The organism is Chryseobacterium sp. UNC8MFCol, assembly GCF_000482305.1.
Lineage (GTDB): Bacteria > Bacteroidota > Bacteroidia > Flavobacteriales > Weeksellaceae > Chryseobacterium > Chryseobacterium indologenes.
Genome location: NZ_KI535291.1, coordinates 395,805 through 453,475, shown reverse-complemented (window position 1 = coordinate 453,475; position 57,671 = coordinate 395,805). Strand labels below are relative to the sequence as shown.

51 protein-coding genes and 1 tRNA gene (1 of these 52 only partly in view) are annotated in these 57,671 nt (G+C 37.1%); 17 read left to right on the top strand and 35 right to left on the bottom strand.

Annotation, left to right across the window (positions count from 1 at the left end):
- The 4 genes from M030_RS0119940 to queG form a co-directional block, all read right to left on the bottom strand.
- Positions 1–277, bottom strand: partial view of an SRPBCC family protein gene (locus M030_RS0119940; RefSeq protein WP_027375021.1) — the 5' portion only. 176 nt of this gene lie to the left of the window's left edge; only the first 277 of its 453 coding nucleotides appear in the window; its start codon is at positions 275–277; its stop codon lies off the left edge, out of view.
- A gap of 11 nt (positions 278–288) precedes the next feature.
- Entirely contained in the window at positions 289–939 is a 651-nt protein-coding gene (locus M030_RS0119935; protein ID WP_027375020.1) for a murein L,D-transpeptidase catalytic domain-containing protein, read from the bottom strand.
- Positions 940–941: 2 nt separating this feature from the next.
- Positions 942–1,625, bottom strand: coding sequence for a TIGR02117 family protein (locus tag M030_RS0119930; protein ID WP_027375019.1), 684 nt, complete (start codon positions 1,623–1,625; stop codon positions 942–944).
- Between the two features lie 360 nt (positions 1,626–1,985).
- The gene (gene queG / locus M030_RS0119920) at positions 1,986–2,924 is read right to left on the bottom strand and encodes a tRNA epoxyqueuosine(34) reductase QueG (protein ID WP_027375018.1); all 939 of its coding nucleotides are present in this window, start codon (positions 2,922–2,924) and stop codon (positions 1,986–1,988) included.
- Positions 2,925–3,021: 97 nt separating this feature from the next.
- Here queG and M030_RS0119915 point away from each other — a divergent pair, with 97 nt between their 5' ends.
- The 3 genes from M030_RS0119915 (at position 3,022) to M030_RS0119905 (ending at position 5,257) form a co-directional block, all read left to right on the top strand.
- Positions 3,022–4,233: an autotransporter outer membrane beta-barrel domain-containing protein gene (locus tag M030_RS0119915; RefSeq protein WP_051585184.1), complete on the top strand. Its 1,212-nt coding sequence runs from the start codon at positions 3,022–3,024 to the stop codon at positions 4,231–4,233.
- A gap of 77 nt (positions 4,234–4,310) precedes the next feature.
- Positions 4,311–4,610: a rhodanese-like domain-containing protein gene (locus tag M030_RS0119910; RefSeq protein WP_027375016.1), complete on the top strand. Its 300-nt coding sequence runs from the start codon at positions 4,311–4,313 to the stop codon at positions 4,608–4,610.
- 29 nt (positions 4,611–4,639) lie between these two features.
- Positions 4,640–5,257, top strand: a complete 618-nt coding sequence (locus M030_RS0119905) for a hypothetical protein (RefSeq protein ID WP_027375015.1) — start codon at positions 4,640–4,642, stop codon at positions 5,255–5,257.
- Between the two features lie 90 nt (positions 5,258–5,347).
- On the opposite strand, the gene M030_RS0119900 is transcribed toward M030_RS0119905, so the two are convergent.
- The 13 genes from M030_RS0119900 to M030_RS0119835 form a co-directional block, all read right to left on the bottom strand.
- A complete protein-coding gene (locus M030_RS0119900; RefSeq protein ID WP_027375014.1) occupies positions 5,348–5,575 on the bottom strand; it encodes a hypothetical protein in 228 nt (75 codons plus the stop codon).
- 118 nt (positions 5,576–5,693) lie between these two features.
- Positions 5,694–6,461, bottom strand: coding sequence for an alpha/beta fold hydrolase (locus M030_RS0119895; RefSeq protein WP_027375013.1), 768 nt, complete (start codon positions 6,459–6,461; stop codon positions 5,694–5,696).
- Positions 6,462–6,463: 2 nt separating this feature from the next.
- Positions 6,464–7,453: an NAD(P)H-dependent flavin oxidoreductase gene (locus tag M030_RS0119890; protein ID WP_228375297.1), complete on the bottom strand. Its 990-nt coding sequence runs from the start codon at positions 7,451–7,453 to the stop codon at positions 6,464–6,466.
- 157 nt (positions 7,454–7,610) lie between these two features.
- The gene (locus M030_RS0119880; RefSeq protein ID WP_027375011.1) at positions 7,611–8,978 is read right to left on the bottom strand and encodes a peptidylprolyl isomerase; all 1,368 of its coding nucleotides are present in this window, start codon (positions 8,976–8,978) and stop codon (positions 7,611–7,613) included.
- A gap of 87 nt (positions 8,979–9,065) precedes the next feature.
- Entirely contained in the window at positions 9,066–9,989 is a 924-nt protein-coding gene (locus tag M030_RS0119875; protein ID WP_027375010.1) for a PfkB family carbohydrate kinase, read from the bottom strand.
- Positions 9,990–10,016: 27 nt separating this feature from the next.
- On the bottom strand, positions 10,017–10,574 hold the full coding sequence (gldD, locus tag M030_RS0119870; RefSeq protein ID WP_034722874.1) for a gliding motility lipoprotein GldD: 558 nt from the start codon (positions 10,572–10,574) through the stop codon (positions 10,017–10,019).
- A gap of 44 nt (positions 10,575–10,618) precedes the next feature.
- Positions 10,619–11,653: an A/G-specific adenine glycosylase gene (locus M030_RS0119865; protein WP_027375008.1), complete on the bottom strand. Its 1,035-nt coding sequence runs from the start codon at positions 11,651–11,653 to the stop codon at positions 10,619–10,621.
- Positions 11,654–11,756: 103 nt separating this feature from the next.
- Positions 11,757–13,118 carry a hypothetical protein gene (locus M030_RS0119860; RefSeq protein WP_027375007.1) on the bottom strand — a complete coding sequence of 454 codons (1,362 nt, stop codon included), beginning with the start codon at positions 13,116–13,118 and terminating at the stop codon, positions 11,757–11,759.
- 51 nt (positions 13,119–13,169) lie between these two features.
- Entirely contained in the window at positions 13,170–13,997 is an 828-nt protein-coding gene (locus M030_RS0119855; RefSeq protein WP_034722873.1) for a hypothetical protein, read from the bottom strand.
- Positions 13,998–14,008: 11 nt separating this feature from the next.
- Positions 14,009–14,569: a hypothetical protein gene (locus tag M030_RS0119850; RefSeq protein WP_123841014.1), complete on the bottom strand. Its 561-nt coding sequence runs from the start codon at positions 14,567–14,569 to the stop codon at positions 14,009–14,011.
- Positions 14,570–14,897: 328 nt separating this feature from the next.
- Complete coding sequence (locus tag M030_RS0119845; RefSeq protein WP_228375295.1) at positions 14,898–15,362, bottom strand: hypothetical protein; 465 nt, start codon at positions 15,360–15,362, stop codon at positions 14,898–14,900.
- 75 nt (positions 15,363–15,437) lie between these two features.
- Positions 15,438–16,799 (bottom strand): DUF5458 family protein, encoded by a 1,362-nt coding sequence (locus M030_RS0119840; protein WP_027375003.1) that lies wholly within the window; start codon positions 16,797–16,799, stop codon positions 15,438–15,440.
- Positions 16,800–16,819: 20 nt separating this feature from the next.
- The gene (locus tag M030_RS0119835) at positions 16,820–17,266 is read right to left on the bottom strand and encodes a type VI secretion system contractile sheath small subunit (RefSeq protein WP_027375002.1); all 447 of its coding nucleotides are present in this window, start codon (positions 17,264–17,266) and stop codon (positions 16,820–16,822) included.
- Between the two features lie 339 nt (positions 17,267–17,605).
- Between M030_RS0119835 and M030_RS0119830 the strand changes: the two genes are divergently transcribed.
- The gene (locus M030_RS0119830) at positions 17,606–18,652 is read left to right on the top strand and encodes a hypothetical protein (protein WP_027375001.1); all 1,047 of its coding nucleotides are present in this window, start codon (positions 17,606–17,608) and stop codon (positions 18,650–18,652) included.
- A gap of 66 nt (positions 18,653–18,718) precedes the next feature.
- Here the strand turns inward: M030_RS0119830 and M030_RS0119825 are convergent, their stop codons facing one another.
- The 4 genes from M030_RS0119825 to M030_RS0119810 form a co-directional block, all read right to left on the bottom strand.
- The gene (locus M030_RS0119825; RefSeq protein WP_027375000.1) at positions 18,719–20,812 is read right to left on the bottom strand and encodes a M13 family metallopeptidase; all 2,094 of its coding nucleotides are present in this window, start codon (positions 20,810–20,812) and stop codon (positions 18,719–18,721) included.
- 189 nt (positions 20,813–21,001) lie between these two features.
- Positions 21,002–23,059, bottom strand: a complete 2,058-nt coding sequence (locus M030_RS0119820; RefSeq protein ID WP_027374999.1) for a M13 family metallopeptidase — start codon at positions 23,057–23,059, stop codon at positions 21,002–21,004.
- Positions 23,060–23,283: 224 nt separating this feature from the next.
- Positions 23,284–26,682: a polysaccharide deacetylase family protein gene (locus M030_RS0119815; RefSeq protein WP_027374998.1), complete on the bottom strand. Its 3,399-nt coding sequence runs from the start codon at positions 26,680–26,682 to the stop codon at positions 23,284–23,286.
- 88 nt (positions 26,683–26,770) lie between these two features.
- Positions 26,771–28,021 (bottom strand): CinA family nicotinamide mononucleotide deamidase-related protein, encoded by a 1,251-nt coding sequence (locus M030_RS0119810; RefSeq protein WP_027374997.1) that lies wholly within the window; start codon positions 28,019–28,021, stop codon positions 26,771–26,773.
- Between the two features lie 114 nt (positions 28,022–28,135).
- On the opposite strand from M030_RS0119810, the gene M030_RS0119805 reads away from it, so the two are divergent.
- Complete coding sequence (locus tag M030_RS0119805) at positions 28,136–28,609, top strand: hypothetical protein (RefSeq protein WP_027374996.1); 474 nt, start codon at positions 28,136–28,138, stop codon at positions 28,607–28,609.
- 351 nt (positions 28,610–28,960) lie between these two features.
- Here M030_RS0119805 and M030_RS0119800 read toward each other — a convergent pair whose 3' ends face one another.
- The 3 genes from M030_RS0119800 to M030_RS0119790 form a co-directional block, all read right to left on the bottom strand.
- Positions 28,961–29,503, bottom strand: coding sequence for a lipocalin family protein (locus M030_RS0119800; protein ID WP_027374995.1), 543 nt, complete (start codon positions 29,501–29,503; stop codon positions 28,961–28,963).
- 75 nt (positions 29,504–29,578) lie between these two features.
- Positions 29,579–30,313, bottom strand: coding sequence for a LytR/AlgR family response regulator transcription factor (locus M030_RS0119795; protein WP_027374994.1), 735 nt, complete (start codon positions 30,311–30,313; stop codon positions 29,579–29,581).
- Between the two features lie 57 nt (positions 30,314–30,370).
- Positions 30,371–32,245 carry a histidine kinase gene (locus M030_RS0119790; protein ID WP_081806361.1) on the bottom strand — a complete coding sequence of 625 codons (1,875 nt, stop codon included), beginning with the start codon at positions 32,243–32,245 and terminating at the stop codon, positions 30,371–30,373.
- An 81-nt stretch (positions 32,246–32,326) separates the two neighbouring features.
- Between M030_RS0119790 and M030_RS0119785 the strand changes: the two genes are divergently transcribed.
- The 3 genes from M030_RS0119785 to M030_RS0119775 all read left to right on the top strand — a co-directional run bounded on the left by M030_RS0119785 (position 32,327) and on the right by M030_RS0119775 (position 36,828).
- Positions 32,327–34,081, top strand: a complete 1,755-nt coding sequence (locus M030_RS0119785) for an amidohydrolase family protein (protein ID WP_027374992.1) — start codon at positions 32,327–32,329, stop codon at positions 34,079–34,081.
- A 171-nt stretch (positions 34,082–34,252) separates the two neighbouring features.
- Positions 34,253–34,927, top strand: a complete 675-nt coding sequence (locus M030_RS0119780) for an SIMPL domain-containing protein (RefSeq protein ID WP_027374991.1) — start codon at positions 34,253–34,255, stop codon at positions 34,925–34,927.
- A 296-nt stretch (positions 34,928–35,223) separates the two neighbouring features.
- Positions 35,224–36,828 carry a DUF4139 domain-containing protein gene (locus M030_RS0119775; RefSeq protein WP_027374990.1) on the top strand — a complete coding sequence of 535 codons (1,605 nt, stop codon included), beginning with the start codon at positions 35,224–35,226 and terminating at the stop codon, positions 36,826–36,828.
- Positions 36,829–36,957: 129 nt separating this feature from the next.
- Here M030_RS0119775 and M030_RS0119770 read toward each other — a convergent pair whose 3' ends face one another.
- The gene (locus M030_RS0119770) at positions 36,958–38,163 is read right to left on the bottom strand and encodes an NAD(P)/FAD-dependent oxidoreductase (RefSeq protein WP_027374989.1); all 1,206 of its coding nucleotides are present in this window, start codon (positions 38,161–38,163) and stop codon (positions 36,958–36,960) included.
- Positions 38,164–38,278: 115 nt separating this feature from the next.
- On the opposite strand from M030_RS0119770, the gene M030_RS0119765 reads away from it, so the two are divergent.
- Positions 38,279–38,659, top strand: coding sequence for an STAS/SEC14 domain-containing protein (locus M030_RS0119765; protein WP_027374988.1), 381 nt, complete (start codon positions 38,279–38,281; stop codon positions 38,657–38,659).
- A gap of 92 nt (positions 38,660–38,751) precedes the next feature.
- Here the strand turns inward: M030_RS0119765 and M030_RS0119760 are convergent, their stop codons facing one another.
- Positions 38,752–39,951 carry an MFS transporter gene (locus M030_RS0119760; protein WP_027374987.1) on the bottom strand — a complete coding sequence of 400 codons (1,200 nt, stop codon included), beginning with the start codon at positions 39,949–39,951 and terminating at the stop codon, positions 38,752–38,754.
- 147 nt (positions 39,952–40,098) lie between these two features.
- Here M030_RS0119760 and M030_RS0119750 point away from each other — a divergent pair, with 147 nt between their 5' ends.
- Positions 40,099–41,004, top strand: coding sequence for a helix-turn-helix domain-containing protein (locus M030_RS0119750; RefSeq protein ID WP_027374986.1), 906 nt, complete (start codon positions 40,099–40,101; stop codon positions 41,002–41,004).
- Positions 41,005–41,145: 141 nt separating this feature from the next.
- Here M030_RS0119750 and lipA read toward each other — a convergent pair whose 3' ends face one another.
- Positions 41,146–42,012 carry a lipoyl synthase gene (gene lipA, locus M030_RS0119745; RefSeq protein WP_027374985.1) on the bottom strand — a complete coding sequence of 289 codons (867 nt, stop codon included), beginning with the start codon at positions 42,010–42,012 and terminating at the stop codon, positions 41,146–41,148.
- A gap of 115 nt (positions 42,013–42,127) precedes the next feature.
- Here lipA and M030_RS0119740 point away from each other — a divergent pair, with 115 nt between their 5' ends.
- On the top strand, positions 42,128–42,766 hold the full coding sequence (locus M030_RS0119740; protein ID WP_027374984.1) for a hypothetical protein: 639 nt from the start codon (positions 42,128–42,130) through the stop codon (positions 42,764–42,766).
- A 95-nt stretch (positions 42,767–42,861) separates the two neighbouring features.
- Here the strand turns inward: M030_RS0119740 and M030_RS0119735 are convergent, their stop codons facing one another.
- Positions 42,862–43,422 (bottom strand): RNA polymerase sigma factor, encoded by a 561-nt coding sequence (locus tag M030_RS0119735; protein WP_027374983.1) that lies wholly within the window; start codon positions 43,420–43,422, stop codon positions 42,862–42,864.
- Positions 43,423–43,575: 153 nt separating this feature from the next.
- Here M030_RS0119735 and tyrS point away from each other — a divergent pair, with 153 nt between their 5' ends.
- Positions 43,576–44,871 (top strand): tyrosine--tRNA ligase, encoded by a 1,296-nt coding sequence (gene tyrS / locus M030_RS0119725; protein ID WP_027374982.1) that lies wholly within the window; start codon positions 43,576–43,578, stop codon positions 44,869–44,871.
- A 196-nt stretch (positions 44,872–45,067) separates the two neighbouring features.
- On the opposite strand, the gene M030_RS0119720 is transcribed toward tyrS, so the two are convergent.
- Together M030_RS0119720 and M030_RS0119715 are read right to left on the bottom strand one after the other, a co-directional pair.
- On the bottom strand, positions 45,068–45,574 hold the full coding sequence (locus M030_RS0119720; protein ID WP_027374981.1) for an outer membrane protein: 507 nt from the start codon (positions 45,572–45,574) through the stop codon (positions 45,068–45,070).
- Positions 45,575–45,724: 150 nt separating this feature from the next.
- Complete coding sequence (locus tag M030_RS0119715; protein WP_034733660.1) at positions 45,725–46,771, bottom strand: fatty acid desaturase; 1,047 nt, start codon at positions 46,769–46,771, stop codon at positions 45,725–45,727.
- A gap of 288 nt (positions 46,772–47,059) precedes the next feature.
- Here M030_RS0119715 and M030_RS0119710 point away from each other — a divergent pair, with 288 nt between their 5' ends.
- Complete coding sequence (locus M030_RS0119710) at positions 47,060–49,054, top strand: sensor histidine kinase (protein WP_027374979.1); 1,995 nt, start codon at positions 47,060–47,062, stop codon at positions 49,052–49,054.
- Positions 49,044–49,685, top strand: a complete 642-nt coding sequence (locus M030_RS0119705) for a response regulator (RefSeq protein WP_027374978.1) — start codon at positions 49,044–49,046, stop codon at positions 49,683–49,685. The genes M030_RS0119710 and M030_RS0119705 overlap by 11 nt, the downstream gene beginning before the upstream one ends.
- Positions 49,686–49,729: 44 nt before the next feature.
- On the opposite strand, the gene M030_RS0119700 is transcribed toward M030_RS0119705, so the two are convergent.
- Positions 49,730–50,164: a hypothetical protein gene (locus tag M030_RS0119700; RefSeq protein ID WP_228375293.1), complete on the bottom strand. Its 435-nt coding sequence runs from the start codon at positions 50,162–50,164 to the stop codon at positions 49,730–49,732.
- Positions 50,165–50,413: 249 nt separating this feature from the next.
- On the opposite strand from M030_RS0119700, the gene M030_RS0119695 reads away from it, so the two are divergent.
- From M030_RS0119695 to M030_RS0119685, 3 genes are all read left to right on the top strand, one after another.
- Entirely contained in the window at positions 50,414–51,052 is a 639-nt protein-coding gene (locus tag M030_RS0119695; RefSeq protein WP_027374976.1) for an alpha/beta hydrolase, read from the top strand.
- Between the two features lie 122 nt (positions 51,053–51,174).
- Positions 51,175–52,491 (top strand): retropepsin-like aspartic protease, encoded by a 1,317-nt coding sequence (locus M030_RS0119690; RefSeq protein ID WP_027374975.1) that lies wholly within the window; start codon positions 51,175–51,177, stop codon positions 52,489–52,491.
- 3 nt (positions 52,492–52,494) lie between these two features.
- Positions 52,495–53,022 (top strand): hypothetical protein, encoded by a 528-nt coding sequence (locus M030_RS0119685; RefSeq protein ID WP_027374974.1) that lies wholly within the window; start codon positions 52,495–52,497, stop codon positions 53,020–53,022.
- Here the strand turns inward: M030_RS0119685 and M030_RS0119680 are convergent.
- The 4 genes from M030_RS0119680 to M030_RS0119645 form a co-directional block, all read right to left on the bottom strand.
- On the bottom strand, positions 53,015–54,055 hold the full coding sequence (locus tag M030_RS0119680) for a L,D-transpeptidase (RefSeq protein WP_027374973.1): 1,041 nt from the start codon (positions 54,053–54,055) through the stop codon (positions 53,015–53,017). The genes M030_RS0119685 and M030_RS0119680 overlap by 8 nt on opposite strands.
- A 113-nt stretch (positions 54,056–54,168) precedes the next feature.
- A complete protein-coding gene (locus M030_RS0119675) occupies positions 54,169–54,927 on the bottom strand; it encodes a response regulator transcription factor (protein ID WP_027374972.1) in 759 nt (252 codons plus the stop codon).
- Between the two features lie 475 nt (positions 54,928–55,402).
- Entirely contained in the window at positions 55,403–56,602 is a 1,200-nt protein-coding gene (locus tag M030_RS0119665) for an acyltransferase family protein (protein ID WP_027374971.1), read from the bottom strand.
- Positions 56,603–57,589: 987 nt separating this feature from the next.
- Positions 57,590–57,663: transfer RNA gene (locus M030_RS0119645), tRNA-Asp, on the bottom strand.
- Between the last annotated feature and the right edge of the window lie 8 nt (positions 57,664–57,671).

Here is a 57,671-nt window from a genome sequence, read left to right as displayed (position 1 = left end):
ATTTGTAAGGTCCTTTTTTTTGAAAATCGATAAAGCTTTTTTGAAAATCCACGTGGGTGATCTCTGTCTGCCATTTCATTCTGATCCCGAATAAAGGCGAAATATAATAATCGATGATCATGCCTTCATCAATTTCATCATTTTCCATCTCTGTAAGAACAGTAAATCCCATGTCTTTGGGAGTAATCTCAGAAAGATTATTAGCCGAAGAAAAAAATTTCCAGGCAGTTTCTATATCACAGTTGAGCTGTTGCTCCCGGAAAAGGATATGCTTCATCGTATTTCTTTTTATTTATAAATCCACATCAGAACCGGTTTTTCTGAATTTTGAATCATAGGATCAATTTTCTTCATAGCATTATTTGAAATGGTAGGACAGCCCCATCCTTCCGGTGATCCTTTGGGAAAAGTTTCTTCATCACTCATCAGGTCCCAGGAATGAAAGACAATAAATCTTTTTAATGCATTGGTATTGGTTTCTTCAAGCCCGTGCATCAGGTATTTTATATTAATTCCCCATTCACTGTAGCCTCTTCCCTGTAGTTTATACTTTCCTAGTGAAGACAGATGACTTCCGTCTTCGTTACTGAATTCCGGGCGATCTTTTGATTCGTCCTTACTCCATGAGTTTGGGCCACAACCATGACCTACCAGGTATTTCTCTGTAACCGATTGTGTCTTTAGATCCCAGACAAAAAATCGTTTGATCCCTGAATGCAGGCTCATATCAATAAGAATACAAAAATCGGTATTCAGATCTTTGGACATACAAAATTTCAAGGCTTCCTGACCTTTTATTTTCATTTTAGAAAGGTCAGCTTCCGGCTTCTTTTCAGCCTTTGGAACAGGATTAACAGGAATAAAATCCGTTGCAGCTTTTTCTTTGATACAAGAGAAAGAAATAAAATTCAGCAAAAGAAACAGATAAATCCTTTTCATCTTTATTTATAGTGCTGAAAAATCCCAAAATCAGTGGGAGTCCAAAGAGCTGCCTTTTGTCCTGCCGCTTTTAAAGCATCATTTGTCCAGGTGTTGCAGGTATAGAGGAAACTGTATGTTCCCTTTGCGTCATAAAAAGCGTCATTATCGCTATACACCGCGTCGGTAGGTATCAGCATGAAATTTCCATTCTGATCTCTGTCAAATTTATCTTCTACAAATTGTACAAGATTTTTGTACTGACTTCTGCTGATCATAATCATTTTGCAGTCATCTGCTTCTTTCATGGTATAATAGTAGGTGCAATGCATGGCCGAATCACTTAACCAAAAGGCTGCTTTTACAGCGGTGGAAAATTTTAAATCAGCCCAGGTCGGGGTATCAAGGTAAAAGCCCTTATCACCCCATCCTATTCCTATATAATTGTAATCTGTTTTTTTTGATTTGACGTTGGCAAAAGGTATTTTCAGGCTCCAGTCCTGCATATCATTCCTTACCGGCATCACAATATCAGTATGCACACCGTTGGTATAAATATAAATGGGGATATCTTTCTTTTCGCCATCATTTTTAGCAGAAACCGGTATAAAAGGAATCAGCAGTCCCAGGATCACGTAAATAATCACAATTCCCAAAATAATTCCCAAAACTTTCAGAGCGTAGATGAGTATGGTTTTCCCAGTCATGTTTTTTAATAAAATTTAATCTTTAATTTTTGGTAAAAGTATTTGTTTTTATCGAAAAAATGGCTATATTTAGTTACGAAATATTCATAAATATGCGTAAAAATACCAAGTCCCAAAAAAGATTTAAAGTAAGAGTAAAAACTGCTCCAAAAAGAATACAAAAAAAACGTTGATTTTCGGTGAGATCTAATCTCCTGAAAGTCAATTTTTCTTTTATAGGAAAGGCTTTTTAAGAAACTTATTCAAAAAAATCTTAACCTCTTTAAGGTAGAAAACTTAAGGAATGGTCGATTATCAGCTTTAGTTTGGAACTCAGAAAAATTCCAAAGGAGGGATTGTCACCAAAAGTTTAAGCTAAAATCAGTCTGAAGATCTCTGCAAAAACTCTATATTCCTCTTCAGGCCAGCAAATTTGGTTCTTTTCACGGGTGATTTCCTGAAGATTTCAGAGAAAATTTCCTGAGTAAGCTCTTTCCATTCTCCTTTTTTAAAATTTCTCAAAGCTTCATTAGGGGTAAATCTGCTCTGTTTATGGGGTGCTGCAAAACGATTCCAGGGGCATACGTCCTGGCAGATGTCACATCCGAACATCCAGTCTTCCATTTTATTTTTAAAGTGATCGGGTATTTCGTCTTTAAGCTCGATGGTAGCGTATGAGATACATCGGCTTCCGTCGACAATTTTTTCTGAAACGATAGCACCTGTAGGACAGGCGTCAATGCATTTCCTGCATGTTCCGCAATGATCTGTTGTGGCATGATCGGCAATCAGCTCAAGGTCACAGATAATTTCTGCCAAAAAATAAAAGGAACCGTTTTGTCTGGTAATGAGGTTGGCATTTTTTCCTACCCAGCCAATTCCAGACTTCCTTGCCCAGCTTCTTTCCATAACAGGGGCAGAATCTACAAATACTCTGAAACCGAATTCGCCGATTTCTTCCTGCAGCTCAGCTACCATTTCACGAAGAATTTCTTTGATGACCTCATGATAATCTTCAGCATAGGCATATTTTGATATTTTAAAGTTCTCCAGAACGGAGAGTTTTTCTTCGGGAAAGTAATTGTACGAAAGTGAAATTACCGATTTGGAATCTTCTACCAAAAGCCTCGGATCGAGTCTTTTATCAAAGTGATTTTCCATATATTTCATTTCGCCATTAAAATTATTCTTAAGCCATTTTTCAAGAGGTCTTGCATCTTCCTCCAAAAAATCAGCTTTGGAAATACCACAACTCTGAAATCCAAAACTTTTGGCCTTGGATTTTATCAGTTGGGAATATTTTTCTGCTCCTGCATTCATAATTTCACAGTGCAAAATTAAGATTATTTTATAAATTTGCGCGTTTTACAATTTTAGAATAAAAATAACCCGATAAAAAAACTACTAATCAATACTTATGAAAAAAGCAGCTCTTCTGGCAGGACTTCTTGCTGCAGGCATGCATTATGCACAAATTAAATTTGAAAAAGGATATTTCATAAACAACAGCGGTGAAAAAAAGGAGGTTTTAATCAGAAATATGGATTGGAAAAACAATCCTGTAGATTTTGAATATAAAACCGACACTTCTTCGGAAATTAAAAAAGAAAGCATCAATAATGTAAAGGAATTCAGCATCGATGGTGAATGCAAATATCTAAGAGCTACCGTAATGGTTGACCGTTCTTCTATGAACCTCAACTCTATGTCCGAAAACAAAGCTCCGGAATTACAAAAGGAAACTCTTTTCCTTAAATATATCGTTGAAGGAAAAGCTGATCTTTATTATTATGAAGACGGTAATCTCAGGAGGTATTTTTACAATTCTGAGACCTCTGAGCCGGAACAGCTTATTTACAAAGCATACTATATCAACGAAGGAAGTATAGGATATAATGAAGATTATAAAAAGCAGATTACTGAACACCTGAAATGTGGCAGCAACGGTATACCGCTTCAGAACATTACCTATACAACAAAAGATCTTACGAAGGTTTTTACACAGTATAATCAGTGCTCAGGAGACCTGGTGGCAGACTATACCAATTACAATGTTAAGAAAAACCTTTTCCATCTGAACATCAGACCGGGAGTTAATTTTTCATCTTTTAAAACGACTCATAATTATACCTGGCAATCTATAGAAACAAATTTTGGTAGCCATACCTCTTTCAGAATCGGACTGGAACTGGAATATGTTCTTCCTTTTAACAAGAACAAATGGGCCCTTTTTGCAGAACCTACCTACCAGTATTACAAAGGAAGTAAGGAAATCACAGAGAATGCAGGAACTTATTTTGAATACAAATATACTGCTACAACAGATTATAAATCTATAGAACTTCCTCTTGGATTAAGGCATTATTTCTTTTTGGGTGACCGTTCCAAGCTATTTTTAAATGCAGCCTACGTCATCGATTTTAATATGAATTCGTCTATCAAATTTGATCGGTCAGAATTGGAAGTTTCATCAGGAAATAATTTTGTGTTCGGAGCCGGTTATAAGTACAATGACAAATTCAGTGCTGAGGTCAGAGTGGGAACAGCAAGAACTCTGCTTCGCAATTATGTAAGTATAGGTTCGGATTATAATACCGTATCTTTCATTTTGGGGTATACTCTATTTTAAATAGTAGATCAGGCAGAGAGTTTTTCATAAAAAATTACGTAATTTCGTTTATAATTTAATGTTTAAAACAAACAACTATGTCTTTAATAGAAGTAATACAATCCGGAAATTATGAATTGATCGACGTTCGTGAGCCTATGGAGCTTGAAATGGACGGAAATATTGAAGGTGCTAAGAATATTCCTCTTGGTGAAGTAGAAGATAGACAGGATGAAATTTTATCTATCGAAAAACCGGTAATCATTTTCTGCAGAAGCGGAAACAGAAGTGGAAAAGCGTTAGAATATCTTACCGCTCAAGGATTAAAAGACGGTTATAACGGCGGAGGCTGGGCTGAGCTGAAAGCTGCACTTGAAGCAAACAGAGGAACTTTTTAAAAGTTCCTTTTTTTATTCCCTTATGTATTATGAATGTAAAAAATCAGTTTGAACAGCTTTGTGTATCATTGACAACGGATGAAAATTTAATTTCTACCTTATGGAAAGAAATCGAGAAAAAATATACTGAAAAAAGCAGACATTATCACGTCCTGACCCATCTTGAAAATATGTTTCTTGAGCTTGAATCTGTACAAGATAAAATTTCAGATTGTACAGCTGTTTCTTTTTCTGTATTCTACCACGATATTATTTATGATGCCACCTCAAAATCTAATGAGGAAAAGAGTGCTGGGGTTGCCAAAACGAGACTTGCCCGGTTGGGTTTACATCAAGATAAAATCAGTCTTATTTCTGACCAGATTATCGCTACAAAAGCTCATTTGAAATCTGAGCATACGGATACCAATTATCTGTTGGATGCAGATCTTTCTGTCCTTGGAAAGGATCTTGGAACCTATCTGGATTATACCCAAAAGATCAGAAAAGAGTATTCTATCTATCCAAATATTCTGTACAATCCGGGAAGGAAAAAAGTACTCAGACATTTTCTGGAACTTGAAAGTATCTTTAAGACAGATTATTTTAAAGAGAAATACGAAATGCAGGCAAGAGACAATATAAGTCATGAGATAGGATTGCTGTAAAAACAATTTTCATAAAAAAACCGCCTTTGCAGACGGTGTATTATTTTGCCGGAAGATTTATCCGGTTCCGGAATTTTCAAAAAAACTCATTTACGGATGGATTCCACAGGCTAAAAGCTTGCCCCTGAGTATGGCTATTGCTTCCACATCAGAGTGGCCCTCTGCTCTAAGCTCATTCATATAACTCTGGACATAGGTGAAATCAAATTTATAAGCGCAATCAAATTCTGATATACCTCCAAGAACGGTTTTTAACTGTTCTGAAGTTAACCTCTTCCCTTTCAGGTTCAGTTTGTTTTTTAAGTCTGCATTTTTCATAAATATTTATTTTTTTGGTGTATTAAAATTAAAAAATATTCCTTTGGCTCAAAAATCTCTTTTAAAAAAAAGCATTCATAAAATAATATTTTTACATAATTAATACATTTAAAAGTCACTACAAATTCCCTACAAATCTGGCTGTGGCCTTCAATACCTGCTCAGGTACTTCTTTATGTGGTGTATGACCGATACCGGGAATGATATATTTTTCCGCAAGACCGCTTGTCTGGGTAATCGTTTTTTCTACCTGATCTAAACTACCGTATTCATCTGCTTCTCCCTGGATGAATAGGAGCGGACAGGTAATATCTTTCAGAAGGTATTCAATATTCCAGTTTCGGAATTCGTCGCAAGTCCAGGTTTCCGTCCAGGCTTTAAATAATGTATCTGTTTTGTCTCCGTGATATTTCTGTAAACGTTCTGCCAGATTGGTGGTTTTATAAGCATCCCAGGCATTATAAATGCCTTTTAGAGTTACTTCTTCTACAAAGATATGCCCTGCTTCACAAATCACGGCCTTCACATTTGCCGGATATTTTGCGGCGGTAGTCAGAGCAATGGTACCACCATCACTATGCCCGAACAGAATAGCATTGCTGATATTCATCTGATCAAGAAGATCATTCAACAGATCTGCCTCCAGTTCCATATAATTGACAGGTCTTTCGTGGGTAGGCATTGGGTTTGACTTTCCATATCCTAATCTATCGTACGCGAGAATATTGCATCCTGTAACATCGGATACTTTTCCCGGAAAATCTCTCCAAAGCTGCACAGAACCTAGTGAGTCGTGCAAAAAAACAATGGTAGGTCTTTTCTCGTTTATATGTTGGTATTCTATGTATAGCTTTTGTCCTTTTACCTCAATTATTCGTGTATCCATTCTTAAAAAGCCGGCATTTTTACTTCTTCAAATTCTTTTAAAAGGTGATTGAAAACAGTTTCTACAGGTAGAACTTCATCTATTAAAGCGGATACCTGACCGATTTCCAATTCTCCATCTTCCATATCACCTTCAAACATTCCACGCTTTGCCCTGGCTCTGCCTAATGATGCGACTAATGCTTCTTTATCTCTACCGATCTGGTAAATATCTTCCAGTTCATTAAAGAACTTATTTTTAACCATTCTGACAGGTGCCAGTTCTTTGAGGGTAAGATGGGTATCTCCTTCCTTCAGCTCTGTGATTTTCTTTTTCCAGTTTTCATGTGCACTTGCCTCGGTAGTCGCAGCAAATCGGGAACCAATCTGTACACCATCCGCACCTAATATCATGGCAGCTTTCATCTGGGAGCCTAAAGCAATTCCCCCCGCTGCAATCAGGGGTTTAGAGATATGTTTTTTCACATTGGGAATAAGACAGAAGGTAGTCGTCTCATCTCTTCCGTTGTGCCCTCCGGCTTCAAATCCTTCTGCTACGATAGCGTCTACTCCGGCCTCTTCACATTTAACTGCAAATTTGGTAGAGGAAACGACGTGAGCAACTTTTATCCCTTCTTTCTGTAAGGTTTCTGTATAGGTTTTCGGGTTTCCGGCAGATGTAAAAACAATATTCACCCCTTCTTCTATGATAATCTGGATAATTTCCTCAAGATTTGGATACAGCATCGGAACATTTACTCCGAAAGGTTTATCAGTCGCCAATTTACATTTCTGTATATTTTCTCTAAGGATATCGGGATACATGCTTCCGGCTCCTATTAAACCCAGACCTCCACAGTTAGAAACAGCAGACGCCAGCCTCCATCCTGAGTGCCAGATCATGCCTGCCTGGATTATCGGGTATTTTATATTGAAAAGTTCTGTAATTCTATTTTGACTGGCCTGCATATCATGAAGTTTTTTTGCCGAATTAAAATCTATAAAATTGCTCATATGTAAAAATAATAAAAACATAGGATTGATGGGCGAAATATTAGTAGATTTTCTGCCAGTCAGCCTAAAAATAATATGACCGGGTCAGGTGATCCGCTAAAGAAGTATTGTTTTGCAGCAATAAAAAAAACCTTCAGAAATTCTGAAGGTTTTGATATTATTTTTTGATTGCGTCTTTCTTCCAGTTGGCCTTAAAGTTACAGTTGTCGTAACGTCCGTCTATGGAAATGAAAGTTGTCGGTAGTTTGGAATTAACAAACTTTTCAACCATTTCATTTTTCTTTTTATTAAGCGCCATTTGTTTGATTCTGCTAAAGTCAGTTTCAAGGGTGATCTGGTGGGCCGGAATAACATCATCCAGTTTAATGATCTTTACTACCTTTCTTCTGTTTTCTTCTTCATCAAAAGCAGTGGTAATATCTCCTTTATTCAATCCTGCCAATTCATAGCTGATCGTTCCAGGGATGCTTTCTCTTTCGATTTTATCAGAACCATCTGCTCCCGGAATGATCCCGGCGTTGAATTTGGTTCTTTTATCATCTGAAAATTTGAATGCAGCATCTTTAAATGTTATTTTACCTTCTAAAATCAGGCCTCTGATACTGTCTAATTTTGCTTTGGCAGTTTTCATTTCATCATCTGTAGGGGTAGCTTTCAACAGGATATGTCTCGCATCATAAACTTTACCTGATCTCTTAACCAGCTGAATAATGTGATATCCGAATTCAGATTCTATAGGGTCAGAAATTTCGTTTTCCTGAAGGTTCAGTGCTGCGGCCTCGAAAGGCTTTACCATCTGTCCTTTGTTGATGTTTTTATAAAGTCCTCCGTTGGAAGCTGAGCCTTCGTCTTCGGAGTAGATTCTGGCCTGGCTTTCAAAAGTTTCACCACCGGCAATATCCTGTTTGATCTTTTTCAGTCTGTTGATAAGATCTTGTTTATGAGCTTCCGTTAATTTCGGGTACATCATGATCTGTGCCAGTGTCACCTCATCTTTTACCTGAGGCAGCTGCATTTTATAGAGGTTGTAGAAATCGGTCACCTCGTTAGGAGTTACGTCAGCTTTATCGGTAACTCTCTGATATTTTGCCTGCCCGTAATATTGATCTGTATCGATTTTCTCGATCGCGTTCTTCATTTCATAGGCATTTCTGAACTTATAGGCAGCTAATAATGTTTTTTCATCAGGAAATTGAGATAGCAACTGACGGTATTTCTGATTAGCCTGCTCTTTGATAGCAGCAGAACGGTTTTCAATTAATGTATCTTTTTTAGCTTCGTATACAAGAAGTTTATTACTGATCAGGTTTTCCAGGAACTCACACTTATCTGTGTTTGAAGCTCCCTGCTGTTTCCCATAATTCATCTGTTCAGTTACATCAGATTCCAAAACAATTTCGTTCCCGATAACAGCAGCAATACCATCCACTAAATCTCCCGGTTTTAATTGGGCATTCATCATATTTGAAGAGAATATCATCATGAAAATCCCAAGGAGAAAAGTGATTTTTAGTCTATTTGTCATTTTACTATTTTAAACAAGTTGCAAATTTAGAATTCTTAACGAATTTTACTCAATTTTTTATTATAAATATTTCTTAAAAAGACTTATTTACTGCAGTTCAACATCAAATGTCGTCAATTCTTTAAATTGTCTCAATCTGCTGAACATATCCGATTCGTTTACTTCCTGAATTCTTTGTGTTCCGAATTTTTCTACGGTGAAAGATGCCATGGCAGATCCTACGATCAAAGCAGATTTCATGGTATCAAAATCAATTTTACCTTTTTTGGCAAGATAGGCAGCAAAACCTCCCGCAAAAGTATCTCCGGCACCGGTTGGATCGAATACATCTTCAAGAGGAAGTGCAGGAATTGCAAATACTTTACCGTCATGGAAAAGTAAAGCCCCGTGCTCTCCTTTTTTAATGATTACATATTCCGGTCCCATCGTGTGGATCTTTTTAGCTGCTTTTACCAGAGAATATTCTCCTGAAAGCTGTCTTGCTTCTTCATCATTGATGGTGATTACGTCTGTTTTTGCGATCATATCCATCAGAATATCCCAAGCGCAATCCATCCAGAAATTCATGGTATCAAGGATTACCAGCTTAGGACGGTTGTTCATTTTTTCCAGTACGGATAACTGAACTCCAGGGTGTAGGTTTCCAAGTAATAAAATTTCGGCATCCTGCATTGAATCCGGAATTTTCGGATCAAAGTTTTCCAGTACGTTTACTTCTGTAGCCAGGGTGTCTCTGGTATTCAGGTCATTATGATATCTCCCTGACCAGAAGAAAGTTTTCCCATCTTTTACGATCTCAATTCCTTCGATATTTACTTCTCTGTTTGTGAACATATCCAGATGCTCCTGTGGAAAGTCTCCTCCTACTACAGAAACGATACCGGATTTAACGCCTAAAATAGATGAAGTGATCCCAATATAAGTGGCAGCTCCGCCTAAAATTTTATCCGTTTTACCAAATGGTGTTTCAATTGCATCAAATGCAACACTTCCTACAACTAAAAGTTTCATATATTTTTCAATGTATATTAAAAGTAATTATTTTTTCCATTCAAAAGAATCCAGCAGGTGTTTCATATCGTTTTTGATATAGTTTACCGCAGGAGCCAGGGAGTCCGGTTTCGGTCTCGTATTAAAGTATAAGTATGCAGTCACGAAGTGTTTCGTACTGTCTGTAATGTAAAATTGAAGATTGGAGGCACTTTGTCCTTTAAGCTCATAAAAATTCCCGTATACTTTTTTTTCAGGGTATTCGAAAGATTTTGTGTCTATGGAACTCGCCTTAATGGTATGCTCGTACACCATTTTTTCTGCTTCTTTGATATGTGCAGCAAAGTCATTCTGTATCGGATAGTAAGTCAGGAAGACCTTCGCTTTCATTGAAGGGTAGTTCAGATAATACCAACATGGCTTTTTAGCATCTGTGATAGTAGCAAAATCTGAGTATTCAAAAGTATAGGCGCAGTTGTTTTCAAACTTTTGATATTTCGGTGCAGGATATTCCAGGCGCAATTCTCCGTAAGGTTTCGGAACCTGGTCTTTTCCACATGAAATTAAAAGCAGCGATACAAAAATAAAAATGACCTTTTTTATCATTTTGCAAAAGTACAAATTAGATTTTAGATTTAGGAAGACAAATTTCAGTCTTTCAGAGAGTTTTGAATGTAATTTTCAAGAGGCTTGGGGAAGGATTTATCGTGGGATGCCTGCGCATCAGTGATCATGTACTGATTTTCAGCGATAAAATCATTCCATACTTCTTCTGAATCTATTTCAACCTTAAAAATTTCTATACTTAAGTTCTTGTGAGTCAGTTTATGGGTAATGGTCTTTGAACCGGTAATAAAGGGTTCCATTTCAGCTGTAATGGCAGTCGGAAATTCGAATAGTTTCTTCCAGATAAAGTCATCTTTTCTCTGCTGAATCAAAAAATCTCCGTTTCTATGTACAAAATAATAGGTCAGAGCGAGGTCTTCTGCCTTTACTTTTTTAGTTTTCACAGGATATTGTGAAACTTTTTGCATGGAAAAAGCCAGGCAATCTTCATTAATCGGGCATTCACCACATACAGGGTTTTTGGGTTTGCAAATTTCAGAACCTATATCCATCATGGCCTGATTAAAGTCTCCTACATTATCCGGCATCACCAAGGTTGCCAATTCCGAAAAATAGGCAAAAGCCCTTGAATTTGAAATATCAAAATCATCTGCAAAAAGACGACTCAGGACACGGTAGAAATTACCGTCAACAGCCGGCATTTTACCTCCAAAACAAATGCTTGAAATGGCAGCAGCGGTGTACTTCCCTACTCCTTTTAACTTTAGAATTTCTTCATATTGAGAAGGGAATATGCCGTGGTAATCATTCATAATCTGCCGGGCAGCGGTATGGATATTAATGGCTCTGGAGTAATAGCCCAGCCCTTTCCAATAGAGTAACACCTCGTTCTCTTCAGCTTCTGCCAAAGTTTTTACATCCGGAAATCTTGTAACGAAATTATTGTAGTGATTGAGTCCCTGATTAATCCTGGTCTGCTGAAAGACAATTTCACAAATCCAGATTTTATAAGGATCTTTCGTCTGCCTGAAAGGCAAATCTCTCGCATTATTTCTATACCATTCCAAAAGCCTGTTTCCTACATGCAGAAAATCTGAGGCTGCTCTATTTTTTTCCAAAAACTTAAACTATTTAATCTTTAAGAGACTATTTTCTCTTCATTTATTTTGAAGAAGCAAAGATAAGGTTATTTTATTTTTTTATTCTATTGTGAGCGGCATACTATTCGTCAGAAAACAATTTCGTAACCAGCATTTGATAGAAAGAGTTTTTTTGATAAACCGGAACTGTAACCTGATGAAAATTAGAAGACATGACGTCTATAATATCTCCTTTTGGATTCACAACTAATGATTTTCCTAAAAATGAGTTTTTAATAAGATATCTACTGTTTTCAATTGCTCTTATCCTGATAATGTTATTGTATTGTAAACTTCCAAAAAAAGAACCATTCATAAATTCCTCACTGGCAAGCACCATGATCATATTGACGTCAGATGTTTTTTGGGCAACAAAATCAGAAAACAGGATTTCATAACATACGAATGGAAATGTATTTAACTCACCTGTTATTCTTTTTGAATCATCAACCTGATTTTTAACATAGAAAGACTTTCCAAACATGGGAACTAATAATTTTGGAGTGTATTCGCTTACCGGAACATATTTCTTTTTTGTTCTGAACATAGTATTTCTTTTGTTAATCACGGATATTCCATTAAACTTGTTGGCTGAATCATTCTCAATTTGCGACCCCATTACGAAGGTGAGATCATTATCAGTCATCCAACTATCCATTAAGTAATGAATATTCCCGTGAATAAGATCATAAGGTTTAATCTGAAAAAATAATTCAGTTGTTATGATTTTAGTTCTTTTATCAACTTTTTTTTGAGATAAAACAGATAATAATGTTCTTGTTTTTTGATAGCTGCTATCTCCAAAAGTGGCTGCATCAGGAGTGTACAAAATGATCGTTTCTTTTTCTTTAGTCTCAGGAAGGGCCCAATTGTACATTACAAGTGATAATAGGGGGAAGATCAAACATAACAAAAACATGATAACCCTTAATCGAGAATATCCTTCTGTAATTAACATATAAATAATAAATGCTAACAACAATAACCATAGGGAACCTCCATATACTCCTGTAAATGAATACCATTGAATAAGATACCACTGGTTGCTCAATACATTTCCAAAAATCAGCCAAGGCCAGGATAGATCCCATTTGGTGAGAATAATTTCACTAGCAAACCAAATAATAATAAATGCCACCTTTGTATTTTTCCACAACGGAAGATTTGCCATTATGAAAAAGAAAGTCATAATGAGGGCGTTAGAAATAAACGTAATAATAGAATACAAAGGATCAGATTGATAAAGCCAGAAAGTGACACCTACATTCAGGGATAGAAAAAATGGATAGACATAAAGTATTTTTTTACCAAAAGATTTATCTTTTATTGTATCAATGATAAAAAACAGAAGAATAATATTAACCAAAAAAAATATTCCATAATAGTTCCATGATAAAAAAGAGAACAATAAAAACGTAAAAAGATAACTACTATATTTAAACATTACAATATTCAGTATTGGAAAGAAAAAAAGGGCCGTTACAGCCCTAAAAAATTAGTATTTAATTTGAAAATCAGCTCTTGTTGCCGTAACCGCACCTATGGAAGTGTCATTTCCCGGCATCGTACCAATAGTTGGATCAGAGCCCACAGCATACGCTGACCTCGAGATATAAAAGGACAGATTGGATCCACTGGGAAAACTTGTAAGATCTTCTTCGGTCACTGTATAGCTTCCTACATCTTCAATTTCAAGATACTTCGATTTGAATGGCTGAGTATTTGGGTTAACACCAGCGTAAGGTCCGGTCATAGTCTGTTCAAATGGATTATATTCAATCATCAACGAGACTCCCATAACATTATTCATATCTCTATTCCAAGTGACCACAGTTCCGGGAGCAACGCTTCCGTTATTCAGACCTGAAACTTCAGCATTGATAATTTCCGGAATATAAACACTTAAGCCATCTCCTGCATTTTTTCCTGCAGCTCCAGTATTGGTTGTGGCAACCAGCTTATTATTAACAACTTGTAGGAATAGTTTTTTTCCAAATAATGATTTCACATCAGCCGTAGAAGCAGTCCATAAACCGCCCTTTCCGACAATATTGACTTGCGGTGATAAGGTTCGTCCATTAAAAGTTAAACTCATTGGATTTCCATCTAAAGACCGGGATGTAATATTTGAAATATTGGTTTTATCATAAATGCCATTTAAGTTTTCTATTAAAAGGTGATTTTTCGCTTCCGAATTATAAATTTTATAGTAGTTGGATTGTGCTGCTTCAGCAGTATTATTACCTTTTTCTATGCTTATATTTTCATCTTTACAGGATAACATGAGCGCACCCAACATCCAAAAACAAAATATTTTTTTCATATGATTTTAATTTAAAATAATTGTTGTACAAACGTAAAAAAGCTAAAACTGTAAGTTCCCGAATATCCCGAAGAAAACGTATATTCTGAAGTCCATTTTCCCCTCGCAGATTGAGCTGTATTAGTCCAAAATTGGTTCTTCTGCTCATAATAATCTACGGTAACTCGATAAGCAGAGTTACCAGGAACAGATATCACTTTCTGGTTGCTTGCTGTATTCCATATAGTGGTCTTTTTTCCGTTATTTCCCCATGAAGAATTGGTCATATTCGTCACGGTTACTACACAATAGAATTTTTCAAATGGGAGATCGTCTAAGCTTGATGCATAGTTGTTAGACCCCATACCCAAGTAAGGAGTTGCAGGACATGGATAGTTTCTGTAATTTACTTTAGGTAAACTGGAAATACCATATAAATTAACCGTTAAATTTTTGTCTGCAACATTACTGCTGCTTCCGCCTCCCCCTGTCGAGGGAAAATATCCTTTTATCCTGTTAGACATGAATACAAATGAAAGTATACCTACTAAAAGAATAGGGGCGATACACTTGAATGTTCTTTTTAATTCCATAGTTTTTACATTGAGGTTTAGTTATTACAACTCGATTCGAACATAAGAGTCGTTGCTTGCTCTTAAGTCGCATAAAATCAGGAGGTGAACCTTCATAACACCATTCATGTATTTGTATATCACAAGTGTAATATTTTTTTAAAATCATGGTAAGTGTTCTATCATCAGATTTATAAATTTAATCTTAGAAGCCCCACGAGAAAAATACACATTAACTTATATATCAAATACATACAACAACAAAAACAACTATACATAAATAAAAAAAGTGGCAAAAGCCACTTCAATTTTATAAAATTGATGAATTTAATTCATCAAAATAGTAGTTTTATTTTTCCTTCACAGAATATACCGGAGCCGCTTTCAACCATTGATATTTAAGATTTTTGTCTTTGGCAATAAAACGGTAACCTTTAAGTTGCTTTAGATAAACATAGATTGAATCATTACCGTGGCCTTTTAATTTTAACCTTTGAGGAGAAAGAAATTGCATAGGAAATTGTACAGTAGAATCTCTCACTGTTTTTAATACTTTACCGGAGTTTACTCTATAGATAAAAAAACCTCTTCCGCGGCCTTTTGAACTATCAGTTAGTTTTACCCCGGAACCAGCTATCACAAGTTCGCTGCCATCGAAGCATTCTTCTTCGCTCATGATGTAGGCCTTCCCTTCCTGCCGTTCATCAGCAAAAAGATCTTCTTCGTAATGACCGGGACTTTGATATTTTTTTTCACAACTTGTCAAAAAAGTCATTAATATGACCGGCAAGCCAATGAAAAGTCTTTTATTCATTTTAATATTCATAGGTGTTGGTAGAAAAAAACCGATGTAAAATTGCATCGGTTTTTAGTATTAAAAGTAATTTTTTTATTCCTGAGTGTATTCTGCATCCCATTCGTTACCATCATCTCCTTTGTGTCCGTCCAGTTTAATAACGAAACTTTTTGTCGGGAAATAGGGCGTCATACGAATGTCCAGCCATACTCTGTCTTTATTCACTCTATCCTGTTCGAAACGAACAATCTTGAATTTCTCGATCAACTTATCCGGGCCTTTGATATTGTCCAGGAATGTGACGATCTGTCTTCTCAGATCATCTTCGTTTTTGGCATTCCAGTTTTCGAAAGCTCTTCTGTTAAGGAAGTCAAGCAACACTTTGGTAACGTAGTCGAATACACGAACTACGGAATACGTCTGAAGACCGATATTGTCTCCTGTAAATAATGTTTTCGCAGAGAATGCCATAATTTTTCCGTATTCGTTGACCATCGGAACAAGACCCATTTTTTCTAACTGAGAAATTTCACTTTTCTTCAACTCGAATTTTACAGCGTCTACTTCGTTGATGTTACCATGTTTTTTACCTGCTGCCACCTGAGACATCAGTGTTTTATGGATTTTTCCTGCCAATGAAGTGGAAGGTGGAAGTTCTACATTTTCTTCTTCACCTACTTCTTCAGCTTTTCCTCTGCCTACCAACCAGTTGCACGTCATGATCACATTACTTCTGTGAAGCTCACCTCCGGTAAGGTTTGCAGAGTGGAATAAATCTACAACATCATCCGGTTTATCAAGGTTGGCGAAGTCTGTAACCATCATTACTTTATTCTCGTTACAGATTTTTGCCCATTTTTCGATCACTTTATTGGATCCTAAATATCCCGGGATTGCAAGAATTGAATAGTTATCTCTAAGATCTAAACGGTCATAATAGTTTTTGAATTCTTCAGAGATTGCATCGATAAATAAAGGATTATCTAAATCCGAAACCTGTTCCAGACTAGCATTCACAATACTTACGTTGTCCACTTTATCCAATTCTGTATTTTTATAGAATTGAGCTACGGTTCTGTAGTTGGTTTCCAACAAACGAACGGCATCCAGTGTATTTTTTAAATTTGTTTTAAGGTTCTGATCGGCTTGCTGTGCTTTAGTTTTGCACGTATCTGCCATTTTATCAGCTGATTCATTCCCCTCTAAAAGGCTTACCCAAAGATTGATCTTCTGAAGAAGTTCTTTTCTTTCGTCTGCTTTATTGCTGTCGTTCAGGAAGATCTCTTTTCTTGCCTTTCTGGTTGGGTTCATATTGGCAATACCGTCTACAACGGATTCAACAAAGCCAAATCCTCCCATTTTATTGAGCTCTGCAAGCGGGTTACCTTTCGGCTGCCCGGAATGTTGCTGCTGCCCCTGCTGCTGGCTTTCTTGTGCCTGTAATTTGCTATCCATGATTTGATTTAAGTCTTTAATTATTTTTCAAGTTCTTGTGCCACTTCTTTCAATACCTCGATGAACGCAGCTCTGGTCTGATCGTTCTCCAACATATTTCGCAGAATTTTATTGGTTTTCAGCTGACGTACAATTTTGTTGTACTGCTCCTGTTCCATACTCAGTTGCTGAAGGTAATCTGATTTTTGAGTAAGGCTTTTAGGAGTAAAGTCCCCAAGATTTTGAAAACGGAATTCTTCTTCAACAACACTTCCATCTTCCGTCTCATGCTGTACCGCTACAGAAGGTTGAAAATGTCTGAAAACGTCCTCTACGGTTTTTAATCCTGTCACGATTTCAGGAGTGTACGATTCTTCTGTTGTAAGCTGGCTTACTATCAGTGATTTATTTTCCTGTATTTCCTGAATCGCTTCATTAGCGTCTACTTTTACCTCGTTTCCGCCAACACCATAATTAAACATTGCCATATTATTATTATTTTGAGATTTCTTATTTTGGTTAATATCTGTTTTTTGAGCAATTTACCGACGAATCGAATAAATGACCAATCCAGTGTTTAAATTTAAAAAAAAACTATAACATACAAAATTTTGTCAAGATTTTTTCTTGAACTATTTAATTTTATATGGAATTATTTACCATGTAATCATCCACTTATGATATCACTAAGCTATGAAAAAATAAATAAAAACGTTGTACTATTTCTCCTTTATGCAAAAATATAGGGAATGAGATATAAAGTTCCTCAGGTTTTCAGGAAAGATAGTGAATAAATATTCTTTATATTTAAACAAAGAAACAGAGTCATGAAAGATGTAAAAATAGCGTTTAGAAAACCCATATTTCCTGTATCGGAGGCATTACAACAGTATTTGGAAAAATATAACAGAACGACTAAAATTCAGTTTCTGTATGAAGATCTTCTGAGATTCAGCGACAGTGTAAATATTCTGGACAAAGAGGGTAAAGATACTTTGTGGCTCGGGGTCATGTATCCTGAGTATGAATTCAAAGAAATTGAGGCAAACTTAAACAAAATCTATACTCTACTCCATTCCGACGGAGACACCGCTACTTTACCTTATCTGAAAGTAGATACAATCGACTTTTGTACCTTCGGGAATTCTAAACCTTTCCGGGTTCGGGTGAGGAATATTCTGAACGATAACTATACTAATTTTTACATTAAACAAGCCGATGCTTCCCGCATATACGGGCTGGAGCTCGAAGATCTGCTTTCTCCCAACCGGATTAACTTTCTGATTTATAAAAATACCCTGATCGAAGAGCACATCTTAGGAATTCCCGGAGATGTTTTTATTCAGAAGCATATGCACAATTGTACAGAGTTGGAAAAAGCACAGATCTCCAAGGAATTTGTAAAATTCAATGAACGCTGTCTCATTGGGCTTCTCGGTGACATGCGTTCTTACAACTATGTGGTGATTCCCATACACGATTTTGACCAGGTTATTTACAGGATCCGGCCTATCGATTTTGACCAGCAGACCTATGAAGGTAATTTGAAAGTGTATCTTCCCCAATATTTCAAAGAAAACAACCAAATGGTTACTATGGTGATGGAAAAACTGAAACCCAGCTCTATCGAACAGTATCGTAAGGAAGTACGCTCACAGATTGTAAAAAGAGTGACCAGCAGCAAAACCAGATTCGATGAACTCATTTCTATTATGAAAAAAGATAATATCGCGCCTGAAGCCAATGTTTCAGAATTAAAGACTGCTTTGCAAAAGCTTACTTACGATGTGAATTTCAAGTATTGTAAAAGCATGGGGGATATTATAGAAACGGGAATCAGATTTGTAGTGCGGAATTATAAGAAAGAATATTAAAAAGAGAATCCATCTCATGGTCTATGAGACGGATTCTTTCTTTTCTAACAATTTTTGGTACAATGATTACCAAATTTTTATTCTGTCCTGAGGAGCTTTATACATTTTGTCCCCCGGTTTGATATCAAATGCTTTGATGAACGAGTCCTGGTTCACCAACGGTCCGAATGCCCTGTACATTCCCGGTGAATGCGGGTCCGTTTTCACCTGGTTGATCATATACTGATCGGTTGCTTTCGTTCTCCAAACGGTAGCCCAGCTCATAAAGAATCTCTGATCCTGAGTGAATCCGCTTATTTTCCCCGGATTTCCTTTGTCTTTTAAATACATTTGAAGGGCATCATACGCTACTGCGACTCCACCTAAATCTCCAATGTTCTCACCACTTGTAAATTTACCGTTTACAAAACTTCCTTTTACAGGCTCATAGGCACTGTACTGGGCAGCAAGTTGTCCTACTTTTGTATCAAAGTTTTTACGGTCAGCATCTGTCCACCAGTTATTCAGGTTTCCATCGCCGTCAAAACGGGAACCGCTGTCATCGAACCCGTGAGAAATTTCGTGTCCGATTACTGCACCAATACCACCAAAGTTTACAGCGGCATCAGCATTAGGGTTATAGAAAGGAGGCTGAAGGATCGCCGCAGGGAATACAATTTCATTATTGGATCCGCTATAGTAAGCATTTACTGTTTGCGGAGACATTCCCCACTCTGTTTTATCAACCGGTTTCCCTACTTTATCAAGACTTCTCTGATATTGCCACGCAGCAACATTCTGAAGGTTGGAATATAATGTTGCTCCCTGTTTTGGAGATTCTACTTTTAACTGGGTATAGTCTTTCCATTTATCAGGATATGCAATTTTTACCGTAAACTTGGATAGTTTTTCTTGAGCTTTTACTTTTGTTTCAGGAGACATCCAGTCGATACCGGCAATATGGCTCTTAAACGATTTTAAAAGGTAATCGATATAGGTTTCCATCTGCTGTTTTGCTTCAGGAGTAAAATATTTTTCAACATAAAGCTTACCGAAAGCTTCTCCCAGCACACCGTTCACAAGAGTTAATCCTCTTTTGTTCATCGGACGCTGCTCTTTCTGGCCCTGTAAATATTTTGCGTAGAAATCAAATCTGATCTGCTCAAGACTGTCATCCAGATTGCTGGCGTTTCCGTTGATTAAATGGAACTTCAAATAATCCTTTAACAGAGGAAGATTTTTCTGGGTCACAAACTGATCCATATTCTGATAATATTTCAGTTCACCAATGATCACTCTGTCTGTATTCACTCCGGCTTCTTTCAGATATTTCGCTAGATCAACATTTTTAACCAGGCCTGACAATTCTGATACATTCTTAGGGTTGTACCGTAAATTGGCATCTCTGTTCTGCTCAAGGGTTAATAAATAATTCGCCAGTTGCTTTTCAAAATCTACCACATTCTGCGCTGCCTGAGTTGAATTTTTATATCCTAAAACTCCGAATAATTTCCCTGCATATGCCTGATATTCTGCTAAAGTCTTCGTATTGGCCTCATTCACTTTCTGATAATAATCTCTTCCTAAACCCAGATCAGGACCGCCAAGATAGACTGCATTCATTTTAGAATTCTTCATATCAGCTCCTACTCTCCATCCATAGAAAGAATTATCGCCTAGCTTTGTCGCTTCTAAAAGGTATTTTTGAAGATCGTTGATGTTTTTAATCGCATCAATTTTAGCAAGATCTCCTTTAATAGGGGCAAGACCTTCTGCATTTCTTTTAGCAGTATCCATAAAGGAGGCATACAGATTCTGTATTTTTTCTCCTTCGGAGCCAGCAGAATAAGATTCGGTAAGAATTTTGTTTAAAATATCCAATGAGGCATCATCCACATTTTCTCTCAATGCATTGAAAGATCCCCAATTGGCTTTGTCTGAAGGAATCTGAGTCGTTTTCACCCAATTTCCGTTTACATAGCTAAAAAAGTCATCCTGTGGACGAACATTCTTATCCATATAGGATAAATTGATTCCCTCCTCTTTTACTTCTTCCTTCACCTGTTCTGCTACCTTCGCAGTCTCAGTTTTTGTCTCTGTCGCTGTAGTTTTTGTAGCACCACACGAATTGAGAAATACAATACCCGAAAGGGCAAGTACTCCAATATTTAGCTTTTTCATTAAAGATAATTTTTGATTTTACACAAACGTATCAAATATACAAACTTTAATGATAATTGTGAAATCATGGAAAATTGAAAGTTGAAAGTTGAAAATAATGAATGCTATGGGTAAAAATTGAAGTCTAACGCTTGAAGTCTGCAGTAAGAATAAAAAAAACCGTCCAATGATGAACGGTTTCTATTTTTATTACCAGATTTTGATTCTGTCTTCCGGTGCTTTGTATAATTTGTCTCCTTTTTTCACGTCGAAAGCTTTGTAGAAAGCATCAACGTTGATGAGCGGACCAAAGCTTCTGAAATATCCCGGAGAATGGGGGTCAGTCTTCACCTGATTCACCATATATTTTTCACTTGATAAAGTTCTCCAAACGGTTGCCCAGCTTAAGAAGAATCTCTGATCCTGAGTAAATCCACTGATTTTCCCTGGATTTCCTTTATCTTTCAGATACATCTGAAGCGCGTCGTAAGCGATGTTTACCCCACCTAAGTCAGCAATATTCTCACCGTTTGTGAATGTACCGTTTACAAAAGTTCCTTTTACAGGCTCATATTTATCATACTGAGATGCCAGGGCTTTTGTTGCTTTTTCGAAGTTAGCTTTATCTTCAGGAGTCCACCAGTCTACCAGGTTTCCTTCAGCATCAAACTGAGCTCCTGAATCATCAAATCCATGGCTCATTTCGTGACCGATTACAGCCCCGATTCCTCCGAAGTTTACAGCTGCATCAGCGTTAGGGTTGAAGAATGGCGGTTGAAGAATAGCTGCCGGAAATACGATTTCGTTAAATACCGGGTTATAATATGCGTTTACAGTTTGTGGAGTCATTCCCCATTCTGTTTTATCAACCGGCTTTCCTACTTTAGCAAGGTCTTTGTTGTACTGCCATTCAGCAACGTTCTGAAGGTTCTGATATAGAGTACCTCCTTTCGCTTCAGGAGTGATTTGTAGTTTTGAATAATCTTTCCACTTGTCCGGATAAGCTACTTTCACTGTAAACTTGTTCAGCTTCTGCATTGCTTTTTCTTTTGTAGTAGAAGACATCCATGCAAGGTTGTTGATGTGAACAGCGAAACTTTTCTTTAAGTAATCGATCAGTTCTACCATCTGAGCCTTAGCTTCTGCAGGAAAATATTTTTCAACGTATAATTTTCCGAAAGCTTCACCAAGATTTCTGTTGATAAGTTCAAAACCTCTCTTATTCAATGCTCTTTGTTCCTGCTGACCTCTTAAGTATTTCCCGAAGAATGCAAATTTCATATCTCCAAGTTTTTCACTTAAATAAGAAGCACTACCGTTGATCATATGGAATTTCAGGTAATCCTTGATGACAGGAAGATTCTGGGCATTTACCAATTTATCAAAGTTCTTATAGTATCCTAATTCTCCGATGATAATTTTATCGGTATTTACTCCAACTTTTTTAAGGTAAGCAGGAAGATCAACTCCTTTTACCAAAGCTGAAAGTTCAGCCATTGTCTGAGGGTTGTACTGTAACGTATTGTCACGGCTTTGCTCGTTAGTCAGGTAAGTTTTTGCGATGCTTTTTTCATAGTCTACGATACCTTTTGCTGCGGCATCTGCATTTTTGTATCCTAATTCAGTTAGCATAGAAGCTACATATTTCTGATATTCAGCAATAGCTTCTGTATTTTTATCATTGACTTTCTGATAATAATCTCTTCCTAATCCCAGAGAAGCTTCTCCCAGATAAACGGCATTCATATTAGAGTTTTTCAAATCTGCATATACGCCCCATCCGTAGAAATTGTTTTCTCCTTCTTTTGTTACAGAAGCAAGATAGTTCTGAAGGTCAGCCATATTTTTGATGGCATCGATTTTACCCAGGTTTTCCTGAATAGGCTTGATTCCGTCAGCATTTCTCTTCTGCATATTCATATAGGAAGCATAGAGATCCTGGATTTTTTTACCTTCACTTCCGTCAGCAAATTTATCTTTCAGAAGAGAATTCAGAATGGTCATGGAATTGTTATCCGTATCCTCAGCCAATTTGTTGAAACTTCCCCACGTTGGTTTATCAGATGGAATCTTGGCAGTTTTCATCCATGTTCCACTTACGTAGTTATAAAAATCATCCTGTGGACGAACGGAAGTGTCCATCAAACTAAGGTCTAAGCCTTTATCCGTAGTATTCACAGCTACTTTTGCAGCTTTAGCTTGTGCGCTCATGGTATTTTGAGAGCAGATCCCTGCTATTAAAAACAAAGAAAGCGTTAATTTTTTCATTATGATAACAATTTATACAATATGTATGATTTATTTCTTTTTTGTTACTTTTTTGTGAAAAAAAATTAAACACAAACTCACAACTTCATAAAAACCTACATGCCAGGCCTGAAGGAGCGGGAAAAATGGAAGTTATCAATAATGAATGCTCCAATTATTTTTCCCAATTCATCTGAACGGAAATTTCACTCAAACAACAATTGTAGGTAACTTCCCGCCTCTCCCTAAGAAGCTGCTATCTCCTTCACATTTCCTGTTCGTTTCAGGAATCCCCAGGACTGCATTTCGCCTTTCAATGCTTTTCTTAAACTTTTAAACAGTACTATATACATCAGCCATCTGTAGCCGAACCGCTGCGGAATAATGTACAGCAGATTACTCAGTTTTTCCCTTTGCATTACAAATGCCACTAAAGCTAAGGAAGCATCTACTACAAGGAAAATAAGGTAATAAGTGAATATTTTGCCTCCGTTTCCGGATAAAATTCCCAGTACCATTATAATGTCTGCCAGTGGCGAGAAGAATGGAATAATATACTGGAATAATAAAATATTCGGCATGGCCCATAGTCCCAATCCTTTATATCTGGGGTTAAGGAAGGTCTGTCTCTGTTTCCAGAACATCTGCATGATTCCGTAGGTCCAACGAAAACGTTGTTTCAGGAATTGTTTCGCCGTTTCCGGTGCTTCCGTTACTGCAATGGCCCTGTTTTCATTGGCAACGGTATATCCTTCTTTTAAAATCTTTACCGTAATATCACAATCTTCCGCCAATGTATCTGAAGAATATCCTCCTACTTCTCTGATCACTGATTTTTTAAAAGCTCCTATCGCTCCCGGAATTACAGTGATCGCGTTGATATTGGCGTAGGCCAGTCTGTCAAAGTTCTGACTTGTCGTGTATTCTATTGCCTGCCATTTTGTAAGCCAGTTGACCCTGTTTCCTACTTTTACATTTCCTGCCACAGCGGCAATCTTTTCTTCCGGACCTTCATTTAAAAATCTTGCGATCAGGTATTTTACCGCGTCCTGTTGCAGTTTGGTATCTGCATCAATACAAACGACATACTCTGCATCAGTCTGTGATATACCATAGTTTAACGCGGTAGCCTTTCCGCCATTGGCTTTGGTGAAAATTTCCAGTTTCGGATGATCAGGAAACGCTTCTCTTGCCTTATCATAGGTTGAATCTTTACTTCCGTCATCTACCATGATGATATTAAAATTAGGATAGGTTTGTTTCAACAAATTGGTGAGGGAAGACACAATGTTTACTTCTTCATTATAGGCCGGTACAATGATGGATACTTTCGGATAAGATTCCAGAACCGGAAACTCACCGAGTTTTTTCTCTTTTTTTCTTTCTTTAAAAGCCCAGTACGCCATCAACAACAATCTGATCAATCCTAAGATGATAAAGATTGTAAACAGGGCAACCAGGAAATGGCTGATTCCATAAATTGCTGTGGCTAAAACCAAATTCAGCTGCATGATGTAATAAGACTTTGTTTTGGGAACTTCAGGCATCAGCTCGCTTCTGCTTTTATGCAAAATATTTGTAAGATTGGTAAAATGATATCCTTGTTTCTGCAGTGTCGGAATTAAAATCTTTAGAGCTTTCACCGTTTCTTCTCTGGTATCTCCGCCTGCGTCATGAAGCAGGATGATATTACCTCTCTGCTGTCTGATTCCGGCCATTACACGTTTTACAATTTCATCAGCTTTGATGCCCGGCTGCCAGTCTTCGGGGTCAATATTTTCCCCGATATCAAGATAATTCTGTTGTCTGGCCAGCGCTACGGGAATAATTTCTTCTGAAGTTGTAGGCTCAGAATCTGCGTTATAAGGTGCTCTGAAAAGAATGGTACTGTGGCCTGTCACACACTCTATCAGCAGACGGGTTAATTTTAATTCCAGCAAAGCTCTTTCAGGACTTACTTTAGCAACATTTTCATGGGTGAATGTGTGGTTTCCTATTTCATGGCCTTCACGATAAATTCTTTTGACCAGGGGAAGATTTTTTTCAGCATTTAATCCGACAAGAAAGAAAGCTGCGGGAACGTGGTATTTGGACAATATATCCAATACCTGTGGTGTGTAAGTCTCATCCGGCCCGTCATCAAATGTAAGCACCAGTTCTTTTTGAGGAGCACTTCCGTATTTTTTCACCTCATATGAGCTTGGGTAGGTAACGTAGTTTTCATCGGTAATGATCTTTTCTTTAGGGTCAATTTCCAGGGCAATTTTTCCGTCATGAGGCGTATTCAGTACATCCAGAACCTCACCATCACCAATGTAATCGACCATTGTCTGGCCTTTTACATTTTCCAGTGTTTTCAGATTAAGTTTGGAGAGACCTGCAAACGTAAGATCTTTATCATAAAAGTTCCACACTCTGCTGTCTTCACTTCCCAATCTCCAGAGAGCGGTTCCGGCCAACGGATATTCCGATGAGAAACGCATCGTATTGAAGACAGAGGCTGCGTCATTGAAAAATACCGTGTGCATATTATTTTTAGAATCGGTATAAGAGTAATTGAGATTAAAAGTATTATCATTAAAATCAATAACCGCTTTACTGGCACTGGCTTTGGTAATTGCCTGCATGTAAGTAACGGAAGTATTGTCATCTTTATTGGAACTCCAGTCGTAACCATAAGCACCGAGACCGAGAATAATCTTCTGGGGTGAGGTTTGTTTTATCATTTTCCCTGTCTGGGCTTCAATCCATTTTTGGGAAGAAACCGGTCCTGCATCACTGCCCTGAGAATACTCATCATAGGCCATCAGTACAAAATAATCCACATAAGGATCTAATCCCGGAATATTATAATCATCATTATCCGTCATAATATCCATGGTAACAAGCAGCTGGTTCTGTTTGAAGGTTTCTGAAAGTTCTTTCATAAAAGCTATCAGATTTTCATCAGAATCCAGATTCATGTCCTCGAAGTCGATATTGATTCCTTTGAAACGGTATTTTTTACATTGCTGTGTAATTTTTTGAATCAGATTGGTTCTTCGTTTCGGGTCATTAAGTACCTTGGTTAAACCCTCAGCACGGAATTCCCGGTCAAAGTTGTTACTTAACATGGGCATGGCTGCCACACCGGTTCTTCTGATAACTTTATACCCTTCCGGATCTACATTGGTTTTCAGATCTCCGGTTTTAGGATCAATAAAAAACCATTCCGGAAAGACCAGATTGACATGCCTGATGTTTCTTTTCAGAGACATCAGCGATTGCGGATCCCATGCCACATAAAAAGCAGAACGGATTCCTCCGGGAAATTGTGCCCAGTTTCTGTTTTGATTTTTAAATCTTTCTTCTCTTGCCTTTTCAATTTTAGCAAGACTGGTATGCATTGTCTTTTCGGAAATAAAGCTTCTGAAGCCTTTATATTCTTTTGAAATTTTGTTCTCCTGAAGATAAGGTTTATTGGCAGTAATCACTGCTTTATAGTCTTCCTTGAAAGGAATTTTCGGACTTCTGTCCAGTGTCATCATCAGCCCTAAAGCAAGAAATAGCAGAGCTCCTACAAAAATAAAGAAGCGGCTCCCCCATTGTACGCTTTTCCAGCGTTTCTTACTGTTGGTCTGAAAAATCTGTTTGGAATTTTCCACGATTTTAAAATTTTAATGAATGTTTTCAAAAAGTGTGAAAATCTACCTTAAAATTCATTAAAAAAATATTAAAAAAAATCGCTGGTTCCTAGCTCTTTACCAAAAGGCCTACCAGATCCTGAATCACCTTCTGGGAAACGAAATTCATAAAGTCTGTCCTTTCCAGATGGGGCATGTATAATTTTGAGGTTACTTCTTCATCATTGATCTTTATCGTGTAAAAAACTGTTCCTATATCTTTTCCGTCTTCTCCTTTTCCCGGGCCGGCCACTCCTGTTGTAGAGAGGGAAATATCGGTATCAAACAATATCTGACAACCTTCTGCCATCTCCCGGGCAACCTGCTCGCTCACTACGGTAAACCGATCTACGGTTTCTCCGGAAACATTCAAAATCCTGATTTTCTTTTCTGTAGCATAAGGAACAATCCCTCCAAGGAAATATTTTGAGCTTCCGGAAACAGAGGTAATCATTTTGGCCAGCTCACCTCCGGTACAGCTCTCTGCTGTGGAAATCGTCAGTTTTCTTTCAGTAAGTATTTCTGCCAGAATATTTTCAATTTTGTCTTCAGATATGGCAATCACGTTTTTCTCAATGAGGGGAAGCAACTTTTGTATTTCATTCTCAGTCTGCTCTTTTAATGCGTCTTCACTTTCTCCGGATGCTGTGATTCTTAACTTCACCCGTGTTCCAACCGGCAGATAAGACAAAGCTATATTTTCAGGAAGAGCCAGTTCCCAGTCCTCAATAATATCTGCAAGAATACTTTCAGGAATACCTACCACAGAAACGATCCGGGTATGGATAAACTGAAGACTGAATTTTTCCTGTAAATACGGAACGATCTGATCTTTAATCAATGGTTTTACCTCAAAAGGAACCCCGGGCAAGCTGAAAGACAGTTTTCCGTTCTGCTCCATCATCATACATGGTGCGGTACCAAAGTGGTTTTGAAAAACGACGGATTTTGTAGGAACAAAAGCCTGCTCTCTGTTTCTTTCCAGAATATCTGCTCTTCCGCGTCTTTGCATATAATCTTTAAGGTGATTAAAAGTAACCTCATCCAGAGCAATTTCATCTTCAAAAAATTCAGCTAAAGCTTTTTTTGTTTTGTCATCTCTTGTTGGCCCCAGTCCACCTGTAGTGATCACGAGATCTCCCAGTTCAAAAGCCTCATGCAAAGTATTTTTAATGGTTTCAATTTCATCAGAGATTGTGAAAATCTGCTTCACTTTAATGCCTATATTTTTTAGTTCGGTAGCGATGAAGTTGGAATTGGTATCCACTGTATTTCCGGAAAGGATCTCGTCGCCAATGGTAATCAGAACTGCGTTTTCCATGTTTTGTTTTCGAAAAAATTCTGATACAAATGACGGAAAATTCTCTGTGACCGACAATATAAATTGATTTTTTCTATTTTTGGCAAAAATTGTTTAAAACTATAATTAAAGAATATGTCTAAATATGATGATGCTTCATGGCATTATGGCGGAGATTTTCCGGAAGGACTTCCCCAGAAAAACGGAGCTACCCACACCGGGATGTTCCTGAACTGGTGTATCAATAATGATCTGATTTCTGAAGAGTTAAAGGAAGATAGTGCGGAAGAAATTGAAAAAGTAAAAAGAAGGGAAATCACAGGAGCAGAATTTGTGATGGAATCACGCGACGGAAAATTCTCAGAATCTGACTTAAGTGACCTGGGAAACAGTTTTGCAAAAGATTATTATGCCGACGATACTGATTTTGGAAATAAATACAGCTCATTTGCGGATGATTATGTCAATCTTTTTGATACCAAAGCTGAAGAAAATGATTACCAATACGACACCTTTTATCATATCGAAGATACGTATGAAAACTATGATCTGATGAAACAGGTCATTGATTACCGTTTTGAAGAATGGAAAGAGTATGTGGGAAGTTAAAAGCAATAGATCAGACTCAAAACTAAATTTAGATTAATCCCTATCTAAATTAAAAATTGGATATAAACATAGAGTATAAGGATGTAAATTGAACTTTTTTTTCTTATTTATACTTTTGTCTTGAAACAAAAGTATACAAAAATTCAAGACTGGAATCATCCGCTAAAAATAAAGATTGACTCCTAAAATTTCCAAACTCGCATGGAATCCAACGATTCTTTTCGACTCAAAATCTCATCCATGCTCAGACAGTGGAAATTTTTTAACGGATTCAATCTCTATTTTCTTAACGCTACTGCTTCCTAAGTCAGTTTATTACTTTGTTATTTTATTCTCTCAGACTTCTTCGTTTTATTGATTATGTCTTACCCAGATCAGATCTTCAGTTTTATAACCTATTCTTTTTGCTTTTTCTAAAAAACGCTGTCTGATACTTTCAGGGATAGTGGTTGTTCGGGAAAGAATCCACAGATATTTAAGACTGCTGCCGGCAACAAGAGCATATTGATAGTCTTCATCAATATCTATCACATTATATCCTGCCCAGATGGGTTTGAAAAAAGAAACTTTTAGCCGGCCTTCCTTAGGATCTTTTACAAATTTTGCTTCTCCAATAGATTCCTGCCACAACTTCTTGGTGTAATCATATCCTTTATTAAGGACACGCACACTTCCGTTAGAGTTTTCTGAATATTCAGCGGTGACATTATCCATATTTTTCTCGAAGCGGTAATCGAATCGGGCGATTTCATACCATCTTCCCAAATATTTTTTAAGATCAAAACCCTTCACAGCAACAGCTCCTTTTGGAATTCCGACCGAATATGAGTTAAAAGCAATGAGTGCCAAAGCTCCCAGAGAGACGGGAAGTATAATTTTGTGAACCGTTTTCATAGCCTGATTATTTTGTAATGGTTAGGATAAAACCGTCAAAAATAATGCCTTTAGGCTGTTAAGGAACAATAAATTCTAGGAGAAAACTTTCAGGAAATTATCCTTAAAGCTGCCTGAAACTTCAATTTCAGTATCATCAGCAAGCATTACCGTTCCACTTTTATGGTATGATTTCACAAATGTAGTATTGATAATATGAGAACGGTGAACTCTCACAAACGGGCTTTCCAGCAAATCATCAAAATGTTTCAAAAAACGGCATACCATCTTTTTGGAACCATCAGTCAGATATACCTGCGTAAAGTTTCCATCTGCCTGCAGGCGGACAATATCTTCAGTTTTCACGACATCAAAACCTTGTAAAGTGGGAAGAATAAGCTGTTGTTTTTCCGGCTTTAATTTCAGATTTTCAAGGAGAATTTTGTTCCGGTTCAGCTCTTCTTTCTTTTCCAGACTTTCAGCAACTTTATTGACGGCAAGGATCAATTCCTGGATATCGATAGGTTTTAGGATATAATAACTTGCAGATTTATTTAAGGCCTGTAAAGAATATTGTGAAAATGCAGTAATGAAAATGGTTTCATAGGAAAAATCTTTCGTTGCTTCCAATACGTCAAAGGCATTCCCAAAAGGCATTTCTACATCCAGAAATACCAGCTGAGGCTGCTTTTCAGTAATTAACGGGACTGCTTCTTTAATGTTTTCTGCTTCTCCCAACAGTTCAACTTGCGGGCAGTATTTCGTGAGATAGCTTCTCAGTACTTCTCTTGCCATTATTTCATCATCTACAATGACGGCTTTTATTTTCATCAGAATCAGGTGTTAAGTGGTAGATTACGGTTGCAAATTAAGGATATCTGACTGATTTCAGCCCAGATTAATTTTAATTATTACCAGAACTCCACCGTTATTTTCTTTATCCTTTACAGAGCAGGTGATCTCTTTTTTATATAAATCATTCAGCAGCTGAATTCTTTCGAGGGTATTTTTCATTCCTCTGCCCTCTCTGGTCTTTTGATGTGCAGTTTTCTGCTTTTTACTTTCTTCAATCCCTATGCCGTTGTCTTCAATAATTACCTTCAGGAAAGATTCATCTTTTTCGAAATTGAGTTTTAAAAAACCCTTGTCTGTCCGGTAACGCAATCCGTGCCAGATGGCATTTTCAAGGAAAGGTTGCACCAGCATTCCGGGTACCTGGAGGTTTTGCATATTCAGGTTTTCATCCACCTCAACTTCATAGTCAAATTTATCTGCAAAACGTGTTTTTTCCAGGGCAAGATAGTTTTGAAGAAGATCCAGTTCCTGTTGGAAAGGGATAAAATCTTCTGTGGAGTTTTCCATCACGCCACGCATCAGCTTGGAAAATTTTGTAAGATACTGATTGGCCTCCAGTTCATTATTCGTGGCAATAAAATGATTGACACTATTCAGGCTGTTGAATATAAAATGTGGATTCATTTCGCGGCGAAGCGACTGAAGGGCAATCTTTTTATTTTTAATCTGAACTTTTTTCAGGGTTCTGAAAATAATCACAATAAGTCCTGTCAACAATACCAAAGCTCCTATTAATCCGTAATTGAAAACATTTTTCTTACGGATCAGCTCATCCTTCAGTTCTTTCTCTTTTTCCAGCTGCGAAACCCTCTCTTCAGTATCTGCAAGAATTTTATTGTCGACAAGGCTTCTGTCTTTTGATACCAGATCCGGCAATCTTCCAAGAAAATCCCTGTAGAGATGAACCGAAGCATCGGTATTTCCTGAGATCGCATATAAACTGTCCAGTTTTTTCACACTTTTCTGGGCTTCCATGGTATGCCCTTTATTCAGGGCAATGCCGTAAGCATTTTTCAATAAACTGACCGCTTCCTCGGGATCATTTTTCTTAATATAAATATTTGCCAGCTCCTGAATCTGATTGACTTTTTCCTTTGAGTTTTCTTTCACAAAGTCTTCTTTCAGCACTTTCTTTTTTGCTTCAATAGCCTTATCAAATTTTTTATTTTCCACATACAGATCCGCCAGCTTCTGATTGATTTCCAAGGCCTGCTGAGGAGCTTCTTTCTTTGAAATCCTGTAAGCGGCATTAAGGTTTTCTTCTGCTTTGGAAACATCCTTTTGCTGAATATTCACGTCTGCCAATTGGCTGTATCCAGCTGCTACTTCGGCCTGTACGTTTTCTTTTTTGCTGAGATTGATATTATTCTGAATGGCCTCAGCCTTCATCTCGGGAGTGGGAGAAGAAAGCCTGGCCACATCATTGGAATTCACCGTCCGGCTTTTTTCACTATATCCCATTTGGGCAGCCATGCTGTAATTGCTGATGGCAGGACTTATTTTATTCTGTTTTTCCTGTGACTGGGCCAGTTTTCTGGTGACAGCTTCCAGATTTTTTTTATCGTTAAGGTTTTGATAGAGGTTTTTAGCTTTGATCAGGAACTCTTCACTTTTGGCATAATTTCCCTGATTGTAATAATCATTGGCCATGCCAACATAGGCATCGGCTACTCCTTTATTATCATTTTTATCTACCGCTTTTTTCAGTTTTGCGGCTGATTTAAGAGCCTGGGTAACCCGTGTACTATCCTGTGCCTGCACCATTGCGGCACTGACAAATATGAATAAAAATAGTAATTTAAAAATCAATTTCACGGATTTCGGATCTTTACTGCAAAGTAAGTAAAACTTTAGCGATCTTCTTTCATTCTTCACCAAGTCAAAACCTCCTTTCACCAAGTCTTTCATAATAAGGTCACTTGAACATCAACAGGTAATTGAATATTGCTTGTAATAATATTTGTATTTTTACTTCATCTAATAGACATCATGAAAAAATTCCAACTTATCATTGTGGCGGTCTTTTTCTGCATGAGCAGCATGAAGGCACAAACTTATATTCAAAATGTAACCGTTGCGGATGTCATCCATAAAAAGATGCTGCCTTCCCAAACGGTCATCATCACCAATGGCACTATTACAGCTGTAAAGCCCGGTAAACAGGTTAAAATTCCTCAAAACTCGCAGGTGATCAATGGTCAGGGAAAATACCTTATCCCCGGAATGACGGATTCCCACATTCACTTTTTTCAGAGTGGCGGTCTGTACACCAGGCCTGATGCGCTTAATCTAAAAAAGCATGTTCCTTATCAGGAGGAAATCGACTGGGGTCACCAGAATATGGAAAATTTCCTTCACTATTATCTTCGGTCGGGTATAACTTCTGTGATTGATCCCGGAGCTACTTACAACTTTCTAAAGCTCAGAGATTCTTTGAAAAAGAAAGAAAACCTGCCATCCGTTTATATGTCCGGTCCGCTTATTACAACATATGAGCCTGATGCTTTCAAAAACCTCGGAAAGGATGAACCTTTTAAACTGACTCTGACCACCGAAGATGCAAGGAAATATGTTCAGGAACAGCTTCCTTATAAACCAGACTTTATTAAAATATGGTATATCGTACTGGGGGAAGCTCAGAAAAAAGAGGGAGAAGCCAAAAAGCTGGAGCCGGTTGTCAAAGCTGCTATTGATGAAGCTCACAAGAACAATTTAAAGGTCGCTGTGCATGCTACGGAACGTTTTACTGCGCAGACAGCTGTTTTAAACGGAGCCGATTATCTTGTTCACAATATTGAAGATGAGGTGGTTTCCGATGATTTCGTTAAGCTTTTAAAATCTAAAAAAGTGATTGTTTGTCCTACGATGACTGTATCAGACAATTATTATGATACCTATGGTCAGAAAAAACATTACAATACCTATGAGCTGGAAAACTCCAATCCGAAAAGTGTAGGCTCGATTTCCGACCTGAAACATCTGCAGGACACTTCAGATTCGACATGGATTAAAAAATATAAAACAAGATTCAACTCACCTCAGATCAAAGCCTATGTTTCCAAGGTAGATTCTATCAGAAAAATTAACCTGAAAAAACTAACGGATGGCGGAGTGATTATTGCTGCAGGTACGGACGCCGGAAATATCGGCACCCAGCACGCTTCTTCTTTTATGGAAGAACTTAATATGATGAAAGCAAGCGGAATGGACAACTGGCAGATTTTACAGTCAGCAACGATCAATCCTGCAAAAATCCTGAATAAAGACAGTCAGTATGGAAGTATCGAAACCGGAAAGGTGGCAGACCTGGTTCTCCTGAATGCCAATCCTATTGAGAATCTGAATCACCTTACCCAAATAGATACCGTAATAAAGAATGGGCTACTCATGGATCCCCATACAATTTTAAAAATAACGCCCGAGGTATTGGTACAACAACAGGTAAACGGCTATAACGAAAGAAATTTAGAAGCCTTCCTTGAACCGTACGCTGAAGATGTAGAAATCTACAACTTTCCCAACACATTGGTAAGCAAAGGAAAGGAAGGGATGAGAAAAACCTATGACAATCTTTTCAAAAAAGCACCTGATCTGCATTGTGAGATCAGACAAAGGATCATCAATAGCAATACGGTCATAGATAAGGAAAGTGTTTCAGGAATGAGACCCGGTCAAAAAGTAGAAGCTACAGCCATCTATGAAATCAAAAATGATAAGATATCAAAGGTGTACTTTCTTCATTAAATAACGATTCACTTTACATTCCATATTCCATTTTTTTAAAGCAATCTTCTACAGGTTGCTTTTTTCGTAGTCATTCACCAAGTGAAAAGTCAGTTTCACCAAGTCTCCCGGTTTTTGGTTTCAGAACTGACTAATTTTACTTCAGAATTTAAAATTTAAAAACAAGAAATTATGAAATTGAAACATTTTTTATTGATCGGAATCTTAACTTTGGGAAGCTTTGCAAGCGCACAGGAAGTAAAGAAAAATGGCATTGAAGTAACAGGCGTTGCCGAAATGGAAGTAGAACCTGATGAAATCATATTCAGCATCGGAATAAAGGCAGATAATAAAAATGATCTGGCAGATAATGAAAAGAAATTATTTGAGACCTTAAAGAGTGCCGGAGTGAAGAATGAAGATATCAAGTTTAAATCTATGTACCAGAATATCTACTCCAAAACGGCGAAATTCAGTAAAAACTATCAGTTTAAGATTGGTACAAAGGCAAACATCAGTAAGATCTTTGAAGACCTTAACCAGAAATGGGTAAGCAGCCTGAATATTGCTGAGGTAAAAAGCACAAAAATTGCAGACTTTAGAAAAGCAGTCAAAATCAATGCTTTGAAAGCCGCCAAAGAAAAGGCAGACTACCTGTTGGAAAGCATGGGTAAAAAAACGGGAAGTGCTCTTGAAATTGTAGAAATAGAAGATTATACCAGCGATATTATCATGCCTTTCGCTTACAAAGGCAGAATGGCCAATGTGCAAATGGAAATGGCAGATGCTCCGCTAGATTATTCGTTTGACAATATCGAAAATATCAAGCTTAAATACAGCATCAAAACGAGATACGAAATCCTTTAAAATAGAAACTTAGCAAAGGCTGTCACATTGTGTGGCAGCTTTTTATTATTTAGCAACGACAGTACAATTAGCTTTAACCAATCAGTATATTTTAAGTTATTCTGATTGTCTATGTGCCTATGTGGTTTATATTTTACCACATAGACACATAGATTATAATAGATTTTTATCGTTCGTGTATTTGTAGATAATATGTTGTTCTAAAACTCACCAAGTCAAAGTACAGTTTCACCAAGTTCCCGAGTTTTCAGCCTTGTTTAGGGATAATTTTACAGTATAATTTAAAATAATAAACGATGAAACGTTATCTTTTAATCCTGGTTACATTTTCTGTTTCGCTGATCACGGCCCAGGAAATCAAAAAGGAAATTGAAGTGAAGCAGGCCACTGTATTCCTTCAGGGAGCAAAAGTATATGGCAGTACCAGTGTCAGCCTTCAAAAAGGACGAAATATGGTGAGAATTGTCAATCTACCCAACAATCTGGATGAGAATACCTACAAAATCAATCTTGAAAAAAGTACGACCCTTCTTTCCATTACACCACAAAGTAATTTTTTAAAAACAGATGAATTATCCGGTGCTGAAAAGAAACTGGATGAGGAAAGGAAAAAACTTCAGCGACAGGCCAGTCTGCTGAATATTCAGATTAAAAACCTGACCGGGGAGCAAACTATCATCAATGATAATCTAAAAATTTCGACAAACGATAAATCTAGTCCACAGGAACAACTCATCAAGCTTACAGAGTTCTACAGAAAACGAATGCTTGAAATCGATAATCAGGTTTTCCTGTTAAATGAACAAAAAACAACTTTGGATGAAGGCATCGCAAAGATTGATCAACAATCTGCTGAAGAACAAACCCACAAAAACACCAACAGAAAGGAACTTTTACTGGAAATCCTGGCTGATAATGATACCAATCTGAATCTTGGGGTAAGCTATATTGTTTCTGATGCCGGCTGGGTTCCGTCATATGACCTCCGGGCACAATCTGTAAAAAAACCTCTTGAAATTGTGTATAAAGGAAAAATCTACCAAAAAACCGGACAGGACTGGAAGAATGTGAAACTTTTTGTTTCCACCTACAGACCATCGTATAATCAGGATCGTCCTATACTATCACCTTTATATGTCGCGGAATATACACCTTACAGTCCACAGGTCGAAATAGCTTCAAGCTACAGGCTTAAAAAAGAAACTGCTGCAGTGAATGCATACCAGATGAGAGAAGACATCGCTGTAAAACCAAGCCAAATCCCGGTTGCTTCTGTTTCTGACAATCAGATGAACGTGATGTATGAACTGAATTATAACCAAACGATTCTGAGCCAGGAAAAAGAGCAGTATGTTATTCTCGATAAAAGACAAATTGATGCTACTTATAAATATCACACGGTTCCTAAGATTAATAATCATGTGTTTCTCATGGCTTTTGTAAAAAACTGGCAGAACCTTAACCTGATCAACGGAGAAGCAAATATTTATTTTGAAGATAATTATATCGGAAAAACAACCATGACAAACAATTACGTAAAAGATGAGTTCCCGATTTCGCTTGGTGTGGATGAAAGAATTACCGTTAAGAGAATCAAGCTCGAAGATAAAACTTCTCAAAAAGCGATGAATTCTAATAAATGGGAAAATGAATCGTATCAGATCAACATTAGAAATAATACCAAAGAAAATATTGAGCTGGAAATTCTTGATCAGCTTCCGATCAGTGAAAATTCCAAAATCCAGGTAAAAGCCATTGATTCCGGTGGTGGAAATCTCGATGAGAAAACAGGAAGCATCCTGTGGAATAAGAATATCGGTTCCGGAGGATCGGATAAAATCAACTTCTCCTATGAAGTAAAGTATCCGAAAGACATGCAGATACAATATTATAACAGATAATGCTAAAAAAGGTGGCCTCAGTTTTTGAAGCCACCTTTTACTTTTTAATATGCTTTATATTTTAAGAAACAAAGAGTTGATCAATGAAATTGATTCTTTCTAAGCGAAGGCATACAACGACTGTTTCTGCTATCTTCCGAATTTAAAATACTTTGATAACAGATGTTTTTTATTTTTCATAAACAGAGAAGTCATTTCCATTCCTGTTGCTGAAAAGGTAATCCCGTTTCCGCCAAAGCCAAGGACGAAATATGAATTTTTAAATTTTTCATGTTCACCGATGTAGGGTAACCCGTCTTTTGTCTCTCCGAAAGTTCCGGCCCAGACAAAATCAGGGTAGAAATCATAGTCAGGTTTTATTTTTTTAAGTGATTTTATAATTTCTTTTTCCTTTTTCTCTAGTAGGGAATCCCGTTTTTCAGCATCATAAAAATCTTCGTCACCTCCGCCGATAAGAAGCCTGCCATCATCTGTGGTTCGCATATAAATGTAGGGATCATCAGTATTCCAGACCAATGTATTGCTGATATTTTTAAATTTATCATTATCGATTTCAGAAACTACAGCATAGGTGCTTTTCAAATCCACAAAGTTTTCTTTGATCAGATTTTTACTTTCATAGCCGATACAATAGATGATTTTTTTTGTTTTAATCTGATATCCTTTATCCGTTGAAACGAGATTAAAACCTTTGTGATATTGTACTTTCACCATCTCGGTTTTATCAAAGATTCTCAAACCTTTTTTTACATTGTGTCTGAACAATTCATGAGCAAATCGGAAAGCATCGATGCTCGCTCCTTGTTTGGATAAGATTCCGCCGTAGGTATTTTCAAATCCGAATTGCTTTAAAACCTGTTCACTCTTGAGCCATTTCACATCAAACCCCGCGTCCCTTCTTGCCTGATATTCTTTTTGAAGCCATTCTGTATCTTTCTTTTTGGAAGCGAAATACAATGACTTCTTCCGTTTAAATCCGGCATCAGACTTAATGAGCCCTGCGAGTTTCTCTACCCGGTCAATTGCATCAGAACATGCTTTATAACTTTCAATGGCTCCTTTTTTACCGATTTTCTCAATCAGTTCAAAAAGAGGAACATCTATTTCATATTGTAACATTGAAGTGGTGGCAGACGTACTTCCGTTGCAAAGTTCACGTCGGTCAATTAAAATCGTATGGTATCCATCTTTAATCATTTGATGGGCAATCAGGCTTCCGGTGATTCCGCCACCAATAATGAGGACATCGCATTCCTCATCGGATTTTAGAGACGGGTATGAGGCGATTAATCCATTTTTTAAAAGCCAGAAAGGTTCATTCGATTTCAAATCCATAATTAATATTTTGAACTAAAATAGGAATATTTGTGAATATTTTAACTACCACACGAGCGTTCATTGGTGTAATTATTGTTGGCACCTATAACTAAACCACCATAAAATATTGATTATGATAACAATTATTCCAGAAGCTCCGGAGAATGTTGCAGCATTCAATGCAACGGGAGAAGTGACGAAAGAAGATTTTGAAAAATTGGTAATTCCGCGTGTCAAAGAGAAAGTAGATCAATTTGGCGAACTGAATTACTTATTGTATTTGGATACCGATCTGGATAAGTTTACCATGGGGGCATGGCTTGAAGATGTTTTACTGGGATTAACGAATCTTACCAAATGGAATCGTACGGCAATTGTAACGGATAAAGAAGGCGTACAAAATTTCACAGACATTTTCAGCGTTGTAATGCCGGGAGAGTTTAAATCTTTCCCAAAAGAAAACTTATACAATGCGCTCTACTGGTGCAAAAATGGAGATGAAGTAGAGGCATAACATTATTTTATACAAAAAGAAAAGCAGCTGGTTCATAGTGAATCAGCTGCTTTTGCATTCAGTTTCTTATCTTTCTGATCAAAACTTTCTGTTTATTTATCGCAAGACACACATTCTGCTACAGTTTCTTCTTCGCCAGAATGATTACCGTACACATACATATATCGTACACTTATTGCCAACCCGATAAATGTCATTCCTACTCCTACCAGCGAAGGATAGTTGAAGGGTAATCCGTATTCCAATGGAATTCCACCAAGAAAAGCTCCCAGGGCATTGGCAATGTTAAAACCTGCCTGCATAAAAGCGGCAGCCATCATTTCACTTTTCGGGGCTGCTTTCATCATCATAATATTGATCGGTGCTGCAATAGACATGGATAACGCGCCACACATAAAGGTCAGTACAAAAGCAATATTCTGATGTTCAGAGAGGAAAAACACTCCGGTCAATGAAATCATCATCAGGAAAATCAACAGAGCACAAGTTTTTTCAGGGCCAAGCTTGTCTGAAACAAGTCCTCCCACGAGATTTCCGACCACCATTCCGGCACCGGCAAGAACCATCACATAAGCCATCTGATCACTTTGCACACCGGAGATCCCCGTCATCAAAGGAGTAATATAGCTTAACCAGGTAAACAGCCCTCCAAATCCTATTGCTGTAATTCCCAGCACCAACCATGATTGCTTATTTTTCAGGAATTTCAATTCTTCCAGGAAGTGGGTATTTTGATTGGCTTCCATATTAGGTAACCATAATTTTAGAAATAATAAAGCAAAAAGCCCGATTACCGCTACAATAGCAAAATACCATCTCCAATGGTAAATATGTCCGATATAAGTTACCAAAGGTACCATGGCCAGATTGGCTACTGTAAGCCCGGTAAACATCATGGAAATATAGAATGCCTCCTTCCCTTTCCCTGCCATCTTCGACGCCACCACAGTTCCGACTCCAAAAAATGCTCCATGAGGAAGTCCCGACATAAATCTTATGATCAGCATTGACGTATAATCTGGTGCTACGGCAGAAAGTCCGTTAAATAAAGTGAAAAGCACCATGAAAGCCATCAAAACCTTTTTAGGTGGAAATTGTACAGAATATCCTATCAGAAGAGGAGCTCCTATAACAACTCCCATGGCATAAGCAGAAATTAAGTGTCCTGCCTGCGGAATCGAAATCTGTAACGTTTTTGCCATATCCGGCAACAATCCCATCACGGTAAATTCCGTTGTTCCTATCCCTAAACCGCCAATTGCCAGCGGTATAATTCTTTTATCAATCTTCATGAGTATGTTCTTTTTTCTGAATCATTATTTGAAAGTGCAAAATTCGAAAGAAAGATTGAATTTCACTTCTTTTAAAATGATAAAAATTTGCTCCACATTAACCTTTTTATGTAAATTTAAATCCACAAACAATCAAAACAGAACAAAATGAAAATCCAGAAAGAAGTTATTGAGTTTGAAAAAGGAAAATCATTCAAGCTTTTTTCACCCAGTTTTAAGAACTGTTTTTTCTGGCATTACCATCCTGAGATTGAGTTGGTATATGTAGAAGCCGTAAACGGAATCCGGCATGTCGGAAAAAATATTTCAGGATTTACGGATAGTGATCTGCTGCTGATCGGTGCCAATGTACCTCATCTTAATTTCGATTATGGTATCCAGACAGAGTGTAATCAGCTGGTATTGCAAATGAGGGAAAATTTCCTTCACGATGTTATTCTCCCTGTTCCGGAGTTTGAGAATATTAAAAATCTTTTGGAAAGATCATATCTGGCGCTGTCATTTTCGGGTGAAACCAAAAGAATTGTGGTTGAGAAACTTCAACGGATGCGGGATAAAAGCTCTTTCGAATCACTGATGGGACTGATTGAGATACTGCAAATCCTCGCTGATTCAAGTGAAGTACAGGAACTCAACAAAGAAGATACAAGGATCAAATGGTTTTTGAATGATAAAATAAGAATGGGAACGATCTATGATTATATTCATGAAAATCATGATAAAAAGCCCAATGTAAATGAGATTGCCCAAATTGTGAGCCTTAGCACGCCAGCCTTCTGCCGTTATTTCAAAAAGCAGACGAATATGACGTTTACAGATTTTGTCAATAATTACAGGATCAATCAGGCCAAAGTGTTTTTGCTGAAAGATTATTCTATAACAGAAGTTTGTTTTCAGGTGGGTTTTGAAAGCCTTTCCTATTTCAACAAATTATTCAAGCAGCATACCGGTGAAACGCCTTCGGAGTTTAAAAAGAAACATTTCAAAGCGATTGAAATCAATGGAAGAATTGGGGTGATCACACGGGAATCATCATGCCATAAAGAATTTTAATCCACAAATTACAATTGATTTTTAGATGGAATAATAGGTTTCGGCTAAAGCCGGATGAATTTTTTACATTTTTAAAGCGGACTAAAGCCCGCTCCTATGATCAATAAAAAAACCACTCATTGTTGAGCGGTTTTATTATTTTTAGTGAATATGTTTTTCTGCATGGTAAGAACTTCTTACAAGAGGAGAACTTTCAACATGCCTGAATCCTAAACTTCTTGCAAAATCTCCGAACTCATCGAATTCTTCAGGCGTGATAAATTTCTTCACCGGAAGATGTTTTTTAGTCGGCTGAAGATACTGTCCTAAGGTAATAACGTCTACATTGGCGTTTCTGATATCCTCAATCGTCTGGAAAACCTCATCTCTTGTTTCTCCCAAACCAAGCATGACACCTGTTTTGGTTCTTCTTTGTCCTGCTTCTTTTAAGTATCTTAAAACCTCAAGGCTTCTTTCGTATTTAGCCTGGATTCTCACTTCTCTTGTCAGACGTTTTACGGTTTCCATGTTGTGAGAGATTACTTCAGGGGCAACTTCTACCAGTCGGTCAAGGTGTTTTGTAATTCCCTGGAAATCCGGAATCAGTGTTTCCATGGTTGTTCCCGGAGAAATTCTTCTCACAGCATTGACGGTTTCTCCCCACAGGATAGATCCCATATCTTTCAGGTCATCACGGTCTACAGAGGTAAGCACTGCGTGTTTGATCTTCATTAATTTGATCGAACGTGCTACTTTTTCAGGTTCGTCCCAGTTTACATCCAGGGGTTTTCCTGTTTTCACTCCACAAAATCCGCAGCTTCTCGTACAGATATTTCCCAAAATCATGAAAGTGGCTGTACCTTCTCCCCAACATTCTCCCATGTTTGGGCAGCTTCCGCTTTGGCAAATTGTGTTTAATTTATATTTATCAACCAAAGTTCTTAGCTCCCGGTAGTTTTTTCCGGTAGGAAGTTTTACTCGGATCCACTTTGGTTTTTGAACGGTAGTGTCTTGAACTGAATTTTCCATTTCTAAAATTGAAGTTCAAAGTTAAGGATTTTTTAATGGAAACCATCTACCGGAAATATTGATGGAAATAATAATTCAAAATTTCGTTGTAAATTTCGCCCACAAAATTTTATCCATGAAAAAGATACTTTTCGCTTTATCCGTTACTGGAAGTGCATTATGCTTCGCCCAAAAAGAATTTCAACCTGCCGGATCTACCATTATTGAAACTGTAGAAGGTGACCTTGATGGGGATCAAATTCCTGAAAAAGTAATTATTTACAATACAAAAGATGAAAGTGAAGATGAATCCGGTAATATCCGTGAAATCCAGATTCTGAAAAAGGTTAAAGGCAAATGGACGGTGCTTGAAAAATCAAGACATGCGATCCTGGAAAGCAATGCCGGTGGTATGATGGGAGATCCTTACCAGAATACCACTATTGAAAAAGGCATTTTAATGATTACACAGGCAGGTGGTAGCACCTGGAGATGGGGACATACCGACAAATATCGTTTTCAGAACGGACAATTTGAGTTAATCGGGTATTTTTCGGAGTACGGAAAACCTGAAGAATACTCCACAGAAGTAGATTTCAACTTGTCAACAGGACAGCTTAATTTCAAAAAAGAGGTTGCAAATACGGAAGAGTACGGTAAATCTACCCAGGAAACGTACATCAAAAAAGGAATAAAACTCAACTTGCAAAACAGAAGACAGAAGGAACATATAGAGTTTACACTTCCAAAAACGAAGGAAAAGGTTTATCTGTAAATAAAAGCCGGAAGATTTAAGTTTTGGCTAAAGCCAATTTTGAATTTTAATTTTTAGTAAGCGGGCTAAGGCCCGTTTCCATTGAATGGTTGGGTTTAATTATCATCAAATTCATTGTTCTTTAACAACTCGGCAAGGACTTTTTTGGCGCGCATCACGCGTACTTTTGTGTTTGCAACAGAAATCCCCAGTTCTTCGGCAATTTCTTTGATACTTTTTTCTTCAAAAAATCTCAGTTTGATAATGTCCTGATAGTTGGCATCGAGAGATTCTATGGTTTTAATGATTTTCTTTTGCTCCTCATCAGAAATCATCAGCTCTTCGGGCGATTTTGCGTATTGATTTTTGACTTCATCAAGGTTTTCAACAGCATCTTCGTTATCGCGGTTTTTCTTCCTCCAGAAATCGATTACTGTATTCTGGGCAATGGTCAGAACCCATGTTTTAAACTGAAAATGCGGGTCAAACATGTCAAGCTTTGATAGAACTTTGGAAAAAACATTGACCGTGATTTCGTCTGCATCATTTTCATCCCTTACCTTCTTCATCACAAATGAGAAAACATCCACCCAAAAAATATTAATGAGTTTAGTCTGGGCCTTCTGGTCTTTTTCCTTGGCCTTCTGGATGAGCAGGAATAGCTGTTCGTCGTTCATTAATAACAAATATAGAGCATTTGACTCGAAAAGGCAAATGAAAGCGGGAAGCAAATTATGAAATTTCCATCCTTACAATTTTAGTTTTCTGACCGTTTTCTCTTCCTACTGAATTTACTATCTTTGCACGGTAAAATTTTAAAGTAAAAATCAATGAATTCCTTTATAGAAGAACTGAAATGGCGTGGTCTATTTGCCGATATGATGCCCGGAACCGATGAACAACTGAACAAAGAGGTAACTACTGCATATATTGGTTTTGATCCAACGGCCGATTCTTTACATATCGGAAGTCTTATTCAGATAAAAATATTGGCGCACTTCCAGCAGCATGGCCACAAACCTATTGCATTGGTAGGAGGAGCTACAGGAATGATTGGTGATCCATCCGGAAAATCGGCGGAGAGAAACCTTCTGGATGAAGAAACACTTTTACATTATGTGGATTGTTTGAAAAACCAGCTTTCAAAATTTTTAGATTTTGCCGGAAATGGTCCTAATAAGGCTGAATTGGTAAACAATTATGACTGGATGAAAAATATCTCTTTTCTTGATTTTGCAAAAAATGTTGGAAAGAACATCACAGTTAACTACATGATGGCCAAAGATTCTGTAAAGAAAAGATTTTCAGGAGAATCCGGTGCGGATGGAATGAGTTTTACAGAGTTTACCTACCAGCTGATCCAGGGATATGATTTCCTTCATTTATATCAGAACAATAACGTAAAGCTTCAGATGGGAGGCTCTGACCAGTGGGGAAATATTACTACCGGTACAGAATTAATCCGAAGAAAAGCACAGGGAGAAGCTTTTGCACTGACGGTTCCTTTGATCACTAAGGCGGATGGCTCCAAGTTTGGAAAATCTGAAAGCGGAGAAAACTACTGGTTAGATAAAAAGAAAACCTCTCCATACAAATTCTACCAGTTCTGGCTGAATGCAACGGATGAGGATGCTGAAAGATTCATCAAATTCTATACTTTCTTAGGTAAAGAGGAAATTGAAGCTTTAATTGAAGAGCATAAAACAGCTCCGCATGAAAGAAAACTTCAGAAGAAGCTTGCAGAGGAAGTAACGGTTTGGGTACACGGAAGAGAAGAATATGAAAAGGCACTTAAAGCTTCTGAAATTCTTTTCGGGCGATCTACTGCTGAAGATCTTGTAAGCCTTGATGAAGAAACTTTCCTTGAAGTGTTTGACGGCGTTCCACAAAAAGAAGTGGCGAAAGCTGATGTATTGGGAATCAGTATTGTTGATCTTCTTTCTGAAAAATCAGGATTCTTAAAATCGAAGAGTGAGGCACAGAGAGAAATCAAAGGCAATTCAATTTCTGTGAACAAACAAAAGATAAACGACACATTTACAGCAAACGAAACAGATCTTATTGACGGTAAGTTCTTATTGCTTCAGAAAGGTAAAAAAAGTTACTTTATTATTAAAGTTCAATAACTTTAAACAAAAATATTATTTCATAAAAGAGGCTGTCTTTTGAGACAGCCTCTTTTTTATTCCGTTAAAAAAAATAGTGAAAAACTTCAGTACTTTCCTGAGAAATTGTCATTTTTAGTCCTGGCATCAATTTTCATTATTGCAAGTTCTGAAAAGTTTTATTGAAAATATTATTTGTTTACCTTGATTGCCGTATTTAAAATTTATAAGTAAGTCCTGCTTTGCCACCGGAAGCTATTGTTCCACCTCCCAACTCTACATGAAAAGCAAGATTGTTGGTAAAAAAGTATCTTCCGCCTACCTGTCCGGCAAAACCTACGCCTGAAGATTTTCCGTCAAAATCATCGTAGTCTGATCCGTTGTATTTATAGGAAAAAGAGTTATATGCCAGTGTTGCACCTGCATATACGTCCCATTTGTTGGGAATCTTAAGTAATGTATTAAAGTGATAATTTCCATTGATCCCGGCTCCAAACCAACTGCCTTTAATATCACCTGCATATTTCTTAGTAGTATAACTGGCCTGAATACCTACAGAAATATCATTGTGCACTGCATAATCTACTCCTACTGAAACAGGTATTCCCCAATCGTTGGCCACCCCAATATCCACATTGACCTGCGCTTCCCCTTTCTGGATTCTCTGTGCATACATACTACTAAAAATGAATACCATTCCCAGTATAAAAATTCTTTTTTCCATGTAATAATTACGTTTTCTATTATGGTTTCTGCCTCCAAAACTATCATAGATTTTTTGGCATCGCAATCATCAAAAAAAAAGTATTTTTTTCTACCTGCTTTTGGGTAGTTTATTCACCGGATTTTTAAAAATCAATCTGTAAATATTCTCTTATTGCGCCTGTTCCCGGAAACGGTTGGCTCTTTTGAAGGTTCCCAGGTCATTGAAACGCACTCCATATTTCTTCAGCACTTCATGTGACCTTTTCCGGCCGATATGACGTACATAAAAGGTTTCATTCACTACAAAATGATGAATACTATGCGTCCACCCGAAAAAGAAACAAAACAGCTGCATAGGAAAAGTCCACCAAACATTCAATACCTGGGTCTGCTCGATGACATTACCTTCTTCAACATCTCCAAAATAATGCATATTGGAAGTGATAAAATGCAAACAAAACTGTCTCAACAGGTTAGGCAATAGAATGGTGTAAATTATTATATTCAGAGAACTGAGCAGACCATTAATGTAGTATGGCAAACTAACATCTGTCCCCAGCTGAACGTTGATCAGCTTTACTAATAAGTCTGCAAAAAACAGATATAATACAATATGGGCAAAAATGGTCACAGGTATTATACTTAAAAAAGTAATTCTTTTTAAAGCAGCTGAAGTTTCCTCTTTAAGATTGCCGCTTGCCACTTCCCTGTCCATATCCTTATGCATGTGATGGAGGCGAAGCAGACCTCCAAATACAATGTCAGGGGTCATCAGCAATCGCTTAACGGACCATCGTTCTCCATTGGTTACACTCCGCTCTTCCACATCATGCAATGTTCCTGAGAATTTATGGTGATGGTAATGCAATGTACGCCTGATCCAGGGGTTAACAGTTAACGGACGTAAAATCCATACTGTAAAAAGCATACAATGATGCACCGCTTTCTGTTTTCTGAAATAAAGCCAATGAATAAGATCGTGCTCTATTTCATGAAGGATCCCCATAAAAAAAGCATTAATGATAATCATAAGCCATGTTGGAACAACAGCTTGGGACCAACTGACTGAAGTACTAATAATCGCTGCGATTGAGACTAAAAAAATACCCAATCCAATACTATCCTGCTTTTTCAACAAAGGATATCTTTCTTTGAGTTGCTGATAGGACTGATTAATCTCCTTCCTGATCAGGCTGGTTTTTTCCTGATGTTTCACTATGCTGTGATTTTAAATACGAAATTAATAATTTCAAAAATATAAATCTATATAAATGAAAATTATTAAAACAAACACATCAAAATATTAATATTATTTTCATCTGTATCACATCAGGACTGATGATCAAGTAAAGATTTTTAATTTAATGCTCTCATAGCACGGCTGGTCATTCCGCCCATTTTTCCCTGTCATTTCTACCCAGTTTTAGGTATTTTTCATCCTTATTATTTTAAGTATATTCACATTTACTAAAAAACTAAACTTTTCATACTGAAATTAAGATCCATGAAACGGTTGCTGTGCATTTTATATATTCTGTTGCATCCTTTATTACAGGGACAAGGACTGTTTCCCCTGAATGAGAAAAAATATATAGACAGTCTGCGATCTTCCGCCAACAATAAGGTAAACAATATTTCCCAGGCCCATACGTACTTCCTGTTATCCGCCTATTATAAAAATACCGATACAATTCTCAGCAGAAATTATCTGGAAAACGGAAAGAAAAGTGGCGGAAACGACCCATTTGTAGCTGCTCTTTACTATTATTATGAGGGGCAATATTACCAGGATGTCAACAAAGAAAAAGCAGCAGAATCCTTTGATAAAGCTATTAAATCTTTATCTCTTTTAAAAAGCAAAAAAGCCGCCCTGTATACTTCCATGAGTTGGTATAACTACGGTATCGTACAAAAAAATAAGGAAGGTTATCCTTTCCTGATTAAAACCATGCTTGAAAAAAGCATTCCTACTGCAGAAAAATACGGAGATACTAAAGTTCTCGGCTTTTTGTACACTCAACTTGCCCTGATGCTTACCTACAATGCCGAATTCGAAAAAGCAAAAAGTTATAATGAAAAAGCGGTTCAGATTCTTGAGAAAAATGCCCCTCACTCCACCGAGCTGTTCTATGCGTACCTCAATACCAGCAGCAATTATTGCTATCAGGCAAAATGCAGTTCGGGAAAACAGTTTCTGAATAAAGCTGGAGAAATGGTTCGCCCTTATCGCGAATCATCTTCAAATACTTTGTACTATTATAACAAAGCCCTGTACTTTATAGGTCTGCAGGAGCATACAGAAGCATTAGAAATGATAGAAAAAGGATTGTCATATGCTAAAAAATACAATCAGAAACTACAGATGCAGATGTTTTACTTCCATAAATATGACATTTTTAAAAAATTAAAGAGATATAAGGAAGCCAAAAATCTATTGGAAGAAATCCTGGCAGAAAAAACGCTCGCCCAGGATCTTAATAACAGAAAAACAATATACAGCCATCTGTCAGGGATCAATGAAATTATGGGAAATCCCGGCCAGGCCTTAGTGTGGGAAAAGAAATATTCAAAGTTAAATGACAGTTTGAATGCAGAAAACGTAAAACTTGAAATCAATAAACTGGAAACTAAATTTAGTGCTCTGGAAAAGGAGAAAAAAATAGCATTTCTGAATGCTGAAAAGAACCAAAAGCAAATGGAGGTCAACAAAAAAGACTCCTATTTATGGGTGCTAAGTCTCATTTTGTTATTCTTTTTAAGTCTTTTAATATTCCTGTTCATTTTGTATAAGAAGAACAAAAAGCTGTCTGAACAAAAAGAAATAAATCTTCAGCAAAAAATAGAAGACATTAAGCAAAAAGAACAATTAGCCCTTACCAAGGCAATTCTGGACGGGGAAGAAAGAGAACGGGAACGCATTGCAAAAGATCTGCATGACGGTCTTGGGGGAATGCTGGCAGGAGTTAAAATCAACCTTTCAACCTGGTCATCCAATCATTTAAATCCGGAGCATGATAAAGATTTTTATAAAATCCTGAATCAATTGGATAATTCTGTAACGGAGCTCAGGCATGTAGCAAGAAACCTGATGCCGGAATCGCTCCTGAAATTCGGATTGGAGACCGCATTGGGTGATCTCTGTGAGTTTTATGCACGTAAAGACCTCGATATTTACTTTCAGCCTATGGATATTGAAAAAAAGCTTCCTTTAAGTATCCAGCTTAATATTTACAGGATTGTACAGGAACTTCTGGCCAATGCGGTAAAACACGCTCAGGCCAGCAGTATTTTGCTGCAATGCTCTCAATCCCGTGAAAGTTTCCTCATCACCATTGAAGATAACGGAAAAGGATTTAATAAAGATATTGAAAAGACTACAAAAAGTCTGGGCCTTAGAAATCTTAATAATCGGGTGAATTATCTGAAAGGGAAAATGGAAGTCAACTCCGATCCTCAAGGAACAACCATTAATATAGAACTTAATATAGATGGAGAATGAAAAAATAAATATTGTCATTGTAGATGACCACCCCATTGTGATTGAAGGATTGAAAATGATGCTGGGCAGCCAATCTTTTTTTAATATTGCTGAAACGTTTACATCGGGCTCAGAAATCATCAGTTTTGTGAAAAATCATAAAGTGGACATCATCCTTTTAGATATTGCCTTACCTGACGGCAATGGTACTGAGCTTTGCAGAGAAATTAAAAAAATATCACCGGAAATCTCAGTGATTATGTTTAGCAACCGCTCTGAGAGAAGCATCATTATGCAATCTATACAAAATGGAGCCAGCGGTTATTTGCTGAAAAATACCTCGATAGATGAACTGGTCATATGCATTAAAGGAGCTCTTTCAGGAAATATTGTATTCTGTAACGAAACCAAGCATATTATCAGCCGGCCACCGTCACAAAATGACTTGCCCATTCCCAGACTCACCAAAAGGGAAAAACAGATTCTGCAAATGGTAGCGCAGGGAAAGACGAGTAATGTCATCGCGGAAGAATTATTTTTAAGTCCGCTTACCGTAGATACTCACCGCAAAAATCTGCTCCAGAAGTTCCAGGCCAAAAACTCAACAGAACTGATCAATCGTGCTATACAACAACGTATGATAGAGGAATAAAAAAACCGCTTATCAGCGGTTTTTATTTTATATACATAGTAAGATTAAGGTTCCAGGAAGCTATAGTCAATTGAAGCAACCAATTCTCCTTGTCCTTTTTTCTTAACTGTTCTCACAACTTCTCCATCAATATAAAGGTTGATAATCAATTCTGAATCCGCAGCCGGTAATTTCGCATTAGCATCCAGATTGAGCTGGGCCTGACTTGAGTTTACAAAGAATTCTCCACTAGACCATGGTGAATTTAAAGGTGTTGTAGGAGTATTAAACATCATACTTTGTGTAGTACCGACTTGTGTGGCGATACCGATAATCTCTCCGCCAGCAGATGTTTTCACTTCAAACTGAACCAAATGGTCTTTATACCCGTCGTCATCGTCATCTTTTTTACAAGAACTGACCACGTTAAATACAGAAAATAATAAAACGAATAAAAGAGAAAGTCTGAGTAAACTTTTTGAATTGTAAAATTGCTTCATTTCTTCAAATAGATTTTTTAATGTTCCAAATATAAGTTTTTTATTAATATAAAAATATTTTTTTTGTAAAATTTTCATTAGAAATTTACAAAAAATATGAAATTAATAAAATTACGAATCAAGACATAAAACCCAATAAAACAGTACATTCAAATAATCATTACATAGACAACACAGGATCATTTGAATTCCATATATGAATAATAAAACTTAAGATTTACAAAATAATTTATTAAGTATATTTGCTGTATGAATTTAGACTATCTAGTAAGAGAACCCGAAAATATTACCCCGAACACTCCTATTCTTTTTATGCTTCATGGCTATGGAAGTAATGAGCAGGACCTTTTCAGTTTCAGAGAAACGCTTCCTGCAGACTGGATTATCATCAGCTTCAGGGCACCAAGAAATACTCAGTTTGAAGGATATTCATGGTATGATATCAATTTTAATGATCCTGAAAGCTTTATTGATTTACCGCAGGCAAAGGAATCTCTGAGTGCAGTATTGGAAAACATCTTAAAAATCATCAATCATTATGGCCTTACCGAAAGCAGAGCTCATTTATGCGGTTTCAGCCAGGGTGGAATATTATGTTATGCTTTAGCTTTACAATATCCTGACCTGTTTAATTATGTGGCTTGTATGAGTGCCTATCCGGAAGAAAAGATTCTTGATCATATTGTGAAGGATAAAAAGAAACTGGAAAAGCTTCGCTTTTTTATCTCCCATGGTACGGATGATGCTGTAATCCCATTGGAATGGGGGCGAAAAGCTGCTGATTTGTTATATGACCTGAGCTGTTATTTCACTTTCAGAGAATATATGAGTGGTCATGGGGTTAATCAGAAAAATTATATGGATTTAATGGAGTTTTTCTCCAAATAACCAAAGATCCTCCATTCAAAAAAACTCAACAAAACATAGCACTTCATTGAAGTTCATACAAACATTCCTGTATTTGGAATGTTTTTTTATTATAATAAAGATAATTTTAGTAAATTCAGTAAATGAAACCAAAGCTTCTTTTGATGAGTTTATTTTTCAGCATTTTCATGTATGCTCAAAACTCATTTGAACTCATTAATGCCAAGAAAGCGGTTATTCCATTTAAATTTATCAACAATCTTATCTTTATTCCCGTCACCGTCAATGGAGCCGAACTTACTTTGCTACTTGATACAGGAGTTGCAGAAACGATTCTCTTCAGTCTGGAAAATAAAGAAATTAACCTAAAAAATGTTGAAAAAATAAAATTTTCGGGTCTTGGAGGAAGTTTAAGTATGGATGGTCTGAAATCTGACCGGAATGTAGTTCGTATCGGAGATGCTATCATCAATACGTCCATGTCGCTCTACATCATTATGAATGAAGAGTTTAATATTTCAGCCCACATAGGAATCCCGGTCAACGGAGTCATCGGTTATCATTTTTTTAAAGATCATCCGGTTGTCATCGATTATATGGCAAAGAAAATAACCGTATATGAAAGCATAGATCTTCTCCAAAAAAAAATCAGAAGGTTTGAAGAATTTCCGATTACTATTGAAAAAAATAAGCCCTATCTCCACGCCGATGTAGAAATGACGAAAGAGAAAAAAGACTCAAAACTACTGATTGATCTCGGGAATAGTGATGCCATATGGCTTTTCCCGGCTCTTATTAAAGATTTCGTGTACAACAGACCCAATATTGAGGATTTTCTGGGACGCGGGTTCAATGGTGACATCTATGGCAAAAGGAGCAGGATTCACAATTTTTATCTGGGAAGTTTTGTATTTGAAAAACCCCTTACCGCAATGCCTGACGAATTTTCTATTCAACATGTGAATTTAGTAGAAGACAGAAAAGGTTCAATTGGCGGGGAAATCATGCGCCGGTTTACTGTTATTTTTGATTATGCCAACAAAAAGTTATATTTGAAAAAAAACAGGAATTTTACCGACCCCTTCCATTTTAATATGAGCGGATTGGATTTCAAGCAGGATGGTTTAGAGTGGCAACCGGACAAGATCAGTGTGGAAACTCAGAATGCAGATGGTGGCAATATCATACACAGGGATGCTATTCAATATAAGTTTTCCTTAAAGCCCATCTTTTCTATTGCCGGAGTACGGAAAGACTCACCTGCCTATGAGGCAGGTTTAAAAAGGGATGACCGTATTATCAGTATTAACGGGAGTAAGACCTCTGAGATGACTTTGGAAAGAATGATTGAACTTATGAAATCCGAGGAAGGGCGAAGTATCAACATGGAAATCCAGCGAAAAAACGAAATACTGACCATCAGGTTTACGTTGGAAGATCCGATTCCTTATCAAGAATAGAATATGAAAACAGAAGAAACAACGTTAGATAAAATAAGAACACGGCCCAGGTTTAAGATGTTTACTCATCTGACAAAAGAAGAGTATGCTGAAAATCTAAAAAAATATCTGGCAGAACATCAAGATGAATTCTCGGGAAATATCAATAAGGAGGTGGCAACAATCAGTGTTGAAACGCCGTATGATAACTATTGGAAACCGCGTCTCTCATTACGGGTAGAGATTGAGGACGAACAAACGGTGATCCGCGGAGTATTTGGTCCCAGTTCAGCGGTGTGGACTTTTTTTATGTTCCTGTATTTTTCTTTTTCTATTTTCTGGATGACATTTTTTACCATGTATTACGTGGAAAAACAAATAAAAAGCGCCGAGTACCCCTGGGCACTGAGCGCTTCTTTTGTCATGTTATTTTTTATTCTTCTTACTTATGCTGCTGCAAGATTTGGGCAACATAAAGGGAAAGATGAGATGCTTAAACTCAGAAAATTTGCTGAAGAATCTACTTTACAGTTTGAAAAGAAAATTACCTAGACAAAGAATCTCCACTTTTATTTTGAACAGCCGGAGCCATTGCTCTTGCTGTTTTAATAGAGTCAGCTACTTTTTCCCTGTTTGCCTGTTCTTTCAACATCTTAGGAACATCCGGTTCTAATAATTTAGTGAGTTCTTCCACTGAAATATTATTGGCATTAGGGTCATCCAAAAGCTTTCTCCAAGGTTTTCTCCCTCCCCATTTGTAATCCCCGAACACCATCACAGCTGTTCCTTTTGCCTTTGTCGTAGCTCCTCCGGGATTAAGGATCCAGGTATCAGCATAGGAATACAGCCATTGGGCATCTTTTCTCAGTAATCTTAAACAAGAATGTGAGGCCGGATATCCCGGAAGCGTATATTCGTGCCATCCGATTCCTCCGATATTGTGAATATTAAAATTATAAGGTAATTTCCATTCTGTGCTTACCGTAGAAATAGACAACTTCTTTTTCCAGTTGGCGAAAGTAAGTCCTCTGGTTGTTTGAGCTGTTTTTTTACCCATACTTGTAGGACCCCATTTTACAAGACTTCCGTTGGAATATACGGCAAAAGCTTGTATAGGATATGAAAAGATGACGAATTTCTTAACACCACTCAGTACATCCAGCTGCATCGGAAATGGTGAGTAGGCCATCAAAGTTGTATCTATTTTAGCCGGAACAACCAAAGTATCGGCATTCCATTTACTCTTGGAGTCCAGCCTGTTTAAAGCGAGAATAGCAGTACGTTCTTCAACGCTGTACTTTTTGCTGAAAGCAGAATATACAGAATCTCTTACCTTCTTGTCTTTAGGAAGGACAAAGGCATTATAGAAACCATTCTCCTGCATTACCGGCGGAACGGATTCTTTTTTTACTGCAGGTACTGAATCTTTTTTTACAGAATCTTTTTCTATTTCGGATACATCAGATCCGGAAACCGTCTCTTTGAATGTATCACTTACCTTTTCTATTTCTTTTTTACATGAAATAAGAAACAGGGTACAAAAGCAGGCAAATAAAATTGTTTTTTTCACAGATATGTTCTTCATAAATAGATCAGGTCATTTAGTTTGGCTACCCAGTACAAATATCAGACCTAAATTTGAATCACAAAAGAGATTATTAAAAATACCGTAAAAAAACGGTAAGAAAAAATAGCGTTTTATAGTAATTTATTCGTTTTAGCGTATCCTAATGCTTCCGCAATATTATTAACTCCAATTTTTTCGAATAGTTTTTTCCGGTGAAATTTCACTGTATCTGCAGTAATAAAAAGTTTCCCGGAAATTTCATTAATTGTCATTCCACTCGCATACAGGCGTAAGATCTCATACTCTCTTGACGACAACCTGATTTTCTCACTTTTCACCCATATATCTTCGGTAAAATCGTACTTCCAGATTATATCAGTTCCCTCTTTACTCAAAACAACGTTTCCTGAAGAGCTACTGTTAGAAAGAGAGACTACACATAATGCCTTCCAGACCTGTCCTTCTGCGGTAAGAAACATGGGGGTAAGCTTATGGTTAACCAGAACAAGGTTTTTTCCACTGTTGATAAGATAAAAATCGTAAGAAATAGAATATAGTTTTCGTTCATCAACAGGGATTGTTTCATAAAATTCAAATCCTGCTTTATTGATTTTGATCAGCATTTCCACATCTTCGGGTTTCACATTCTGAAAATAGAAAGCATATCCCAGTTCCTTTACTTCTTCTGAAGTTTTCCCGCATAGGAAAAGCGGATTTTCAGATACATATTCAAATCCCCTGGTTTGGTAGTTAATGACATATAAACTCTGATATGTAGTCCGGGCAAGAGCTTTTATTCCCTCCAGATAATCTGTGGACTGGCTATAATCAATTTCGGCATTCTTGCTTACTTCATTTTTATCGTTAAAAAACCGGTCAATCTCTTTCATATTCTTTAGTATCATCAAGGCACTACCCCAAAGAGTAGTTTTAAGATCCGTAGTACAAATCTACACAAAAGTGTAGTATTTTTCAAAATGAAGACTTTTACATTTGCAAAGTGCTTTCATGATTGTACTTTCTTTGAAAACACGGAGAAAACTGCTCAATGAGAACTCTGATGCTTTTTAAAAAAAATATTACTCAGAACAGCAGTGCTTTACAATATAATCATAACCATGACATAAAGAAGCTGCACCAACAATTCGGTCTAGCAAAGTTGATTCGTCAATTAAAGTTTTTATCGTAAAATAAACTCAGACAATGATACCTTATCCATACAAAATACTAAGTGATTCCGACCGAATTTACAGCAGCTCAAAAGGATCAGCCTTTTAAATAATACACATTTGTGTTACTAAAAGTCACTGATCTGCACCGTATCACAAAACATTATTTACTGTCTTATGGCAGTAATTTTTTTTATCAGAAGATCTGACCGTCGTCACATGGAGTCACGTTTTTTTTGGTTGTTACCCATTTATCTCTCAGCTGAGTGGTCGGAATTTCAAAATACTTGTATAAAAAGAAAGATAGTATAAAACAAAGGATAAGATATACTGCAAACAAAACATAAGAAGAAGAAATGAAATAATGAAATATATGCTTATGAACAAACATCCGGCCTATAATCCATGTCTGGATAAATGTCAGATTGACAAGGTACATCGAATATGAGATAAGGCTAATACAGGTTACCGGTTTGGAAATGACAGATGGTCCGTCTTTATAAGTGCTCAGTAAGGGCAAAAGCAAGAGCGTTCCGACAGACATCACGCTAAAAGAAAATACAGAAAAAAAGAGGTCCCCTGCGTGAGAAAGCAATTCTATAAAAGACAATTGACTGATCAGGATCAGGACCAGGCCTACATAAAACAGTTTCTTCTTATAGCTATTCCATATTTTTGAATAATAATATTTTATATACGCTCCCAAAACGCCATACATCAGGCTATCCAGTCTTGTGACAACCTGTTTTCTGAAGTTCAGATCCCAGAAATTGAGATCATGGGGAATATCTGATACCGAATAACGGTATAGTCTGAACAAAGTCGTAAAAAGAATAATGAAAATGATAACCAGAAGTACTGATGACCGTACATCCCGTTTCATTAGGCTGATCAAAACATATAGAAAAATAGGAATTAATAAATAAAACCATTCTTCAATACTCAAGCTCCATGCTTCAGCAAAGAATTCAGGATGGGGAAAGGCAAAGTTCTGAATGAAGAGAAAGTATCTGAATTCATGAGTGATGGAAAACCCGGGAGTAAACAGGATATCCAAAATAAGTAAAATAACCAGAACCAAAAAGTAAGCGGGCAACGTTCGGCACCACCTTCTGATCCAGAAATTCAGCAATGCTTTTTTGTCAAAGGATTTGCGGTTTAAAATCTTTATTAATATCCCTCCGATCAAAAAACCGCTTAAAACAAAAAACAGCGTGACCCCATCCAGCATAAAATTCAGTAAAAAATCAGCATAAGGAAGATAATGTAAACCATGAGATATCACGACGAAGCCTATTGCAAAAAAACGCAGTACGTCCAGTCCAAAAATTCTTTCTGAATCTATTTTTATCGTAAATGCACGGAAAATAAGCTCTTTTATTCTGTTGATAAACATCCTGAAAATTCTCTAGCTGCTGTTCTAAACCGCAAAACTAAATTAAAAAAATCACTTATTTCTCTATAATATAAAGAAAATATCAACCAAACACAGCAATTTATATTTAATAATTTGTTAAAGAATTGATGCATAGATTATCTATTATTTTGACAAAATATCATTTTCATGTTATGTCAACAGATTTTTTCCGGGCAGGAAATACATACGGGACGTCCTATTTTGTACAGCCACCTTCAGGAAAAGGATACTTTACCCTTTGAATTCATTATGTAAATAATCAACTGACCTACTAATATCCGCAATCATTTACCAACCAACCTAACAGTTTATTGAAACCTGTTAGGTGTACTTTATCATATGAGATCTCTTCCATCATAACATTCAATGCCAAGCAATAAGTTTTATATCGGTTTTTTTCTACTTCAGATCCAGAAAATTCTATCAGCCGGGATTCTATAGCCCACAATTGAAGTAAAAAATTGTCACTTGACTACAGTGGTAAATCTGTAATAATAAAATATCCAAACCAGCATCCAGGGAATATTCAAGATTAAAAAGAGTACAGTTTCCTGCACGTTGATCTTTCCGTTGGTTATCGCAAAAAAAGAATAAAGGATCACTACTGCCGGTAATAAAAACCAGCACAAACCTGACATTATTCCTTTTTGAAACTGTTTTAAAAGTGACAAAAGACTGCTCAATGAAACCGAACTCAGAAATGTTATCCAAAAAACTACAAAAACATAAGCCAATCCACTCATATCGCAATTTCTTGGACGTTCTTTAACCCTTGGAGTACATATAAAAAGATGATCAGAAAAATAACAGAAATAAGTAGGGAAATGCCCCAAGTCTTAAGAATAGAAAGCAGAATAAATTTTCCTCTCGACATTGATTTTGTTTTAACGACTAAAATATCAATAAATCGTATATATACCAGTTTTGCACCATAAAAAAAGTCTCCTATTTCTAGAAGACTTTTTGCGATCCGGACGGGACTCGAACCCGCGACCTCCGCCGTGACAGGGCGGCATTCTAACCAGCTGAACTACCGGATCAATTTTTT

Excerpts from the sequence above, each read along its gene's own strand:
- M030_RS0119915 (WP_051585184.1), top strand. The coding sequence starts at position 3,022 with ATGAAAAAAGCAGCTCTTCTGGCAGGACTTCTTGCTGCAGGCATGCAT.
- M030_RS0119735 (WP_027374983.1), bottom strand. The coding sequence starts at position 43,422 with ATGAACGACGAACAGCTATTCCTGCTCATCCAGAAGGCCAAGGAAAAA.
- M030_RS0119785 (WP_027374992.1), top strand. The coding sequence starts at position 32,327 with ATGAAAAAATTCCAACTTATCATTGTGGCGGTCTTTTTCTGCATGAGC.
- M030_RS0119825 (WP_027375000.1), bottom strand. The coding sequence starts at position 20,812 with ATGAAAAAGCTAAATATTGGAGTACTTGCCCTTTCGGGTATTGTATTT.
- M030_RS0119835 (WP_027375002.1), bottom strand. The coding sequence starts at position 17,266 with ATGGCAATGTTTAATTATGGTGTTGGCGGAAACGAGGTAAAAGTAGAC.
- M030_RS0119935 (WP_027375020.1), bottom strand. The coding sequence starts at position 939 with ATGAAAAGGATTTATCTGTTTCTTTTGCTGAATTTTATTTCTTTCTCT.
- queG (WP_027375018.1), bottom strand. The coding sequence starts at position 2,924 with ATGAATGCAGGAGCAGAAAAATATTCCCAACTGATAAAATCCAAGGCC.
- M030_RS0119830 (WP_027375001.1), top strand. The coding sequence starts at position 17,606 with ATGAAAGATGTAAAAATAGCGTTTAGAAAACCCATATTTCCTGTATCG.
- M030_RS0119760 (WP_027374987.1), bottom strand. The coding sequence starts at position 39,951 with ATGAAGATTGATAAAAGAATTATACCGCTGGCAATTGGCGGTTTAGGG.
- M030_RS0119790 (WP_081806361.1), bottom strand. The coding sequence starts at position 32,245 with ATGAAAGACTTGGTGAAAGGAGGTTTTGACTTGGTGAAGAATGAAAGA.
- M030_RS0119910 (WP_027375016.1), top strand. The coding sequence starts at position 4,311 with ATGTCTTTAATAGAAGTAATACAATCCGGAAATTATGAATTGATCGAC.
- M030_RS0119855 (WP_034722873.1), bottom strand. The coding sequence starts at position 13,997 with ATGAAAAAAATATTTTGTTTTTGGATGTTGGGTGCGCTCATGTTATCC.
- M030_RS0119690 (WP_027374975.1), top strand. The coding sequence starts at position 51,175 with ATGAAACCAAAGCTTCTTTTGATGAGTTTATTTTTCAGCATTTTCATG.
- M030_RS0119775 (WP_027374990.1), top strand. The coding sequence starts at position 35,224 with ATGAAACGTTATCTTTTAATCCTGGTTACATTTTCTGTTTCGCTGATC.
- M030_RS0119795 (WP_027374994.1), bottom strand. The coding sequence starts at position 30,313 with ATGAAAATAAAAGCCGTCATTGTAGATGATGAAATAATGGCAAGAGAA.
- M030_RS0119710 (WP_027374979.1), top strand. The coding sequence starts at position 47,060 with ATGAAACGGTTGCTGTGCATTTTATATATTCTGTTGCATCCTTTATTA.
- M030_RS0119695 (WP_027374976.1), top strand. The coding sequence starts at position 50,414 with ATGAATTTAGACTATCTAGTAAGAGAACCCGAAAATATTACCCCGAAC.
- M030_RS0119840 (WP_027375003.1), bottom strand. The coding sequence starts at position 16,799 with ATGGATAGCAAATTACAGGCACAAGAAAGCCAGCAGCAGGGGCAGCAG.
- M030_RS0119900 (WP_027375014.1), bottom strand. The coding sequence starts at position 5,575 with ATGAAAAATGCAGACTTAAAAAACAAACTGAACCTGAAAGGGAAGAGG.
- gldD (WP_034722874.1), bottom strand. The coding sequence starts at position 10,574 with ATGATAAAAAAGGTCATTTTTATTTTTGTATCGCTGCTTTTAATTTCA.
- M030_RS0119750 (WP_027374986.1), top strand. The coding sequence starts at position 40,099 with ATGAAAATCCAGAAAGAAGTTATTGAGTTTGAAAAAGGAAAATCATTC.
- M030_RS0119905 (WP_027375015.1), top strand. The coding sequence starts at position 4,640 with ATGAATGTAAAAAATCAGTTTGAACAGCTTTGTGTATCATTGACAACG.
- M030_RS0119845 (WP_228375295.1), bottom strand. The coding sequence starts at position 15,362 with ATGAATAAAAGACTTTTCATTGGCTTGCCGGTCATATTAATGACTTTT.
- M030_RS0119780 (WP_027374991.1), top strand. The coding sequence starts at position 34,253 with ATGAAATTGAAACATTTTTTATTGATCGGAATCTTAACTTTGGGAAGC.
- M030_RS0119875 (WP_027375010.1), bottom strand. The coding sequence starts at position 9,989 with ATGAAACTTTTAGTTGTAGGAAGTGTTGCATTTGATGCAATTGAAACA.
- M030_RS0119770 (WP_027374989.1), bottom strand. The coding sequence starts at position 38,163 with ATGGATTTGAAATCGAATGAACCTTTCTGGCTTTTAAAAAATGGATTA.
- M030_RS0119705 (WP_027374978.1), top strand. The coding sequence starts at position 49,044 with ATGGAGAATGAAAAAATAAATATTGTCATTGTAGATGACCACCCCATT.
- M030_RS0119685 (WP_027374974.1), top strand. The coding sequence starts at position 52,495 with ATGAAAACAGAAGAAACAACGTTAGATAAAATAAGAACACGGCCCAGG.
- lipA (WP_027374985.1), bottom strand. The coding sequence starts at position 42,012 with ATGGAAAATTCAGTTCAAGACACTACCGTTCAAAAACCAAAGTGGATC.
- M030_RS0119895 (WP_027375013.1), bottom strand. The coding sequence starts at position 6,461 with ATGGATACACGAATAATTGAGGTAAAAGGACAAAAGCTATACATAGAA.
- M030_RS0119890 (WP_228375297.1), bottom strand. The coding sequence starts at position 7,453 with ATGAGCAATTTTATAGATTTTAATTCGGCAAAAAAACTTCATGATATG.
- M030_RS0119680 (WP_027374973.1), bottom strand. The coding sequence starts at position 54,055 with ATGAAGAACATATCTGTGAAAAAAACAATTTTATTTGCCTGCTTTTGT.
- M030_RS0119820 (WP_027374999.1), bottom strand. The coding sequence starts at position 23,059 with ATGAAAAAATTAACGCTTTCTTTGTTTTTAATAGCAGGGATCTGCTCT.
- M030_RS0119880 (WP_027375011.1), bottom strand. The coding sequence starts at position 8,978 with ATGACAAATAGACTAAAAATCACTTTTCTCCTTGGGATTTTCATGATG.
- M030_RS0119810 (WP_027374997.1), bottom strand. The coding sequence starts at position 28,021 with ATGGAAAACGCAGTTCTGATTACCATTGGCGACGAGATCCTTTCCGGA.
- M030_RS0119740 (WP_027374984.1), top strand. The coding sequence starts at position 42,128 with ATGAAAAAGATACTTTTCGCTTTATCCGTTACTGGAAGTGCATTATGC.
- M030_RS0119800 (WP_027374995.1), bottom strand. The coding sequence starts at position 29,503 with ATGAAAACGGTTCACAAAATTATACTTCCCGTCTCTCTGGGAGCTTTG.
- M030_RS0119805 (WP_027374996.1), top strand. The coding sequence starts at position 28,136 with ATGTCTAAATATGATGATGCTTCATGGCATTATGGCGGAGATTTTCCG.
- M030_RS0119720 (WP_027374981.1), bottom strand. The coding sequence starts at position 45,574 with ATGGAAAAAAGAATTTTTATACTGGGAATGGTATTCATTTTTAGTAGT.
- M030_RS0119860 (WP_027375007.1), bottom strand. The coding sequence starts at position 13,118 with ATGTTTAAATATAGTAGTTATCTTTTTACGTTTTTATTGTTCTCTTTT.
- M030_RS0119850 (WP_123841014.1), bottom strand. The coding sequence starts at position 14,569 with ATGGAATTAAAAAGAACATTCAAGTGTATCGCCCCTATTCTTTTAGTA.
- M030_RS0119765 (WP_027374988.1), top strand. The coding sequence starts at position 38,279 with ATGATAACAATTATTCCAGAAGCTCCGGAGAATGTTGCAGCATTCAAT.
- M030_RS0119930 (WP_027375019.1), bottom strand. The coding sequence starts at position 1,625 with ATGACTGGGAAAACCATACTCATCTACGCTCTGAAAGTTTTGGGAATT.
- M030_RS0119665 (WP_027374971.1), bottom strand. The coding sequence starts at position 56,602 with ATGTTTATCAACAGAATAAAAGAGCTTATTTTCCGTGCATTTACGATA.
- M030_RS0119700 (WP_228375293.1), bottom strand. The coding sequence starts at position 50,164 with ATGAAGCAATTTTACAATTCAAAAAGTTTACTCAGACTTTCTCTTTTA.
- M030_RS0119675 (WP_027374972.1), bottom strand. The coding sequence starts at position 54,927 with ATGAAAGAGATTGACCGGTTTTTTAACGATAAAAATGAAGTAAGCAAG.
- tyrS (WP_027374982.1), top strand. The coding sequence starts at position 43,576 with ATGAATTCCTTTATAGAAGAACTGAAATGGCGTGGTCTATTTGCCGAT.